This window comes from Ruegeria sp. HKCCD7181 (genome assembly GCF_057221055.1).
Genome location: NZ_JBWVBC010000006.1, coordinates 226,939 through 273,587, shown reverse-complemented (window position 1 = coordinate 273,587; position 46,649 = coordinate 226,939). Strand labels below are relative to the sequence as shown.

Annotated in this window: 51 protein-coding genes; 31 read left to right on the top strand and 20 right to left on the bottom strand. The window is 57.6% G+C overall.

Annotated elements, in window-relative coordinates; genetic code table 11:
* Nucleotides 1-217: 217 nt before the first annotated feature.
* Both AC2TCY_RS14270 and AC2TCY_RS14265 read left to right on the top strand, forming a co-directional pair.
* On the top strand, nt 218-631 hold the full coding sequence (locus AC2TCY_RS14270) for a GNAT family N-acetyltransferase (RefSeq protein WP_480848278.1): 414 nt from the start codon (nt 218-220) through the stop codon (nt 629-631).
* A 168-nt stretch (nt 632-799) separates the two neighbouring features.
* A complete protein-coding gene (locus AC2TCY_RS14265; RefSeq protein ID WP_480848276.1) occupies nt 800-967 on the top strand; it encodes a hypothetical protein in 168 nt (55 codons plus the stop codon).
* Here the strand turns inward: AC2TCY_RS14265 and AC2TCY_RS14260 are convergent.
* The 3 genes from AC2TCY_RS14260 to mazG all read right to left on the bottom strand — a co-directional run bounded on the left by AC2TCY_RS14260 (nt 964) and on the right by mazG (nt 3,272).
* On the bottom strand, nt 964-1,413 hold the full coding sequence (locus AC2TCY_RS14260) for an N-acetyltransferase family protein (protein WP_480848275.1): 450 nt from the start codon (nt 1,411-1,413) through the stop codon (nt 964-966). The genes AC2TCY_RS14265 and AC2TCY_RS14260 overlap by 4 nt on opposite strands.
* Nucleotides 1,410-2,351, bottom strand: a complete 942-nt coding sequence (locus AC2TCY_RS14255) for a nucleoside hydrolase (RefSeq protein ID WP_480848273.1) — start codon at nt 2,349-2,351, stop codon at nt 1,410-1,412. Before AC2TCY_RS14255 ends, AC2TCY_RS14260 begins: the two co-directional genes overlap by 4 nt.
* Nucleotides 2,352-2,414: 63 nt before the next feature.
* The gene (gene mazG, locus AC2TCY_RS14250) at nt 2,415-3,272 is read right to left on the bottom strand and encodes a nucleoside triphosphate pyrophosphohydrolase (protein ID WP_480848271.1); all 858 of its coding nucleotides are present in this window, start codon (nt 3,270-3,272) and stop codon (nt 2,415-2,417) included.
* 66 nt (nt 3,273-3,338) lie between these two features.
* Here mazG and AC2TCY_RS14245 point away from each other — a divergent pair, with 66 nt between their 5' ends.
* From AC2TCY_RS14245 to AC2TCY_RS14230, 4 genes are all read left to right on the top strand, one after another.
* Nucleotides 3,339-4,502: a M20 aminoacylase family protein gene (locus tag AC2TCY_RS14245; protein WP_480848270.1), complete on the top strand. Its 1,164-nt coding sequence runs from the start codon at nt 3,339-3,341 to the stop codon at nt 4,500-4,502.
* Between the two features lie 53 nt (nt 4,503-4,555).
* Complete coding sequence (speB, locus tag AC2TCY_RS14240; protein ID WP_480848268.1) at nt 4,556-5,518, top strand: agmatinase; 963 nt, start codon at nt 4,556-4,558, stop codon at nt 5,516-5,518.
* 84 nt (nt 5,519-5,602) lie between these two features.
* A complete protein-coding gene (gene speB / locus AC2TCY_RS14235; RefSeq protein WP_480848267.1) occupies nt 5,603-6,550 on the top strand; it encodes an agmatinase in 948 nt (315 codons plus the stop codon).
* A 63-nt stretch (nt 6,551-6,613) separates the two neighbouring features.
* Nucleotides 6,614-7,018 carry a DUF1499 domain-containing protein gene (locus tag AC2TCY_RS14230; protein ID WP_480848265.1) on the top strand — a complete coding sequence of 135 codons (405 nt, stop codon included), beginning with the start codon at nt 6,614-6,616 and terminating at the stop codon, nt 7,016-7,018.
* Between the two features lie 406 nt (nt 7,019-7,424).
* On the opposite strand, the gene AC2TCY_RS14225 is transcribed toward AC2TCY_RS14230, so the two are convergent.
* Nucleotides 7,425-7,703, bottom strand: coding sequence for a hypothetical protein (locus AC2TCY_RS14225; RefSeq protein WP_480848264.1), 279 nt, complete (start codon nt 7,701-7,703; stop codon nt 7,425-7,427).
* 63 nt (nt 7,704-7,766) lie between these two features.
* Here AC2TCY_RS14225 and prfA point away from each other — a divergent pair, with 63 nt between their 5' ends.
* The 3 genes from prfA to AC2TCY_RS14210 all read left to right on the top strand — a co-directional run bounded on the left by prfA (nt 7,767) and on the right by AC2TCY_RS14210 (nt 10,486).
* Nucleotides 7,767-8,822: a peptide chain release factor 1 gene (prfA, locus tag AC2TCY_RS14220; RefSeq protein WP_480848292.1), complete on the top strand. Its 1,056-nt coding sequence runs from the start codon at nt 7,767-7,769 to the stop codon at nt 8,820-8,822.
* Complete coding sequence (prmC, locus tag AC2TCY_RS14215; protein ID WP_480848262.1) at nt 8,819-9,664, top strand: peptide chain release factor N(5)-glutamine methyltransferase; 846 nt, start codon at nt 8,819-8,821, stop codon at nt 9,662-9,664. The genes prfA and prmC overlap by 4 nt, the downstream gene beginning before the upstream one ends.
* Before the next feature lie 240 nt (nt 9,665-9,904).
* Nucleotides 9,905-10,486 carry a DUF4167 domain-containing protein gene (locus AC2TCY_RS14210; RefSeq protein ID WP_480848260.1) on the top strand — a complete coding sequence of 194 codons (582 nt, stop codon included), beginning with the start codon at nt 9,905-9,907 and terminating at the stop codon, nt 10,484-10,486.
* Between the two features lie 70 nt (nt 10,487-10,556).
* On the opposite strand, the gene rsmA is transcribed toward AC2TCY_RS14210, so the two are convergent.
* From rsmA to lptG, 5 genes are all read right to left on the bottom strand, one after another.
* Nucleotides 10,557-11,399: a 16S rRNA (adenine(1518)-N(6)/adenine(1519)-N(6))-dimethyltransferase RsmA gene (rsmA, locus tag AC2TCY_RS14205; RefSeq protein WP_480848259.1), complete on the bottom strand. Its 843-nt coding sequence runs from the start codon at nt 11,397-11,399 to the stop codon at nt 10,557-10,559.
* Nucleotides 11,400-11,483: 84 nt separating this feature from the next.
* Nucleotides 11,484-12,449 carry a 4-hydroxythreonine-4-phosphate dehydrogenase PdxA gene (pdxA, locus tag AC2TCY_RS14200; protein WP_480848257.1) on the bottom strand — a complete coding sequence of 322 codons (966 nt, stop codon included), beginning with the start codon at nt 12,447-12,449 and terminating at the stop codon, nt 11,484-11,486.
* Nucleotides 12,446-13,699 (bottom strand): peptidylprolyl isomerase, encoded by a 1,254-nt coding sequence (locus AC2TCY_RS14195; RefSeq protein WP_480848255.1) that lies wholly within the window; start codon nt 13,697-13,699, stop codon nt 12,446-12,448. The genes pdxA and AC2TCY_RS14195 overlap by 4 nt, the downstream gene beginning before the upstream one ends.
* A complete protein-coding gene (locus tag AC2TCY_RS14190; protein WP_480848253.1) occupies nt 13,690-15,855 on the bottom strand; it encodes an LPS-assembly protein LptD in 2,166 nt (721 codons plus the stop codon). Before AC2TCY_RS14190 ends, AC2TCY_RS14195 begins: the two co-directional genes overlap by 10 nt.
* Nucleotides 15,855-16,955 carry an LPS export ABC transporter permease LptG gene (gene lptG, locus AC2TCY_RS14185; RefSeq protein WP_480848252.1) on the bottom strand — a complete coding sequence of 367 codons (1,101 nt, stop codon included), beginning with the start codon at nt 16,953-16,955 and terminating at the stop codon, nt 15,855-15,857. Before lptG ends, AC2TCY_RS14190 begins: the two co-directional genes overlap by 1 nt.
* 218 nt (nt 16,956-17,173) lie before the next feature.
* Between lptG and AC2TCY_RS14180 the strand changes: the two genes are divergently transcribed.
* The 3 genes from AC2TCY_RS14180 to AC2TCY_RS14170 are packed head-to-tail and all read left to right on the top strand — an operon-like array spanning nt 17,174 to nt 20,191.
* A complete protein-coding gene (locus tag AC2TCY_RS14180; protein WP_480848250.1) occupies nt 17,174-18,652 on the top strand; it encodes a leucyl aminopeptidase in 1,479 nt (492 codons plus the stop codon).
* Between the two features lie 4 nt (nt 18,653-18,656).
* On the top strand, nt 18,657-19,115 hold the full coding sequence (locus tag AC2TCY_RS14175) for a DNA polymerase III subunit chi (RefSeq protein WP_480848248.1): 459 nt from the start codon (nt 18,657-18,659) through the stop codon (nt 19,113-19,115).
* A gap of 29 nt (nt 19,116-19,144) precedes the next feature.
* On the top strand, nt 19,145-20,191 hold the full coding sequence (locus AC2TCY_RS14170; RefSeq protein WP_480848247.1) for an aldo/keto reductase: 1,047 nt from the start codon (nt 19,145-19,147) through the stop codon (nt 20,189-20,191).
* Between the two features lie 87 nt (nt 20,192-20,278).
* On the opposite strand, the gene AC2TCY_RS14165 is transcribed toward AC2TCY_RS14170, so the two are convergent.
* Nucleotides 20,279-21,265 carry a GlxA family transcriptional regulator gene (locus AC2TCY_RS14165; RefSeq protein WP_480848245.1) on the bottom strand — a complete coding sequence of 329 codons (987 nt, stop codon included), beginning with the start codon at nt 21,263-21,265 and terminating at the stop codon, nt 20,279-20,281.
* A gap of 132 nt (nt 21,266-21,397) precedes the next feature.
* Here AC2TCY_RS14165 and bcoG point away from each other — a divergent pair, with 132 nt between their 5' ends.
* The 4 genes from bcoG (at nt 21,398) to AC2TCY_RS14145 (ending at nt 24,936) form a co-directional block, all read left to right on the top strand.
* Nucleotides 21,398-22,312: a 3-dehydrocarnitine:acetyl-CoA trimethylamine transferase BcoG gene (gene bcoG / locus AC2TCY_RS14160; RefSeq protein WP_480848243.1), complete on the top strand. Its 915-nt coding sequence runs from the start codon at nt 21,398-21,400 to the stop codon at nt 22,310-22,312.
* A 64-nt stretch (nt 22,313-22,376) separates the two neighbouring features.
* Nucleotides 22,377-22,706 (top strand): hypothetical protein, encoded by a 330-nt coding sequence (locus AC2TCY_RS14155; protein WP_480848242.1) that lies wholly within the window; start codon nt 22,377-22,379, stop codon nt 22,704-22,706.
* A gap of 8 nt (nt 22,707-22,714) precedes the next feature.
* Complete coding sequence (locus tag AC2TCY_RS14150; protein ID WP_480848240.1) at nt 22,715-24,181, top strand: carnitine 3-dehydrogenase; 1,467 nt, start codon at nt 22,715-22,717, stop codon at nt 24,179-24,181.
* The gene (locus AC2TCY_RS14145; RefSeq protein ID WP_480848238.1) at nt 24,178-24,936 is read left to right on the top strand and encodes an SDR family oxidoreductase; all 759 of its coding nucleotides are present in this window, start codon (nt 24,178-24,180) and stop codon (nt 24,934-24,936) included. The genes AC2TCY_RS14150 and AC2TCY_RS14145 overlap by 4 nt, the downstream gene beginning before the upstream one ends.
* 8 nt (nt 24,937-24,944) lie before the next feature.
* Here the strand turns inward: AC2TCY_RS14145 and AC2TCY_RS14140 are convergent, their stop codons facing one another.
* Nucleotides 24,945-25,127 carry a hypothetical protein gene (locus AC2TCY_RS14140; protein ID WP_480840128.1) on the bottom strand — a complete coding sequence of 61 codons (183 nt, stop codon included), beginning with the start codon at nt 25,125-25,127 and terminating at the stop codon, nt 24,945-24,947.
* A 78-nt stretch (nt 25,128-25,205) separates the two neighbouring features.
* Nucleotides 25,206-26,084, bottom strand: coding sequence for a helix-turn-helix domain-containing protein (locus tag AC2TCY_RS14135; RefSeq protein WP_480848236.1), 879 nt, complete (start codon nt 26,082-26,084; stop codon nt 25,206-25,208).
* 110 nt (nt 26,085-26,194) lie between these two features.
* Between AC2TCY_RS14135 and AC2TCY_RS14130 the strand changes: the two genes are divergently transcribed.
* The 3 genes from AC2TCY_RS14130 to AC2TCY_RS14120 are packed head-to-tail and all read left to right on the top strand — an operon-like array spanning nt 26,195 to nt 28,214.
* Complete coding sequence (locus AC2TCY_RS14130) at nt 26,195-26,398, top strand: DUF2061 domain-containing protein (RefSeq protein WP_480848235.1); 204 nt, start codon at nt 26,195-26,197, stop codon at nt 26,396-26,398.
* A complete protein-coding gene (locus tag AC2TCY_RS14125) occupies nt 26,391-27,293 on the top strand; it encodes a fatty acid desaturase (protein ID WP_480848233.1) in 903 nt (300 codons plus the stop codon). The genes AC2TCY_RS14130 and AC2TCY_RS14125 overlap by 8 nt, the downstream gene beginning before the upstream one ends.
* A 21-nt stretch (nt 27,294-27,314) precedes the next feature.
* The gene (locus AC2TCY_RS14120; RefSeq protein WP_480848231.1) at nt 27,315-28,214 is read left to right on the top strand and encodes an EamA family transporter; all 900 of its coding nucleotides are present in this window, start codon (nt 27,315-27,317) and stop codon (nt 28,212-28,214) included.
* Here the strand turns inward: AC2TCY_RS14120 and AC2TCY_RS14115 are convergent.
* From AC2TCY_RS14115 to AC2TCY_RS14105, 3 genes are all read right to left on the bottom strand, one after another.
* Nucleotides 28,211-29,575 carry a DEAD/DEAH box helicase gene (locus tag AC2TCY_RS14115; protein WP_480848229.1) on the bottom strand — a complete coding sequence of 455 codons (1,365 nt, stop codon included), beginning with the start codon at nt 29,573-29,575 and terminating at the stop codon, nt 28,211-28,213. The genes AC2TCY_RS14120 and AC2TCY_RS14115 overlap by 4 nt on opposite strands.
* Before the next feature lie 183 nt (nt 29,576-29,758).
* Nucleotides 29,759-30,703, bottom strand: coding sequence for a glycosyltransferase family 2 protein (locus AC2TCY_RS14110; protein ID WP_480848227.1), 945 nt, complete (start codon nt 30,701-30,703; stop codon nt 29,759-29,761).
* Nucleotides 30,704-30,718: 15 nt separating this feature from the next.
* Nucleotides 30,719-32,323: a peptide chain release factor 3 gene (locus AC2TCY_RS14105; protein WP_480848226.1), complete on the bottom strand. Its 1,605-nt coding sequence runs from the start codon at nt 32,321-32,323 to the stop codon at nt 30,719-30,721.
* A 109-nt stretch (nt 32,324-32,432) separates the two neighbouring features.
* Between AC2TCY_RS14105 and AC2TCY_RS14100 the strand changes: the two genes are divergently transcribed.
* The 8 genes from AC2TCY_RS14100 (at nt 32,433) to AC2TCY_RS14065 (ending at nt 39,553) form a co-directional block, all read left to right on the top strand.
* Nucleotides 32,433-32,795: a SnoaL-like domain-containing protein gene (locus AC2TCY_RS14100; RefSeq protein ID WP_480848224.1), complete on the top strand. Its 363-nt coding sequence runs from the start codon at nt 32,433-32,435 to the stop codon at nt 32,793-32,795.
* Nucleotides 32,796-32,870: 75 nt separating this feature from the next.
* Nucleotides 32,871-33,650 carry an SDR family oxidoreductase gene (locus AC2TCY_RS14095; protein WP_480848223.1) on the top strand — a complete coding sequence of 260 codons (780 nt, stop codon included), beginning with the start codon at nt 32,871-32,873 and terminating at the stop codon, nt 33,648-33,650.
* Between the two features lie 2 nt (nt 33,651-33,652).
* Nucleotides 33,653-34,765, top strand: coding sequence for a hypothetical protein (locus AC2TCY_RS14090; protein WP_480848221.1), 1,113 nt, complete (start codon nt 33,653-33,655; stop codon nt 34,763-34,765).
* A 292-nt stretch (nt 34,766-35,057) separates the two neighbouring features.
* On the top strand, nt 35,058-35,480 hold the full coding sequence (locus AC2TCY_RS14085) for a hypothetical protein (RefSeq protein ID WP_480848219.1): 423 nt from the start codon (nt 35,058-35,060) through the stop codon (nt 35,478-35,480).
* A gap of 210 nt (nt 35,481-35,690) precedes the next feature.
* On the top strand, nt 35,691-36,776 hold the full coding sequence (locus AC2TCY_RS14080; RefSeq protein WP_480848217.1) for an ABC transporter ATP-binding protein: 1,086 nt from the start codon (nt 35,691-35,693) through the stop codon (nt 36,774-36,776).
* A 120-nt stretch (nt 36,777-36,896) separates the two neighbouring features.
* Nucleotides 36,897-37,679: a 5'/3'-nucleotidase SurE gene (surE, locus tag AC2TCY_RS14075; protein WP_480848215.1), complete on the top strand. Its 783-nt coding sequence runs from the start codon at nt 36,897-36,899 to the stop codon at nt 37,677-37,679.
* Entirely contained in the window at nt 37,676-38,326 is a 651-nt protein-coding gene (locus AC2TCY_RS14070; RefSeq protein WP_480848213.1) for a protein-L-isoaspartate(D-aspartate) O-methyltransferase, read from the top strand. Before surE ends, AC2TCY_RS14070 begins: the two co-directional genes overlap by 4 nt.
* A 60-nt stretch (nt 38,327-38,386) precedes the next feature.
* The gene (locus tag AC2TCY_RS14065) at nt 38,387-39,553 is read left to right on the top strand and encodes a peptidoglycan DD-metalloendopeptidase family protein (protein ID WP_480848211.1); all 1,167 of its coding nucleotides are present in this window, start codon (nt 38,387-38,389) and stop codon (nt 39,551-39,553) included.
* Between the two features lie 61 nt (nt 39,554-39,614).
* Here the strand turns inward: AC2TCY_RS14065 and AC2TCY_RS14060 are convergent, their stop codons facing one another.
* Entirely contained in the window at nt 39,615-40,286 is a 672-nt protein-coding gene (locus tag AC2TCY_RS14060; RefSeq protein WP_480848209.1) for a helix-turn-helix transcriptional regulator, read from the bottom strand.
* 21 nt (nt 40,287-40,307) lie between these two features.
* The gene (locus AC2TCY_RS14055; protein ID WP_480848207.1) at nt 40,308-40,613 is read right to left on the bottom strand and encodes a hypothetical protein; all 306 of its coding nucleotides are present in this window, start codon (nt 40,611-40,613) and stop codon (nt 40,308-40,310) included.
* A gap of 222 nt (nt 40,614-40,835) precedes the next feature.
* Here AC2TCY_RS14055 and AC2TCY_RS14050 point away from each other — a divergent pair, with 222 nt between their 5' ends.
* From AC2TCY_RS14050 to AC2TCY_RS14035, 4 genes are all read left to right on the top strand, one after another.
* Nucleotides 40,836-41,051: a twin-arginine translocase TatA/TatE family subunit gene (locus AC2TCY_RS14050; RefSeq protein WP_074734275.1), complete on the top strand. Its 216-nt coding sequence runs from the start codon at nt 40,836-40,838 to the stop codon at nt 41,049-41,051.
* Between the two features lie 6 nt (nt 41,052-41,057).
* Entirely contained in the window at nt 41,058-41,516 is a 459-nt protein-coding gene (gene tatB, locus AC2TCY_RS14045) for a Sec-independent protein translocase protein TatB (RefSeq protein WP_480848205.1), read from the top strand.
* Nucleotides 41,513-42,391 carry a twin-arginine translocase subunit TatC gene (gene tatC, locus AC2TCY_RS14040; protein WP_480848203.1) on the top strand — a complete coding sequence of 293 codons (879 nt, stop codon included), beginning with the start codon at nt 41,513-41,515 and terminating at the stop codon, nt 42,389-42,391. Before tatB ends, tatC begins: the two co-directional genes overlap by 4 nt.
* A gap of 117 nt (nt 42,392-42,508) precedes the next feature.
* Nucleotides 42,509-43,351 (top strand): ATP-binding protein, encoded by an 843-nt coding sequence (locus AC2TCY_RS14035; protein ID WP_480848201.1) that lies wholly within the window; start codon nt 42,509-42,511, stop codon nt 43,349-43,351.
* A gap of 63 nt (nt 43,352-43,414) precedes the next feature.
* On the opposite strand, the gene AC2TCY_RS14030 is transcribed toward AC2TCY_RS14035, so the two are convergent.
* From AC2TCY_RS14030 to purF, 3 genes are all read right to left on the bottom strand, one after another.
* A complete protein-coding gene (locus AC2TCY_RS14030; protein ID WP_480848199.1) occupies nt 43,415-44,059 on the bottom strand; it encodes an SDR family NAD(P)-dependent oxidoreductase in 645 nt (214 codons plus the stop codon).
* 42 nt (nt 44,060-44,101) lie between these two features.
* On the bottom strand, nt 44,102-44,350 hold the full coding sequence (locus AC2TCY_RS14025; RefSeq protein ID WP_480848198.1) for a hypothetical protein: 249 nt from the start codon (nt 44,348-44,350) through the stop codon (nt 44,102-44,104).
* A gap of 283 nt (nt 44,351-44,633) precedes the next feature.
* Nucleotides 44,634-46,157 carry an amidophosphoribosyltransferase gene (gene purF / locus AC2TCY_RS14020; RefSeq protein WP_480848196.1) on the bottom strand — a complete coding sequence of 508 codons (1,524 nt, stop codon included), beginning with the start codon at nt 46,155-46,157 and terminating at the stop codon, nt 44,634-44,636.
* Nucleotides 46,158-46,649 lie beyond the last annotated feature (492 nt).

Sequence of the window (46,649 nt, the reverse complement as noted above, 5' to 3'; positions counted from 1 at the left end):
CATCGAAGAGAGCCTGGGAGAAGTCGCCGAATACGCAGGACGCTCGATCCTTCGCACCTGACGATTGTGATGCTAAGCTGATCCTCGGTTTTCATCCGGGGATTGCGCTTTGCTGAATATAATTGAACCACAAACGCCGGACCACTTTGATGCGGTTCGGCGTTTGTGTTGGGAATATCGTGACTATTTGCTGTCGTTTAGTGGGAAGCCAAGGCGGATGGCCGAGGTGCTCTATCCCTATGACAAATACGCCCATCTGATGGAGGCCGTCGAAGCGGAACATACCCCTCCAAACGGGCGCACGCAGCTGGCCATGCTGGACGGGCAGGCTGTGGGGTGCGGCATGTTTCATACGATAGATAGGGGTGTCGCTGAAATAAAACGGGTCTATGTCAATGAAGAAGCGCGTGGCACCGGGGCCGGATGCGCACTTATGCAGTCGCTGATCGAAAAGTGCCGAAATGACGGATATGACTATATCCGAATGGATACGGGCAAACACCAGGAGGCAGCGACTCGATTATACCTTTCGTTGGGCTTTGAGTTGCGCAACGCCTATTCCGATATCCCTGAGATTGCCAAGGAGCAACTGATCTTCTTTGAAATGGCGCTGCGCCCTGATAAATGCTGAGAAGTCGCTAACTACCGTTTTTTATTCATAATTACCCTGTTTTATTGTCCATTGGCAGCGCAATTTTGGGCACTGGGCTGGCACAAACATCGTTATGTGTGAACTTGTACCTAACGTAGGGTAAGCGTCGTGGCCTATACTGATGGCATTGCAGTAAGGGGGGCTACAATGTCTGTATCAAAATTCCTTCTGGCGATTTCAGTACTCTCCGTCAGTTTCCTGGCCGCTTGCGCGGGCCCGGGCACCTATCCAATCACAGGGATGGAAGTGTCTCAGGATGACCCGGTCAAGGAGATGTACAATCCGGATCTGATTTTCCGCGGGGAATCCCGCTAAAGCGTCCTGCTCATCAGCATGTAACGCTCGCGGGGTCTGAAACCCGCACGTAAGTACAGTTTTTGCGCCGCCTCATTGGTGCGGTCGACCTCAAGATGCAGGGCAGTCAGCCCCGCTTCGGCAAGAGCTTTGGGGAGTTCGTGCAGTACTTCGGTTGCAATGCCGCGTCCTCGCACGGCTGGGCGGATGTATATCTCGTCCACGAACCCGTCCATGCCTCCGAATTCTACCGACCAGCCAAAAGTCAGGATGATGTATCCCAGCGGTGCCCGACCTGGCCCGATCAGATAAACACACCCGTGGGGGATGCCTTCGAGTAGGGGCAGAAGAGCCTCACGCCGTTGATCGGCATCCTGCTGGATGCCTGTCTCAGTATGGAAAGCAGCGACCAGAGCCATGAGGCGGTCCAGATCTTCGGGACGGGCAAGGCGGAGAGCGGCACTCATAGCTTCGCCAGTCGTTCAGTCAACAGCGCGAAAAAGCCATCCGCATCAACTTCGCCCATGAACATCGCATTTGGAGGGTGATCGGTGACGCGCCACCAATCCGCGACAGTCATTCCCATGGTCAGCTCAGACTGCGTCTCGATTTGTACGTTGATATGCCGTCCTTTGAACAGTTCAGGCTGGATCAAATAGGCAGTCACACAAGGGTCATGTAGCGGCGCACCCTCGGACCCGTACTTTTCCATGTCGAACCGTTCGAAAAAGTCGGTCATCTCGGCTACCGCATGACCAACTTTGGTACCTAGTGCGCGGAAGGCATTGTTGCGTTGCTTCGTGACCAGCGCATCATGCGTGACGTCCAGCGGCATAACCACAATGTGAACGCCGGATTTGAACACGACTTCAGCGGCTTCCGGGTCGACGTAAATGTTGAATTCTGCCGCTGGCGTGATATTTCCGACCTCGAAATACGCCCCGCCCATCAGTACGATTTCCTGTACCCGGTCAATGACATTGGGCGCCTTTTGAAACGCCGTTGCGATATTGGTCAGAGGGCCCAATGGGCAGAGCGTCACCGTTCCAGGTTCGTGCGCGCGCAGTGTGTCGATGATGAAATCAACGCCGTGGCCTTCGGTCAGTTCCATTTCGGGATCTGGAAGCTCAGGGCCGTCCAGACCGGTTTTTCCATGCACATGTTCCGCCGTCACCAATGGGCGGTTAAGCGGTCGGTCGCACCCGGCATAGACAGGTATGTGGCTGTGCCCGGCCAGTTCGCAGACAATACATGCGTTCTTGGCAGTCAACTCCAACGGCACATTGCCAGCGACAGCGGTGATACCCAGTACTTCGATCTCTTCCGGGCTGGCTAGTGCCAGCAGAATGGCGACGGCGTCGTCCTGGCCGGGGTCGGTGTCGATGATGATCTTGCGCGGTGCCATGGCTGCCCTCTGGAGTATCGAAGGGCGGACACTGACAAGTGCCGCCCGCGTTGTCCAGTGGTTTTAGGCGTCGGTTGCAGCATCCACAGGCGGGAGTTTGCCGTTGGCCCGATGCTCCTCGATCTTCACTTCATCCCATAGGGAGTCCATTTCTTCCAATGTACTGCCAGAGGGGGTTTTTCCACACGCTGCCAACCGCGCCTCGACCTGTTCAAAGCGGCGGGTGAATTTGGCGTTCGTACGGCGTAGGGCAGCCTCGGGTTCGACGCCCAGATGTCGACCCAGATTGACTATCACGAACAGCAGGTCGCCGAATTCATCCTCAAGCGCGTCCGCGTCTTTGCTGTCGCGTGCCTCTTCCAGTTCAGCGGCTTCTTCGGTGATCTTGGCAAGCACGTGGCTGGCATCGGGCCAGTCGAACCCAACACGGGCGGCACGTTTCTGCAGTTTGTGGGCGCGCAGCAGGGCGGGCAGGTTGGCAGCAACACCGTCCAGCGCGCCTTTTTGCTCCTTGCCGGCACGTTCGGCGGCCTTGATGGTCTCCCAGTCCAGCGTCTGTTGCTCGGCGGATTTATCGCGGGATTCGTCCCCGAAGACATGCGGATGACGGGCCACCATCTTGTCTGACATGGTGCGCACCACGTCCTGAAAGGCGAAATGTCCGGCTTCCTCGGCCATCTGAGCGTGAAACACGGACTGGAACAGCAAGTCGCCCAATTCGCCCTTCAGTTCGTCCCAGGCCTTCCGTTCGATGGCGTCTGCGACCTCATAGGCTTCTTCGATTGTGTAGGGGGCGATGGTACCGAAATCCTGTTCGACATCCCATGGACATCCTGATTTCGGATCGCGCAGACGGCGCATGATTTCCAGTAAACGCTCGATCCCGGCGTCCGAGTCATGGATCAGCGGATTTTCAGCCATTGCGAAGCCCCTTATTCCGGTGTCAGATGCATCCATCTCGCAGCTTGGATCAGGAGTCCACCCCAGATGCCCGTCGTCAACCGTATTGCTGGTTATGCCGCTGACATGACCAAATGGCGTCAGCACCTGCATTCGATCCCCGAACTGGAGTTTGATTGCTTTGAGACTGCAGCATTTGTGGCGGAACGCCTGCGCGAGTTCGGTGTGGATGAATTGCACGAGGGCATCGCTAAAACCGGAATCGTCGCAATCATCAATGGGCAGGGCGAGGGGGCAACGATCGGTTTGCGTGCGGACATGGATGCGTTACCGATTCCAGAAGAGACCGGTGTTGATTATGCCTCGAAAAAAACGGGCAATATGCATGCCTGCGGTCATGACGGTCACACAACAATGTTGTTGGGCGCGGCACGTTATCTGGCCGAGACGCGGAATTTCAGCGGCCGGGTTGCTTTGATCTTTCAACCCGCCGAAGAGGAAGGCGGTGGAGCCGGAGTGATGGTCGAAGAGGGCATCATGGATCGCTTCGGTATCTCTCAGGTCTATGCGCTGCACAATGCCCCCGGATTTGACGAGGGCTCGTTCTACACAACGCCGGGTCCGATCATGGCGGCCGTCGACACGTTCGAAGTGCACATTCAGGGGGTTGGCGGGCATGGGGCCATGCCGCACGAAACCCGTGATCCGGTCATGGCAGCCTGCGGTATCGCGCAGGCAATCCAGACGATCGTCAGCCGCAATCACTACGCTTTAGATGATCTGGTGGTGTCTGTGACGCAGATTCACACAGGTACAGTGAACAACGTGATCCCCGATACGGCCTTTATCAACGGTACGGTGCGCACCTTCGATCCCAACGTCCAGAAAATGGTGATGGAGCGGATGGAGCAGATCGTGCAGGGGCAGGCGACCTCATATGGTGTCACGGCGCGTTTGGATTATGATGTGAGCTATCCCGCCACCATCAACGATGCCGACAAGGCCGCTTTCGCCGCCGATGTTGCGCGCGAGGTCTCGGGGGCTGAGCGCGTTAATGGCAATATGGGTCGCGAAATGGGGGCCGAGGATTTTTCCTACATGCTTCAGGAACGGCCCGGTGCCTATCTGTTTCTCGGGCAGGGTGAAGGCGCGGGCCTGCACCACCCGAAATACAACTTCAACGACGAAATCGCGCCGGTGGGTGCATCCTTTTTCGCGAGAATCGTGGAAAAGGCGCTGCCTGTGGCTTGACGTTAGCGCGCGTCGCCGACCCGTCGGGAACTTTGGGAGGAAGATAACCCGAAATGGCATTGGAAGATGCAAAAACTCAGGTGGACGAGGCGTTCACCAACCCGGACCTCAAGGGGTTGTCGTTTGAGAATACATTTGGCGGAGCGACATCGTTTCTGCGCCGGCTGTACACGAAAGAACTGAAGGGCGTCGACATTGCGGTGACCGGTGTGCCCTTTGATCAGTCAGTGACCAACCGTCCCGGCACACGCTTGGGACCGCGCGCGATCCGCGAGGCCAGCGCCCTGCAATCGCCGGATGCGCCCTATGGCTGGCCTTTCGATGCACTGAGCGAGTTGGCGATCATCGATTATGGCGACATGGCTTATGACTATGCCAACATCCCGGCTTTTCCTGACACGCTGACCGAGCACATCCGTACCATTCTGGCGGCTGATGTGGCCTCGGTCACGCTGGGCGGGGATCACTATATCAGTTTTCCGATCCTGAAGGCCTACGCCGAGAAATACGGGCCGATGTCTCTGCTGCAATTCGATGCGCATACGGACACGTGGGCCGACGATGACATGTCCCGCGTGGATCACGGCACCATGTTCTATAAGGCGGTGAAGCTGGGGCTTGTGGAGCCGAAGCGTTCAGTCCAGGTGGGAATACGCACGAGTAACGAGGACACTCTGGGTGTTAATATCATCGACGCACGAGAAGTGTACGAGTCCGGTCCGGCCGCCGTGGCGCAAAAGATCAAGAGCATCCTGGGCGACAGCCCGGTTTATCTGAGCTTTGACATTGACGGTCTAGATCCGGCTTTTGCACCGGGTACCGGCACACCTGTATGGGGCGGGCTGACCTCGATTCAGACCCAGATCATCTTGCGCGACATCGCTGGGATAAACATCAAGGGTGGGGACGTGGTCGAGGTTTCGCCACCGTTTGATACCTCGGGTGCAACAGCGATTGCAGGGGCGCATGTGGCGACTCAGATCATCTGTCTGCTCGGGTGGGACAAGCTGACTTAAGAGTTTTGTCTGGGGCGTTAACTCTTGGTTAGCCAAACTTCCGGTATTTGTTTCCATGAATGGCCGGATGGGAGAACAACACGCATGATAGACTTCAACCAACCGATCAGCGGTAATGATCTTGCGCGGTTTTCAGGGCCGAACACCTTCATGCGGCTGCCTCAGGCGTCTTCGCTGGAGGGGTTGGATGTGGCGGTTCTGGGAATTCCGATGGATATCGGAACTTCGTGGCGGTCGGGCACGCGGTTCGGACCGAAACAGATCCGCAGCGAAAGCGCGATGATCAGGCCCTACAATATGGCCACTTTCGCCGCGCCCTTTGACAGTTTGCAAATCGCCGATATCGGCGATTTGGCGATCAACACGTTTTCGCTGCCGGACAGTCTGAAGATCATCAAGGAAAGCTATGACGGCATTCTGGCGCAGAACGTGATCCCGGTCGCGATGGGTGGGGACCATTCGATCACTCTGCCTATTCTACGCGCGATTGCCGCCAAGCATGGTCCGGTGGCGCTGGTCCACGTGGACGCTCATGCCGACGTCAATGACGAGATGTTTGGCGAGCGTGAGACCCACGGCACAGTCTTTCGCCGGGCTTATGAGGAAGGGCTGATCGTTCCTGACAAGACTTTTCAGATCGGCATTCGCGGTTCGGGCTACGCCGCCAGTGATTTTACTGAGGCCCAAGGCTGGGGTTTCCGCCAGTTTCCCGCATGGGAGCTGTGGCAGCAAAACCTGACCGAGATCGGCTCGCAAATCCGCAAGACGGTGGAGGATCATCCGGTCTATATCACCTATGACATCGACAGTTTGGATCCGGCTTACGCACCCGGAACCGGTACGCCCGAAATTGGCGGGCTCACTACGCCGCAGGCACTACAATTGATACACGCGCTGCAGGGGATGAACGTTGTGGGTTACGATCTGGTTGAGGTTTCTCCGCCCTACGATCCTTCCGGCAACACAGCGTTAACTGCAGCGAACCTGTTGTTCGAATTGCTGTGCATCCTGCCCGGGGTGACGCAACGGTAGGCACCCGACTGGGTTGTGCTGCTTGTGCTTCGGGATAGGGTCCGCTGAAAGGACAGGATCGGGATGAAGAAGATGGTGCTTTTGCTGTTTGTGGGGGCGGTGGTAGTGGCTGGCGCCTATGTCCGTCTGGCACCGTCCGATCCTGGACTTTGGCATGCCAGCCCAATTGGCGAGGCGGATCGGGATATGGCAGGCGGCGTGATCCGCGTGATCGAAACCGGCCCGGACGGTTTGGCGCGTCTGGACGCGATTGCGCGCGAGACGCCTCGGACCCGGGTACTGGCCGGTTCGGCAGAGGAGGGGATGGTGACTTACGTCACGCGCTCACTCGTGGCGGGATTTCCTGATTATACGACAGTGCAGCAGGACGGGGACAGGCTGCGCATTCATGCAAGGTTGCGCTTTGGGCGCAGGGATTTCGGGGTAAATAAGGCGCGGGTTGATGAGTGGCTAAGTAACCTGAAATGATTTGAGAATGCTACTCAGCGTCTCAATATCGGTGTCATGAGCGAATACGAAAGAAAGTTTCCATGCGCGGTTGAAGAGTTGAGGCGTGCCGGCATATGGAAAACTGCGAAAGTGCCCGCTTCAATTAGGTAATTAAGAAAATTGGGTTTCGAACCAAGGCCGCAGTGGTACCATTCCGTGGCCGTAAGTATCGCATGCCGCACGTTGACGTTCCCAACGATTCAGATCGTTCTCAAATATCTGAATGGGTGGAGGCCGGGAACCCACAACCTGCGGCCACTAATATTTGAATATTCTGGCGGCAGCGTATTGGCGGGAGGCCAGTTTTAAGCATTTATTGGCAGGGATTGTAGAAGGAAGAAACTTAGCCGCTGGCGTGACCTTTGAGGGTCAGAAAACCCAATTCTCACAAGTTTGCAAACCCGTTCTTTGGTTCGGAGTTCTGCTGCAATCCTGACGACAAACACCCTTCCTGCACCTCACGCCACATCGGCACGTTCAGCGACATCTGGCATTGCGCCATAAACATCCTGCCATCGACCTGTAGACAAATCATCTCGCCCAGCTCGACGCGGGTGCCTGATTTGTCGGTACAATAGCAATCTTGAACCTTGCCACCAGGGCCTACGACGTCGGCCATTGCAGGAGTGGCGCAAAGGGCGAGAGCAAGTACAATCCGTTTCATGCATATAAGCTTAGCACAAGCCTGGCCCTTGACCAAAGCCTCGGGATGATAGACACCGCCCGAATGATCCCAGAAGAACGCCTTGAACAGATAACCCAGCGATTCCAATACCTCGAAGCTGCCATGGCTGACGGCGCCTCGGGCGGGGACATCGCGGCATTGGCTAAGGAATACTCTGATCTCAAGCCTGTCGTCGATCAAATCATGGCTTGGCGTCAACTCGTGGCTGATCTGGCCGAGGCAGAGGCGATGTTGGCCGACCCAGATATGAAGGAACTGGCCGAAGAAGAACTTGCCGGTCTTAAAACCAGCATCCCGGAAGCTGAGCATGCGCTGCAACTGGCGTTGTTGCCCAAAGACGCGGCGGACGCGCGTCCAGCAATGCTGGAAATCCGGCCGGGCACCGGCGGCGACGAGGCGGCGCTGTTCGCCGGCGACCTGTTGCGGATGTACCAGCGATACGCCGAGGCGCGCGGTTGGCAAATTGAGATCATTGAAGAACAGGCGTCCGATCTGGGCGGAATCAAAGAGGTTGTCGCCCATATCAAAGGGGACAATGTCTTTGCCCGGATGAAATACGAATCTGGCGTACACCGCGTGCAGCGCGTGCCTGAAACCGAGAGCGGCGGGCGGATTCACACCTCGGCGGCCACGGTTGCAGTTCTGCCCGAGGCCGAAGATGTAGACATCCAAATTGACGCCAATGACCTACGCATCGATACAATGCGCAGCTCGGGCGCGGGTGGGCAGCATGTAAACACGACCGACTCGGCCGTGCGGATCACGCACTTGCCCAGCGGCATCGTGGTAACCAGCTCTGAAAAATCTCAGCATCGCAACCGCGAGATTGCCATGCAGGTGCTGAAGACGCGTCTTTACGATCTGGAACGCCAGCGGATCGACAGTGAACGCTCGGCGGACCGGGCCAGCCAGGTGGGGTCGGGCGACCGTTCGGAGCGGATCAGAACTTACAATTTCCCGCAAGGGCGCATGACCGATCACCGTATCAACCTGACGCTCTATAAGCTGGATCAGGTGATGCAGGGCGATCTTGACGAGGTGATTGATGCATTGACTGCCGACGATCAGGCGCGCCTGTTGGCTGAGATGGCGCAATGACCGGCGCACAAACAGCGGCACAAGCAATGGTTGCGGCCACCGCGCGCTTACGTGCGGCAGGCGTGCCGGATCCGGCACGCGACGCGCGTCTGTTGTTGGCTCATGCCGCCCGCGTTGAAGCTAGCCGCGTAACCCTGATTGCCCCTGAAGAACTGCCTTTGGATATCGCCGAGCGCTATGACCAGTTGGTCTCGCTGCGCGCTATCAGGGTACCGGTTTCACATCTGTTGGGCGAACGGGAGTTTTATGGCCGTCGGTTTCGGGTCAGCGGCGATGTACTGGACCCGCGACCGGAAACCGAGGCGCTGATTGAGGCGGCACTTAGCCAGCCTTTCGATCATGTACTGGATTTGGGCGTAGGGTCAGGCTGTATTCTGATCACTCTTTTAGCAGAACGATCCAGTGCTTCCGGCGTAGGTGTTGATCTTAGCGAGGCTGCGTGCCTGCAAGCCAGCGCCAATGCGGTACAGCATCAGGTGCAGAATCGGATTGAAGTTCTCCAGTCAAACTGGTTCGAGAACATTGAGGGGCAATTTGATCTGATTGTTTCAAATCCGCCGTATATCTCGCTGTCCGAAATGGATGAGCTGTCCCCAGAAGTTCGCGAGCATGAACCGCGTCTGGCTCTGACAGATGAAGGTGACGGGCTGGGCGCTTATCGCCATATCGCGGCTTCCGCACCAGATTTTCTGGCACCAGGGGGGCGAATATTGGTGGAGATCGGGCCGAAACAGGCCGCAGATGTCTCTGCTTTGTTCGATGCAGCGGGCTTATCAAATATCCGCGTGATCCCCGATCTGGATGGCCGCGACCGCGTTATCGGCGCCAAAATGCCGGGGTAAAATGCGTTATTGCGGCTAAAAAACGCCGGTGAAAGTAAAAAAGCTGCGAATTTTCCGAGAAACCCCTTGTCTGCGCGGGCAGGACATGTTTACTCAGGATTAGTCGGCGAGGTTGACGCTGTTTCAGCGCACCCCTGACGCCAAGCCCAAAAAAGTCGACAATACGTTACGGCACAAGCCACTGAGCAGCGTAAGGTACGGGTTGATCGACAGCGAATGACAAGGCTGACGTAAAGTAAGATGAGATCCTCCAAATCCCGCTCGCGGGCCAAGAACAACCGCAATCGTCCTTCTGGCGGCAACGTCGTAAACCGGGTTTTTGACAGCTCGGGCCCTGAGGGCAAAGTGCGCGGCACACCGCAGCAGATCATTGACAAGTACAATCAGTTGGCGCGTGACGCTCAGCTGTCCAATGACCGTGTGGCCGCCGAAAACTTTCAGCAACACGCCGAGCATTATCTGCGCATGTTAAGCGAAGCGCAGCGCGAGATGGAAGCGCGCCGCGAAGAGCAGGAGCGCCAGAACCGCGAGCGCCAGGCCGAGCGTGACCGCGAACGCGCCGAACGCCAGGAACGCGAAGCGGCGCGTCAATCGGACCCGGCTGAAGCACCGCAACCGGATGTGATGGACTTCACCCCCGAGGCTGCTGCGCCCGAGTCTGGCCTGGTCGAGACTCCGGAAAGTAAAGGCGAAGCGCCTGCCGCAGGTACCGAGGCGCCGGAGCGCAAAGAAAAACCGGCGCGCAAACCGCGTGCCCGCAAGCCCAAACCTGCACCGGAACCGGCTGCGGATGACGGTGATGCTCCCGAGGCCGCGGAGTAACCGGACTTTCTCGGAACAGTACTGATTAAAAACCCTGGCTAGGTTGCCGGGGTTTTTTTGTTGTTTGATGTCAGGGCCTGCGGATCTCGCGGGCCAGCGCACAGAACGCCTCAATCGGAACCTGTTCGGCGCGTTCGGTGGGTTTGATCCCGGCGGCGGTCAGGCGATCTTCGATATCCGGAGCCACGCCTCTCAACGAAGCGCGCAGCATTTTTCGACGCTGGTTGAAGGCTGCGGCGACGACACGCGACAGGGTCGCGGCGTCGGCCGGATAACGCGGTTCGGGTTGGGCGGTCAGGTGAACCACAGCGCTGGAGACCTTGGGCGGCGGTGTAAAGGCCCCAGGGGGTAGCGACATGGCGATGTGCGCATCGGCCCGCCACTGGGCAAGGATAGCGAGGCGACCATAGGCTTTGCTGCCCGGCTGGGCCGTTATGCGTTCAGCTACTTCCCGTTGAAACATCAGGGTGAGGCTTTGCCAGAAGGGCGGCCATTCGGGTGGGGTCAGCCAGCGGACCAGCAGTTCTGTACCCACGTTGTAGGGCAAGTTGGCGGCAACTCGAATAGGCGGCGTAAGGTGCGCCAGCGGATCGATCTCCAGTGCGTCGCCATTGATGACTTCCAGCCGGTCGGGATAGGCGGCGGCAATGTCATTCAGGGCAGCAATACAACGCGTATCCTTTTCGACGGCAACCACCTTGCGCGCGCCCTCGGAAAGAAGGCCGCGCGTCAAGCCACCTGGACCCGGTCCGATCTCCAGCACATCACAGGCGGTAAGGTCGCCAGCCTGCCGGGCGATCTTGGCGGTCAGGTTGAGGTCGAGCAGAAAATTCTGGCCCAGCGATTTTCGGGCCGACAGCTGATGCGTGGCGATGACTTCGCGTAGGGGGGGGAGGGTGTCGATTGAACTCATGGTCAAATTACCGTGGCGCGATTTGGACTGCGGGCCCCTGAGGTATACTGCCTCTGGCCGGCGTGTTTTCAGCAAGATGACCCATCAGCGGGATTGTGCCATCTTTTGCGCCATCTTCAAGGCCTCGATCAAACTGGTCGGTGTGGCGATACCCTGACCTGCTATGTCCAGCGCGGTGCCGTGATCGGGTGAAGTGCGGATGAAGGGCAGCCCCAGCGTCACGTTCACGCCGCGGTCGAAGTCCAGCGTTTTGATCGGAATAAGGGCTTGGTCGTGATACATCGCGATGGCGGCATCGTACCGGGCGCGGGCGGCGGCATGAAACATCGTATCCGCAGGGTGCGGACCAGTGACCGAGTAGCCGCGCGGGTTAAGATCAGCTAGCAGGGACGCGATCCAATCCAGCTCCTCCGTCCCCATTTTCCCACCTTCGCCAGCATGAGGATTGAGGCCGGCAACAGCGATACGTGGCTGGGCAATTCCAAATTGGGTACGCAGCCCGTCGGCGGTAATATCAATGGTTTCGCGCAAAAGCTCAGGCGTCAGCGCTGTGGGTACCTGCGACAAGGGAATATGGATCGTAGCTGGTACCACGCGCAATTGGTCGCTTGCCAACATCATGACGACACGATTGCGCCCGGCAAGGGCGGCCAGAAACTCGGTATGACCAGGATAGGCAAAGCCCGCTCCGTCGATCAGCGCTTTCTTGTGAATTGGCGCGGTGCACAGTGCGGAAGCCGCGCCGGACTGTACCAGTCTGACACCGTGTTCAATGGCCGCAATAACCGAGGATGCGTTACGCGGGTCTGGTTGCCCCGGAACATTGGGGGCAGGGAAATCCATAGACAGAACCGGCAGGGCCGTGCCGCTTGCGGCCTGCGCCTGAGAGAGGTCCGTCAACTCGGCAACCGGGGTGCCCTTGGGCAGATGAGACGCGTCCCCGAGGTAGACGAAAGGGCATGTGTCGCGCAAAGCGTTCCACGCTTTTGCTGCAATTTCCGGTCCTACACCAGCGGGGTCACCGCAGCTGAGCGCGATCGGGTTTGTCATTGCTCGATGATTATTGCGTCGGCCCTGAGCTGTTCCAGCAGGCTTTCAGCTAAGGCCTGCAGCCGTTGCTGGGTCAAAGCGTTAGCAACGTCCACGCGGGTGGTGTCTTCACCAAGGTCGCGTGTGCGGTTGCACATCATCAGGAACACAAGTGTTTGCCCATTGTTGCGTGTCAGAGCGGTTGAGACTTCATTCGGGTCTAGCTTTGCCAGCTCCAATGCGACATCGCGCGGAATCTCAGATGGCGCCGCTGAGACGCGGTCCAGCACCTCGGGCGGTTGGTCTTTTGCAACGCCATAGAGATCGTCGCAGGTATCGATTTCTTCTTGCAGCCGGGCTGCTGACGACAGTGTTTCGGCGCTGCGTCCACCGGGTAAGTAGTACATCGCATAATCGATCTTGGAATAACGCGGCGCGCCAGTGGAAACCTCACGCAAGCCGCGCATCTGGAACAGCGCCACCGCATTGGGCAAAGTCAGAGGTTCAGTGATTTCGCCATTCTTCAGCCCCAGTATGACCGGCTGCAGCGCGGGCGGTAGATTGGTGATCGGCAGCCAGTCCAGACGACCTCCATTGTCGCGTGTGGCGGCCGCTGAGTATTGCGCTGCCGCGGACGAAAACGCCTCCTGGCTGTCCAGCTTCGCGATCTCTGCGGCCAGAGCGTCCGCTTGGGCAAGTGTTTGTTGGGTGACCGGAATGATAAGTTCGGACAACAGAACCTGCAATCCGCCTCCGCCACCCTGGCCCAGAGCGCGGTTGACCTCTTCCTGGCTCGGGCGCGCTTGGGAAATGAAGCGCGCCGATACGTAATCCCGCCAGGACATCTGATCGGCAACGAAGTCGCGGACGGTTTCCGGATCGACGCCGGCTTCGCTGAGCAACTGCAAAAACTGTTCGGTGCTCAGCTGACCGCGAGCGGCAAATTCGTCGATGCCAGTCTGCACGTCTTCGGGGGCGGCCTGAATGCCCGCTTCTCGCATGGCTTGCTTACGTAGACGATCATCTATCAGGGCCTGACGAACCTCGGCCTCTGAACTGCCGGGAACCCCGAGAATTTCCAAGAACTGCTGACGTTGCTGAAGCTCGTACCAGGTAACGATATCCTGATTGACCCGGATGGCCGGCGAAAACAGGCTTTGACCATTAGCCTGCGGTGGGACCACAGCTATCAAAGCAGCAGCCAGCGTCGGTATGACCGGCTTGAACCAGCCAGAACGGATTAACTTAGTGAAACCTGAGATCAGCTGCATGACTTTTTATACTTCTTACCACCGCTTTCGACGGAATACCCCGTCAGGGCAACGGTAAAGCCGATTTCCGTCGAAGGCTCAATACTTGATGTTGAGGTAAAGCGCCGTCTTACGGACATGTTAACCTGCACGCATTCATTAGTGTAAGTGACACCCACGCCAAACCGGATGGGTTCGGATTCGGCCAGATCATAACGTGCAAAGGCAGTGGTCAACCAGTTCTGATCGATACGGTGACGTCCGGTAAGCCTGACCTCCGAGATTTCATCACCGGGGTTTTCCGCAGGGTCGGGCTCCTGCCAGACATAGCTGCCGGTCAGCCGGGTGTCGTCTTTGGTCCAGGCGGTTCGGACTTCGGCTTTGCTAAAGCTGAAATCGTCGTCCAGCAACCCGCGCCCAGCCAGTGTAAGGCCTTTGCCATTGTCCAATTGACCGGCCAGCAAAATGTCAGACGCGGTGCCCTGCAATCCCGATGTCAGTGTGAAGTCAGGGTCCGCAGTCGTTCGAAATACCTGCCCAATGGTGGCCTGCGCGCGCCAGCCTGAGGTGTCGAACCGTGACCAATTTACGCCAAATACCGCAGTGGTTCCGTCTTCACGCCGATCTTCGGCGGGAAAGCGTGACAGAGACAGCAGGTTGCCGTGATCGAATTCCTGAAATGTACTCTCGTCATTTGGAACGTCCGTGTCTGACACATGAGTCCAGCCAACCTGCGCAATCGGTTCCAGAATCTGTGTTGCGCCCGATGCTTCCCGGCGCAGCAGAGGATAGCGCAAGGTCAGAGCAGCGCGTGGAGTGGATCGGGTGATGGTATTGGGGTATGCGCTGTCATTCCGGATATCAAACGTATCGACCGAAGTCCCGATCTGCGCGTCGGCCCGAAGCCCTGTAGCAAATGTCCAGCTGCGCAGCCATTCGGCATCAAACGTTGCCCGCGCAACATCGCGGCCTATAACGTCTTGATCGCTGGTGCGTTCGTGAGCGTGTCCGATGAAGGCCATCTGAACTTCACCGCCCAGGCCTGTCGGGAAATAGCGTTTTCGATAGTTCAGGTCAAACACGCGCGACGGAATTTCGTCCTGCTGCTCACTGTCGCGGAGGGTTTCATAGTGGATAAACCCGGTTTTGAAGGCCGTGTCGCGTTTGATCCGTTCCAGCGCGATCTCGCTGCGCAGCCGGTCGTAGTCGGGCAAGCCGTAGTCCGCAAGATAGGCGTCGTCTGACGTGGTCTCGATATTGAAAGTCAATCGGTAGTCATTCTTCAGATTGAACCAACCATCGGCGAAAAAGTATCCCCTGTTCTCATCCAGCCGAAGATCGTCGCGTGTAAAAGCACCTTCGAACTGAATGCGACCGTTTTTGAACGCCTGTCGATAACGATAGCCCAGCGTACGGGTTTTGGGCGACACGTACGGTGTCAGGGTCAGATCCTTGTGGTCGCCCAATTTGAAGAAATAGGGAACCTGCACACCTGTTCCCAGTTGCGACGTCGTGCGAATTGACGGCACCAGGAACCCAGTTGCTCGTTCCAATGTCGGGTCCGGCAAACGCAGGGCAGGGAAGTAGAAAACGGGTACGTCAAGAATGCGGAACTGCGCATTTTCGAAATACAATTGTTGTTCGACTTGATCATGGGTCACCTTTCGCGCCCGGATTTGCCACAGCGGCGGTCGGCCATTTGCGCAAACGTGACACGAGGTGGCCGCGACCTTACTGAACTGCGTATACCGGCCGGCAGCGCGGTTGGCTTGAACTGAAGCTATTTGCAGTTGCTGATCAAACACCATTCGTGCCCCGGTCAGCAGGCCGTTCTGAAAACCACTGTCCAGTTGCGCGGTATCGGCCAAAAGCGTGGATTGACCACCCTGATCAATGCGAATGGGACCTGTCAGGGACAGCTCTCCGGTATCCCGATCATAAATCACTTTTTGAGCGGTCAGCTTAATATCGCCTTGAAACGCTTCGACATTGCCCTCGGCCACCAGCTTACGGTCGGCGGTGATAAAGACCTTGTCCGCGACCAGCAGAGCGGGTTCTTCCTGTTCCGCCGTCGACTGATCCTGGTTTGAGGTGTCAGCCGTGGACTGCGCCATCCCTGCCATGGGAAGCGAAAGAAACAATGTGCTGGACAAGAGAAGCTTGAGGATCGGCCGCATCAGCCATCCTCCGCATGAAGCAATAAGCCTAAGGATAGCAGAACAGCGGCAAAGGGTGGGGCCCAGGCAGATACGATTATTGGCAATTGGCCGTTTTCTCCTAGAATCTGCGCAAAATTGCGGACGAAATAGATCGCAAAGCCCAACAGAACCGCAGTTAGAACCGCAACCCCGGTTCCGCCAAACCGAACGTGGCGCATGGTGAAAGCAGCTCCGATCAGCACCATCGAAACGAGAAAGAAGGGGCGCGCCAACTGCACTTGAAGCCAGACTTCATATTGTTTTGTGGAGAAACCTGCCTCGCGCAGATCCCGAATCAATTGAGGCAGGTCGTAGACGGATACGGAATCCTGTTGGCCCAAAGTGTCGATGATCCGGTCGCGTGTCAGCGTGGTCGGCAGGTTCAGGGTCTCGTGCAAAATAGCGTTCGTTTCAGGGTTCAGATCATTCTGCAAGGTCCAGACTTTAGCCTGACTCAAGGCCCAATGTCCGTTTTCCAATTGAGCGCGGTCAGCGATGATCTGCTCGATCGGTTTGCCGTCAGATGAAAACGTAGTGATTGTCACGTCGCGCAGGCCGAACTTGTCACCGTTCAGGGTGCCCAAAGCATGGATGACCGACTGTCCCGCGGCCGAGCCCTGTCTTAGCCACAAGCCCTCACGGCTGATGGACAGGGTTGAGCTTCCGTTGTTGCGAAAACTGTCCGACAGTCGCTGGTACTCCTCGGACGTGGCGGCGGCAAACGGGTTGAGAAGTGCCACGGTCAGTGTGCCAATCAACAGCGCCAGCGCGACCGGAGCGGCAAGGGCGCGTATGCCGGACCGGCCGATGGCGCGCGTGACCACCAATTCCGAGCTGCGCGCAAGGCCGACAAACAGCGCTATTGTGGACAGGATCATCAGCAGCGGCAGCATCTCGCTGATGGCCGCTGGCGTGTTGAGTAAAGTCAGTCGCATCAACTGACCAAACGACAAGTTGGCTTCCTCGAAGCGCCTGGCCTGCTCGATCAGGTCGATCAGCATCATCAGTGTTAGAAAAATGCCGCCGATGACAACAAAGCTCTGAATAAAACGGCGGGCAAAGTAACGGTCGAGGATCACGCAGGCACCCTCGGTCTTCGCTTGTGATCGGGAATCACTCGTGCCGTGCCGCGGCATGCTGGCTTATGCTTGCCGAATTTTGTCACTTCACTGCCCCCTGATACCTGCCGTTGTTTTCGGGCGACCTTAATGTAATTGCGGTGCGGGGAAAACTGCTATCTGGTCAACTGCGGCGGTGCGGGCTAGGTCTTGTGCAAAGTTTTTTTCAGGAGCACCTCATGAGCAGTCTCGTCCCCGTTCGTTTTCAACCTTTTGACCTTGATCTGATGGCGCAGGCCAGCGGTCGGGTCGCTATCATTGTAACCGAAGAGGGCAAGATGGGACCGGCTGCGCGCCGAGCCAATCGGTTGACGCGCGGTGCGGTGGCACGGTTGATCGAGAGTGATCGCTTCGAAAAAGTGAAGACGGGCGAAGTAGTCTCGCTGGCCTGGCCGGGCGGTATGGCAGCCGAGGCACTCGACATTCTGATCCTGCCGCGTCGCCCCGATCATGATGAGGCGCGCAAGGCCGGGGCCAAGCTTGGCAAGCTGGCGGATGGCAAATCTGTATTGGTGATGGCTGGTAATCAGAACCGTACCGAGAATCTGGTCTTGGGGATGGTCCTGCGCAGCTATGATTTCGACGTGCACAAGACCGAGGATTCCGACCGGACGGGCGAGGTTGCGGTCTGTCACACTAAACCCGACGAGGCCGAAGCCGCATTTGCGCCGCTCTATGCTGTGGCGGACGGGGTGCGTATGACGCGTGACCTGACCAATGAGCCTGCTAATGTTCTGACAACAACCGAATTCGCCGATCGCCTGTCCGAGATGCAGGAGCTCGGGTTGGAGGTCGAGGTTCTGGACGAAGACAAGCTGGCCGAATTGGGGATGCGCACCCTTCTGAGCGTCGGGCAAGGCTCGGACAGCCCCTCCAAAGTTGTGGTGATGCAGTGGAACGGCGGCGACAAAGACGACGCGCCGCTGGCCCTGGTCGGCAAGGGCGTGGTGTTTGACACCGGTGGTATCTCGCTGAAACCGGCAGCCGGCATGGAAGACATGACCATGGACATGGGCGGTGCAGGGGTCGTCGCGGGCACCATGCGCGCGCTAGCCAAACGCAAGGCCAAGGCGAATGTCGTAGGTTTGGTGGGGCTGGTCGAGAACATGCCCTCGGGCAATGCCACTCGTCCCGGCGACGTGGTGAAGTCAATGAAAGGCGACACGGTCGAGATCATCAATACCGATGCGGAAGGCCGTTTGGTTCTGTGTGACGTCATGTGGTACGCGCAGGACCGGTTTAAGCCGGTTGGCATGATCGATCTGGCGACCCTAACCGGCGCAATCATCATTGGTCTGGGGCATGAAAATGCCGGTGTCTTCTCGAATAATGACACGTTCTGCGACGCCTTTCTGAAATCGGCCAAGGCCGAGGACGAAGGTGCGTGGCGGCTGCCTTTGGGCAAGGCGTATGACGAACTGCTGAAATCGCGGATTGCGGACGTGAAGAACGTGGGCGGACGACCAGCTGGTTCGATCACCGCGGCTCAGTTCCTGCAGCGCTTTGTCAAAGAGGAAACGCCATGGATCCATCTGGATATCGCCGGAGTGGCCTCAGTCTCGTCCGAGACATCCTATGCGCCCAAAGGGGCCACCGGATGGGGCGTAAGGGCGCTGAGCCGTTTCGTTCAGGACAATTTCGAGACTGCCAGCGAGTAAACACATGGGCGCCGTCTATTTCTACCACCTGACCCGCCAGCCGCTGGAGCACACCCTGCCGGTGCTGCTGGATAAGGCGCGTAAGGCCGGGTGGCGGATTGCCGTGCGGGGCACAGACCCCGCGCGGATGGACTGGCTTGATGAAAAGCTGTGGCTGGGAGCTGAAGACGAGTTTCTGCCACACAGTCGCGCCGGCGGGCCGCACGATGCGATGCAGCCCATTTTACTGACGACCGACGCACAATCCGCCAACGATCCCTCCTGCGTTATGACCATTGACGGCGCGTCTGTGGGCCCGGACGAAGTTACCAAGCTGGAGCGCGTATGTATTCTGTTTGACGGCAATGATGACTTGGCCGTTCAGCACGCACGCGGGCAGTGGAAGGCACTTACCGCTGCTGGATGTTCCGCACAATATTGGTCTGAGGAATCCGGACGGTGGGAGAAAAAGGCCGAAGCATAAGCAGCGGCTGAGTTTCAGGAGATGTATTGATGGAAATGAAGCCTTTAGGCCGCACCGGTATTATGGTGTCGGATATGTGTCTTGGGACGATGACATTTGGAACCCAGACACCTGAGGCCGGGGCGCATCGACAGATGGACATGGCTCTGGCGGCTGGGATCAACTTTGTCGATGCGGCCGAGATGTATCCGGTGAATCCGGTCTCGAAAGAGACGATCGGGCGGACCGAAGAAATTCTGGGCAACTGGAACGCTGCCAACCCATCTCGGCGCGGCGATTACGTGCTGGCCACGAAGCATTCCGGCGAGGGCTTCGTTCATGCTCGCAACGGTGCGCCGATCTCGAAAGAGACGATCCCCGAAGCGATCGAGGGCTCTCTGCGGCGTTTGCAGACGGATTGCATCGATCTGTATCAGTTTCATTGGCCCAACCGCGGCAGCTATATGTTCCGGCAGAACTGGGACTATGCGCCGTCCGGCGAGAACCGGGAAGAAATCCTGTCCGAGATGCAAGAGTCTCTCGAGGCGCTTCAGAAACAGGTCGACAAGGGTAATATCCGAGCCTTTGGCCTGTCCAATGAAAGCGCCTGGGGCACGGCGCAATGGTTGCGCTTGTCAGATGAGATGGGTGGGCCGCGTGTGGCATCGATCCAGAATGAATATTCGTTGCTATGCCGCCTGTTTGACACGGATCTGGCCGAGCTGTGCTTGTACGAAGATGTCGGCCTACTGGCGTTTTCCCCATTAGCCGCCGGTTTTCTGACCGGCAAATATCAAGATGGAGCTGTTCCCGAGGGGTCACGGATGTCTTTGGTACCGCAAATGGGCGGGCGCAAGACCGAGCGGGTGTTTGACGCGGTTTCGGCTTATTTGGAAATTGCCAATCGGCATGGGTTGAACCCAATACACATGGCGCTGGCCTGGTGCCGCAGTCGGCCTTTTATGGCGTCGACCATCTTTGGGGCGACGAACGAGGCACAGTTGAAACACATTCTTGGTGGGCTTGACCTGGTGCTGCCGGCTGAGGTTCTGGCAGAAATCACAGCTGCCCACAGGGCGCATCCCATGCCGTACTAGCGATGGGCACTGTCCGCGTCGCCGCAGGCGGAAGTCCCAGAGGGTAATTGGGCCAGTTGGTAATTGGGTCAGCCGACGAGGTTTCTGTCAGTGATGGGTAGGTTGTGTGCGGTCCTGCCTCAGATCGCGGGCTGAAAGGCCGTGTGCAGTGCGGAAAGCGCGCGCAAAACTGGATTGCGAGGCAAAACCGGTTGCCAGGGCCACATCCATCAGAGGTAAATCTGTGTCAGTGACCAGGCGGCGGGCCTCGGCCAGACGCAGTTGCAAATAGTGGTCTTGCGGGGTGGTGTTCAGGCGCAAACGGAACTGCTGCTGCAGTGTGCGGGGGCTGGTGCCCAGACGGTCGGCGATATGGGCCAGAGGCAATGGGTCGTCCAGAGAAGACTCCATCAAATTGTTGGCCTTGGCCGTCAGCGCGGTGTGACGGTGCGGAACGCCGGTACGACTTTGTGGTTTCGAGGGCTCTGGTGCACCATCATAGAGGAACAGCCCTGATACGCGGGCGGCAAAGCCTGCTCCGTGGCGGGCGGCGATGATATGGAGCATCATTTCGACAGCCGGAATTGCCCCGCCGGACGTCAGGCGGTTGTCGGATACCGTGAAGCGGTCAGGTCGCACGTCCACTTCAGGGAAGCGGGCGGCGAAGTTGTCCAAATCTTCCCAATGGGTGGTGGCGGCGCGACCGTCGAGCAGACCGGCCTCGGCAAGCAACCACGGGCCGCCGTCAATGCCGGCCATAGTGGCGCCGGTGCCGGCAATGCGTCGTAATCCGGCCAAAAGGCTGGGGGTGGCGTGGCGTGCCAATTGGAAGCCCGCGACCACGATCATAAGATCGCAACTGTCCAGACGTGCTAGGGGTATGCCGGGGACACTGAGCGCGCTGGTCAGCACTGCTGGTTCAGCCTTGGCGGTTACGTAGTCCCAATCGAATGCAGGTCTGTCAGCCAGCCGGTTGGCTGCGCGCATGGGATCGATCGCAGCAGCAAAGCTGAGCGTGTTGCAATCGTCCAGCACCAATACTGCCGTTTTCAGGGCACGATGTTCGGGCTGGAGAATGTTTTTTGCGGATTTCATCAAGTCTGATTCGCATTCTGGAAAGTCGTTTCCACAAGGCTGCGCCAGAGTCGTGTGCAACGCAAATCGGAATCCGGGGAGAAGCCTGGGGAAAACTCACGGCAAAACCGGGTATAAGTTGGGGAAAACGCAATGCCTCTGGAAATGAACCGCGAAGTCTTCATCACCTGTGCTGTTACCGGCTCGGGAGGAACGCAGGATCGCAGCCCGCATGTGCCGCGTTCGCCGCAGCAGATCGCCGACAGCGCCATCGCTGCGGCCAAGGCCGGGGCGGCGGTGGTGCATTGCCATGTGCGTGACCCTGAGACCGGCGCGCCAAGCCGTCGGATGGAGCTTTACCGTGAGGTGACGGACCGCATCCGCGACGCCGATGTGGACGTGGTTTTGAACCTGACCGCAGGCATGGGGGGCGACATGGTGTTTGGCGGGGTTGAAACTCCGCTACCGCTGGCCGAGGCCGGAACCGATCTGGTTGGCGCCTCCGAGCGCGTGGCACATATCGCTGAATGCCTGCCGGAGATCTGCACCCTGGACTGCGGCACGATGAACTTTGCCGAAGCCGACTATGTGATGACCAACACCCCCGGCGCATTGCGTGCTATGGGGCAGATGATGACCGATCTGGGTGTGAAGCCCGAGATCGAGGCGTTTGACACTGGTCATCTGTGGTTTGCCAAGCAGTTGGTGAAGGAAGGAATCCTGGAACCTAACGCGCTGGTTCAGCTGTGCATGGGTGTGCCGTGGGGCGCGCCGGATGATCTGAACACCTTCATGGCGATGGTAAACAATGTGCCCGACGACTGGACGTTCAGCGCGTTTTCACTGGGGCGGAATGAGATGGCTTATGTGGCGGCCTCGGTTCTGGCGGGCGGCAATGTTCGCGTCGGGTTGGAGGACAATCTGTGGCTTGAAAAAGGTGTGCTGGCCGAGAACTGGCAATTGGTAGAGCGCGCGGGCACGATCATCGAAAACATGGGCGCGCGGGTGATCGGACCGCAAGAGGTGCGCGAGAAGCTTGGGCTGACCAAACGAGCGCCAAAGGGCTGAGAGTTTCCCTTGTGTCCGGCGGTCAAAATGGCGAGCCCGGAGGCATCAGCATAAGGAGTACAATGTGCGTTTGATGTCTCTAACTGCCGTTTTTGTCAGTGTGATTTCCCTTTCAGGCTGCCTGCCGGAAGATCGGCAAATCGTCAGCAACTCTGCCGATTCAGACCGGGATGCGTGTGAGGCCAAAGGTGGCACCTATGAAATTGGAGGCCGGGCGCAGAGCTATGTCTGTTTCACGCCGTTGCCGGATGCGGGCAAGACCTGTGAGAAAGAAACCGATTGCACAGGCTTTTGCCTGTCGGAAACCAAACAATGCAGCGCGGTCACGCCTCAATTCGGATGTACTCCGCATTTGGATGAGACGGGGCGCGAGCTGGTGATCTGTATAGATTAGAGGACAGCATGACGAAAACAGCGGCAATCATCGGTGGTGGCGTAATCGGCGGCGGGTGGGCCGCTCGGTTTCTGCTTAACGGTTGGAATGTGCGGGTGTTCGATCCCGACCCCGAGGCCGAGCGCAAAATTTCTGAGGTTCTGGACAACGCGCGCCGCTCTCTGCCGGGACTGAGCGATGTTCCGTTGGCGCCCGAGGGTGTTCTTTCGTTTCATGATGATATGGCCGAGGCTGTACAGGGGGCGTCATGGATTCAGGAAAGTGTGCCAGAACGTCTCGACCTGAAATTAAAGGTCTACAGAGGGTTGCAAGAGAATTGTGATTCAGCGGCGATCATCGGATCGTCGACCAGCGGGTTTAAACCGTCTGAGCTGCAGGAGGGCGCCTTGCGCCCGGAACAGATCGTGGTGACGCATCCGTTCAACCCGGTCTATCTGTTGCCACTGATCGAATTGGTGCCGACTGACAAGAACTCACCCGAATTGATTACCAAGGCGAAGGAGTTGCTGACTTCGGTTGGTTTCTTTCCCTTGCACATCAAGAAAGAAATCGACGCGCATATTGCTGACCGATTTCTCGAAGCTGTCTGGCGTGAAGCATTGTGGCTGGTCAAGGACGGCATCGCTACGACGGAAGAAATCGACGAAGCGATCCGCATGGGTTTTGGTATCCGTTGGGCACAGATGGGACTGTTCGAGACCTACCGCGTGGCCGGAGGAGAAGCCGGGATGCGGCACTTTATGGCTCAGTTCGGCCCCGCGCTGAAATGGCCGTGGACCAAGCTGATGGATGTTCCGGAATTCACTGACGAGTTGGTCGACTTGATCGCAGATCAGTCTGATGCGCAGTCGGGAATGCACTCGATCCGCGAACTGGAACGTATCCGCGACAACAACCTGGTCGGTATGATGCGCGCATTGAAGGCGCAGGATTATGGCGCAGGCGCGGTGCTGAACCAGCATGATGCGCTGCTGAAACCCGGTGCGCTTCCGGCGTTGGATCAGGCGGATTTGAGCCAGCCAATCCTGACGCTCGCGCGCGCAGTGCCGTTGGATTGGACCGACTATAACGGGCACATGAATGAGGCGAAATATGTGGAAGCCTTCGCCGCAGCCACCGACCGGTTCATGGAGATCATCGGCTGCGACATGAATTACATCGCATCGGGCGGCAGCTATTTCACCGCCGAAAACCATATCCGATATTTGGATGAGGCCCATGCCGGGTCAAAAATCGAAGTACGCACGCAGATGCTGCTTGGGGCGGGCAAAAAGCTGCACGTGTTCCACAGCATGTACGAAGGCGACAAGCTGTTGGCGACGGGCGAAAGCTTCCTGCTGCATGTCAGCCTTGAAACGCGTCGTCCAAGCGCTCCGTCGCCCGAAATCGAGGCGGCAATGGCCCGCATCGCCGAAGCGCAGGCCGGGTTGCCTTACCCCGACGGGGCAGGGGCTTCGATCCGGAAGCCAGCATGAGCAGTCGGGTTCTGATCACCGCAGGAGCGTCGGGCGTTGGTCGGGCGATGGCAGAGGCATTTGATGCTGCGGGTTATGACGTGTGGGTCACGGATATCGACGATCAGGCGCTGAAGTCCCTGCCGGAGCACTGGATTGCGCACCGGGCAGATGTTGCCAATGAAACCGACATGAGATCGGTGTTTCAGGCGTGCAACGAGGCGGGCGGGCTGGATGCTCTTTGTGCAAATGCCGGAATCGCGGGTCCAACTCACGCCATCGAGGATATCGAACTGGCGGATTGGCGATCTTGTGTTGCGGTCAATCTGGACGGTGCGTTCCTGGCGGCAAAACACGCTGCTCCTTTGATGAAGTCAGCGAAGTCAGGAAGCATCATCCTAACTTCCTCGACTGCCGGGCAATTCGGGTATCCGTTTCGCGCACCCTATGCGGCGGCCAAATGGGCTGTGATTGGTTTGATGAAAACACTGGCGATGGAGCTTGGTCCGCACGGTATCCGCGCCAACGCCATCTGTCCGGGTTCAGTTGAAGGCCCCAGAATGGAGGGCGTGTTGCAACGCGAAGCTACAGCCAAAGGAATGACCCGCGATCAGGTGTACGCGGGCTATGCCTCGGGAACGTCCATGGGAAGCTTTGTCGAGGGCCGGGACATTGCCAATATGGCTGTTTTTCTGGCGTCAGACGCCGCGAGGCTGGTGTCTGGGCAGGTGATCGCGGTGGATGGTCATACCGTCAATCCTGACCCAAAGGTATAGCACAGGCATCAACCCTGGTTGGGGCCGCGAATCTGACGAATGGCGCTACGCACTGCTTGCCAGTCCTGCGCCTCCTGAGTATTTCCTGCGGCTTCGCACTCGCGCATCTTTTGCGCGGCTTCTGCCTCGGCCCTGTCACCATGGGCTGCATAAAGGGCACGTGCGTATTCAGCGGTCTTAAGAGCGTCCATTCCTGTCATCCTCCATCTAGATCGGAATGCTCGAAGGTTCGCGCTTGTCGACTATACTACAGGAATCCGGTTCTGGCATCATTGGCCTTCGGAACCAGCAAGAATCTCCTCGCGCAGCTGCCGAAGATGCATCGGAAAGCCGCGGGCAGTTATATCAGCTTCGCGCACTAAAGTATCGAAATGGCGCGAAAAAACCTCGATCCGATCACGGTCCCGGAAGGCCATATAGTGGCTGCCTGCGTAGAATACACACAGCAAAGGGCCAAAGATCGTGACTGGCGCAGAATACAGACGTTTGGCGTCGAACAGATAGATGCGCAGGCGGGGATAAAGTTGTTCGCATAGCTCCAGCAAGTGATCAATTTGTTCCAGCCGGACGTGCCTTGGTAAGCCATCGTAATACCCGGTCGCCTTCGCAAAACTATCTATCTCATATAGCGGCATGGCGATCTCGTAGTCGGATTGCGCACTGCGCATCCATGTCAACCTGTCGGCTGAGGCCCCAATGGCCTGATCCGCTGTCCTGCCAAGATGCGGGGCGTATTCCCATTCAAGAACGGCGCGAGTTTTCAGCATGTCGGGCAAGGTCGCCGGAACGTAGCGGATTTTGTAGCCCGCGGCCTCTTGGTGCCATTCAAAGATGCGTTCATCCACCAGTGCGCGGGGGGCTTCGGTCATGGTGAGCGAGCTGGCCAATAACACAGCTGCGCTTTCTGGCCGATTGGACAGGCTAAGCAGCCAATCGGCCGACACCCCAAGCGCCGAGGCACAGCTGCCGACAACATGTGCATTCGGCAAACGTGCCCCGTCATCCGTCAGCAGTTGCGAAACCGTGGATCGGTCGACACCAATATTGCGCGCCAGGGCGCTTTGGCTGACATTGCCTTCTTCCATGGCGCGGGCAAGCCGCAGTCGAAACTGGGCGGCGCGGTCGAGTTTGTCGATTTTATTATGCATGTGGTGATTTATATCACGTTCGATGAATTTTGTTAATCATATTCAGAATTTCCAACACCTGCGCCGTTCAGTAACACTGTTAGCAGAACAATAAAAAAATGGGGTCCGGAATGGAAACGCGACAAAGATCAGTCGTGAAAGCAATCGTTTGGAACGCGATGGGGTTGGCGACCATGACGCTGGTCGGCCTTATCGCAACAGGCTCTGCCGCTGTAGGCGGGGCCTTGGCTGTTGTGAACACCGCAATCGGCCTGACACTTTATATCGTCTACGAGCGTATTTGGGCGGGGATTACGTGGGGACGCCATGGCTGAACCAACGATACCCAAATCGCCCGAATGGGGTACGTTCGGTCTGATTGCAGCTTGTTATGCGGCGTGGATCGCGGCCGTGTTCTGTTTGGCTGGATGGTCCTTGTGGCTGGCAATCCCGACGATGGGAGTTATTGCCGCGTTGCATTCTTCGCTGACGCATGAGGTGCTTCATGGGCACCCATTCCGGGCAAAGTGGCTCAACGAGGCGTTGATGGCGCTGCCACTGACATTATTCATTCCCTACAATCGGTTTCGGGACCTGCATCTGGCGCACCATCAGGATGCGAACCTGACGGATCCTTATGACGACCCTGAAACAAATTATCTGGACCCGCAGGTTTGGGAATCCTTGCCCGGATGGCAGAAACGACTCTATTCAGCCAACAATACCTTGATGGGCCGTATCGTTCTGGGTCCTGCCATCGGGCAGGTAGCCTTTATGCGCGACGAGTGGCGAGGAGCAATGCATGGAGATCGGGCAGTTTTGCTGGCCTGGGCACTGCATTTGCCCGGCGTTGCTGCAGTTCTGTGGATCGTGTCGCAGTCGCCAATGCCGCTATGGGCGTTTGCCATGTCTGCATATATCGGGCTGGGTCTTGTCAAGATCCGTACTTTTCTGGAACATCGCGCGCATGAGAAATCTCGCGCCCGCACGGTGATCGTCGAAGATCGCGGTCCGCTGGCCTTTTTGTTTTTGAACAACAACCTACACGTCGTTCATCACATGAATCCTGCGGCGCCATGGTATCGTCTACCGGCGCTTTATCGCACCGGAAAGGATCGATATCTGGCCTGCAACGAGGCCTATGTTTATCGCTCATACGCGCAGATTTTCCGTCAGCATTTTTTGCGCGCTAAGGATCCGGTGGCGCATCCGCTCTGGCCAAAGCCTTGATTTGAGGACAGAAGGGAATCCATGAGTTTATGGATTCCCGTTACAATTGCCGCCGCCTCGTTTCAGACGGTGCGGTTCATGCTGCAAAAGTCACTTAGCAGCGTAAAACTGTCAGCGGCTGGTGCCACGTTCGCCCGGTTTGCCTATTCCATGCCGCTGGCGGTGCTGGGATTGGCCGTCGCGCTTTGGGCTGGGTACGCGCTTCCGCCCTTGACCGCGATGTTCTGGGTATTTGTGGTCATTGGGGGTACGGCGCAGATATTAGCGACGGTCTGCGTGGTCGCCCTGTTCAAGCAACGCAACTTCGCGGTCGGTATTACGTTCAAAAAAACCGAGGTAATCCAAACCGCTATCGTCGGGTTTATCATTCTGGGCGACAGTGTTTCGTCTGGTGCGCTGGTGGCGATACTGCTGGGTCTGCTGGCGGTTCTGTTGCTGTCGAAAACACCGGGTGGCGACGGGGCATGGTGGCGGCATCTGACCAACAGGGCCTCGCAGCTGGGTTTGGGATCGGGCGTGTTGTTTGCCTTCTCAGCAGTCAGCTATCGTGGCGCGTCACTGCAAATTGGTGATCTGGACGCATGGTTCCGCGCGCTGGTCACTCTTGCGGCAGTGGTGTCGTTCCAGTTTCTCAGCATGTGGCTTTGGCTGCTGTGGCGTGACCGGGCTGAATTGCGCGCGGTGTGGGACACCCGCAGTACCGGCGTTTTTGTAGGCCTGACCAGTCTTGGCGGTTCGTTTTGCTGGTTTCTGGCGTTCACACTACAAAACGCAGCCTATGTTAAAGCGCTGGGGCAGGTGGAACTGATCCTGAGCCTGCTGGCCTCGATACTGTTCTTCCGTGAAACCATTACCCGGCGCGAGATCGCCGGGATGTCATTGCTTGGGGTTTCGATCTTGGTGCTGGTGCTGACTATTTAGCCCGTGCGGCGCTCATCAAAGCTGAGAGCGATGAAGCTGGGCAGATGATCGCCCATACCGACGACCGAGCGCCCACCGCTGTCTTTCCCGCGTCCGCCGCGTTCTTTGCGATCACCCGAGCGTGGCTGTGGCTCTTGTTCGGCTTTTGGCCCCGACGGCTTGCTGCGAGGCTTCCTTTCGGGCTTGGGCGCGTCCGTCTTGACTTCCTCGCCCTTGAAAGGGTTGTCCAAACGCGGAATTTCCTTTTGGATCAGCTTTTCGATCGCATCCAAAGCTTTTTCATCCCGCGACGAGCAGATCGTTATCGCCTTGCCATCACGCCCGGCACGACCTGTTCGGCCAATGCGGTGCACATAATCTTCGGGATGGCCTGGAACGTCAAAATTGAAAACGTGGCTGACAGAGGGCACATCCAACCCGCGCGCGGCGACATCCGATGCGACCAGCAGGCGTAGTGTGCCATCACGGAATCCGTCGAGGGTTTTCATACGCTGCGACTGATCCAGATCGCCATGAATTGCGGCAGCATCGTAACCGTATTTTTTCAACGACTTGGCACAGATGTCCACGTCAGTCTTGCGGTTGCAGAAGATGATCGCGTTGGTGCATTTTTCGCCCTCGGCATCGATCAGAGCCCGCAGAACCTTACGTTTTTGACTTGCCTCGCGGTCACGGCGACCACCCTTGAACATGACAACGCCTTGTTCGATTGTCTCTGACGCGGTGGCTTGGCGCGCAACCTCGACACGGGCCGGAGCGGACAGGAAGGTGTCGGTGATCCGTTCGATTTCCGAGGCCATTGTGGCGGAGAAGAACAGGGTCTGTCGGGTGAAAGGTGTCAGCGAGAAAATGCGTTCGATATCCGGGATGAATCCCATATCCAGCATCCGGTCGGCTTCGTCCACCACCATGATCTGAACACCTGTCAGCAGCAGCTTGCCGCGTTCGAAATGGTCCAGCAAACGGCCCGGAGTGGCGATCAGCACATCGACACCCCGGTCGATCAGCGCATCTTGTTCCTTGAAGCTGACGCCGCCGATCAGCAGCGCCTTGGTCAGCTTTACATTTTTGGCATAGGTGTCGAAATTCTCAGCGACCTGTGCCGCCAATTCCCGCGTCGGGCACAGCACCAGCGAGCGCGGCATCCGCGCACGCGCGCGACCACGGGCCAGCAGCGTGATCATCGGCAGCGTGAAGCTGGCGGTTTTGCCGGTGCCAGTCTGGGCGATCCCCAGAACATCACGGCCTTCCAGCGCAGGGGGGATCGCGCCTTCCTGGATTGGGGTCGGAGTTTCGTATCCGGCTTCCTCAATGGCTTTGAGGACCTTCGGGTTCAGGTTCAGTTCGTTGAATTTTGTCATGTATGTCCGGTTCAAGCGGACACTTGACCTGGCCCGCGCGTCTGAATCATGCCGGGCCCGGATGGCCATGCGCCTCATGCGCGTTTCGGCTTTGGCGGGACATAACAAAAACGTGGGGCAGGGTCAAATGAAGACAAGTTAACTTGGCACAGACATGTCACATTCGCGATTTTGCGCAACAATTCAGATGCTTCCGGGGAAGTGTTTCGCCAGTTTAGCATCCAGATCCAACGGCCTGTGGCGGATCTGACCGTGATCATGCAGACGCTGCCGTACTTCGGGGTCTCCACCACTCATCTCGTCATAAAACACGCGCAGACCGTTTTCGCCTTCCTCGGCTTCAATCCAGCTGAGCAACTCGTGCTTGTTAAGCCCACCTCGATCACGCGCGACATTGGGGTTCATGCCGGGTTTGTACGAGCCATGTTTCAGCCGAAAACGGTAGTGGTTCAGCCAATGTTCCCAATCGGGGGCATGCCGGTGGCACAGGTCGATCTCGGGCAGTTCGGTCTTGCAGGGCAAAAGCTGGTTGTTCTGAAAAATATTGTGGATGCGGTCGCTGATCTTTGGCAGGCCGGTGCGCGCAAACAGTTTGCCCTGCACGTGGCTGAGGAAGCCCGATGTCAGGAACGCTCCAAAGTTCGGATAGAGCGTTTCGACCAGAGCCTGCCGGTCCGGGCTCTTTGGGATAAACGCCTTATAATGGTCATTTCCTCCGGCCAGCGCCTCAATAGGACGCATGCGGACAGCGGGCTGATCATTCGGTACGGCGCTAAGCAACTCGGGGATGGGGCGGGAAGGCCACAGAAACTCATCCACATCGATGTGGCACAACCAATCCAGATCGGTTTTGCGATACACACGTGTCGCGTTGGCAGATTGTCGTCGTTGGTGGCGCTCTGGCCTGTTGCACCCTCGTCGGGCCCAGAACTCATCATCACATAGCCAGACGGTGATCTTGGGGTGCTGCTTCAGCGCGTGAAGTGCTGCGCTATTAGGCTCGTCCAGATGCAGGTAAAGCCGGTCTGCCTCGAGATCCAGATGATAGGCCGCAAAACGCAGAATTTCTGCGGCAGAACCACGGAGCGTTGAGACGATGCCCCAGCGCGGCCTATCTTGCGTGCCCATCCAGTCAGTGTCCGATCATGTCATCATCTCTTTCGTTGCTGTCAGGTTCAGCGCCGGATAGTCACGAACCACCCGGTCGATGTCCCATTGCAGCCGCGTCAGGTAGACGATGTCGCCATCATGGTCGTGGGCGATGTGCTGTTTGTTGGCATTGACGAACTTGTCGACCTCGGCCTTGTCACCGCTGACCCAGCGGGCAGAGGTGAATTGCGACGCTTCAAATCGTACGGGCAGGCCGTATTCCATCTCAATCCTGCTGGCGAGCACTTCGAATTGCAACGCACCAACGACACCGACGATGAAACCGGATCCGATCGAGGGTTTGAACACCTTGGCCGCGCCTTCTTCGGCAAACTGCATAAGCGCCTTTTCCAGATGTTTGGCTTTCATCGGATCGCCCGCGCGGACAGTCTGAAGCAATTCGGGTGCAAACGAGGGGATACCTTTGACGCGGATCGCCTCACCTTCGGTCAGGGTGTCGCCGATGCGGAGTTGGCCGTGGTTCGGGATACCGATGATGTCGCCGGCCCAGGCTTCTTCCGCCAGTTCTCGGTCAGAGGCGAGAAACAGCACCGGGTTCGAAATTGCCATCGGCTTTTTAGTGCGCACGTGAGTCAACTTCATGCCGCGCTTGAAATGACCCGATGCCATGCGGACAAATGCCACGCGGTCGCGGTGCTTGGGGTCCATATTGGCCTGCACCTTAAAGACAAAGCCGGCGACCTTCTTTTCATCCGGTGCGATCTGGCGCGGTTCGGCCGACTGAATCTGCGGTTGCGGCCCGTAGGCGCCAATGCCCTCCATCAGCTCTTTCACGCCAAACGAGTTGATCGCCGAGCCGAACCAGATCGGTGTCATGTGCCCCTCAAGCACGGCCTGCGGGTCGAGTTTGGGCAGCAGCTCGCGCGCCATCTCGACCTCTTCCAGCAGCTTGTCCAACAGGTGCTCGGGCACGTGTTCGGCCAATTTCGGATCGTCCAGCCCGTTGATCTCAATGCTCTCGGCCACCTTGTTGCGGTCGGCGCGATCCATCAGTTCCAACCGGTCGCGCAACATGTCGTAGCAGCCGATGAAATCGCGACCCACGCCAATCGGCCACGCCGCTGGGGTGACGTCGATGGCCAGCATTTCCTGAATTTCGTCGATGATCTCGAACGTGTCGCGGCTTTCGCGGTCCATCTTGTTACAGAAGGTCAGGATCGGCAGATCGCGCAGGCGACAGACCTCAAACAATTTCTGCGTCTGGCTTTCCACACCCTTGGCGCCGTCGATCACCATAACCGCGGCGTCCACCGCAGTCAGGGTGCGATAAGTGTCCTCGGAGAAATCCGAGTGGCCGGGTGTATCCACCAAATTGAATCGGAAGTTGCCATAGTCGAAAGACATTGCCGAAGCCGAAACCGAGATGCCCCGGTCCTTTTCCATCTGCATGAAGTCCGAGCGCGTACGACGCGCTTCGCCTTTGGCGCGCACCTGACCGGCCATCTGAATGGCGCCCCCATACAGCAGAAACTTTTCAGTCAACGTCGTCTTGCCCGCATCCGGGTGCGAGATGATGGCGAATGTCCGGCGGCGAGCGATCTCGGGCGGCAAGGTGGGTTGGTTCGAGGTATCAAGCATGCACGCGCGTATAGGCGGGGAATCCTGCCGAAGCAAGACAAAGGGAGTGGTTCGAATCGTGTGGCTATGGCAATAAGAACATATAGTGAACAAATTATGGAGTGGACCGATGAATTTGAAAGAAATAGCCGAAGAATTGGTCGCTGGGTGCCGCGAAGATCGCGCCAAGGAAAATCTGGCAAAGCTATATGCGCCGGATGCTGTCTCGGTCGAGGCGATGGACATGGAGGGCATGGGACGTGAGACCCACGGAGTAGATGCCATTCGCGGCAAGCATGAATGGTGGGAAGGCGCGCATGAAGTATCGGGTGCGTCCGTTAGTAATCCGTTCATGCATGGCGAAGACCGGTTTGCGGTGATTTTTGAAGTTCAGGGAAAAGTTAAGGAAAGCGGCGAGGGTTTCGACATGCGTGAAGTTGGTATCTACCACGTGGCGAACGGCAAAATCGTGCGCGAAGAGTTCTTTTACTAAAGCGACGCTGCAATTCTGGTCTTCTTTGTCTGGTCGGTGCTAGACAAGCGAGCAACCACAGATGGGGAGGATCAGATGGATCTGGGAATTAAGGGAAAACGAGCGCTGATCAGTGCCAGCAGCAAAGGGCTGGGCTTGGGATGTGCTGAAGCTTTGGCCGGAGCCGGCGTCGATTTGGTAATGAATGCACGAGGTGCCGAGGCGCTGGAGGCTGAGGCAGCGCGTTTGCGTTCCGAACATGGTGTGAACGTGGAGACCGTAGCCTGTGATGTAACCTCGACGGATGGTCAGGCAAAGGTGCTGGATGCGGCGCAGGGCGTTGATATTCTTGTGACAAACGCCGGTGGACCACCGCCCGGAATGTGGTCGGACTGGGAGAGGGATGATTTCATCAAAGCTCTGGATGCCAATATGCTGACACCGATCGCGTTCATGAAGGCGCTGTTGCCGGGGATGGTGGACAAGGGTTGGGGCCGGGTGGTGAATATTACCTCGCAATCTGTCCGGGCTCCAATCGCCGTGCTGGGGCTGTCGAACGCGGCGAGAACCGGATTGACCGGATATGTTGCGGGAACGTCGCGACAGGTCGCGCCACACGGGGTGACGATCAACAACCTGCTGCCCGGCATTCATGCGACGGACCGCGCAATTTCCCTGGACAGCGGTGTCTCTGCACAGAAAGGCATTTCGATGGACGAAGCCCGGGCAGAGCGCGAGGCCACGATCCCCGCGCGTAGGTATGGCACAAGGCAGGAGTTCGGCGCAGCCTGTGCGTTTTTGTGTTCCCAGCACGCAGGATTCATCGTTGGCCAGAACATCCTGCTGGATGGTGGCGGCACCAACTTGACGATGTAACAATGGCGCAAGGGTTCTCTCTGAAAGATCAACTGTTCAACGCAGATAAAACCCGCTACCTCAGTGGCTTGTTTGCCGATGCTGAGCCAAGTTTCGACGATACTGCATTTCAAAATGCCGTATCGTCGCGCTTGCCGGCGCTCGAGTTGAAGGAACGGATGTCATGGATCGCAGAATGCCTGCAAGATGCCCTGCCGGGTGAACTGCCTGCGGTCGCTCCTGCCATTCTGCGCGCATTGCCACCTCGGTTGGATCCGGACAAAACAGATGACGATTTTGGAGATTTCATCTTTGCACCGATCGGTGATTGGGTCGTGTCCGTCGGTCTGGATCATCCGGATCTGGCGCTGGATGTCCTCGAAGAGCTGACCCAGAGGTTTTCGATGGAATGGGCGATCCGCCCCTTCCTGAACGCTCACCCTGATCTGGTCATGCAGCGGATGGGAGCGTGGTGCGCGCATTCCAGTTATCACGTGCGTCGTCTGGTTAGCGAGGGCACGCGCCCTCGGTTGCCTTGGGGGCAGGCCGTTGGGCTGGAGTTGTCCGATCCGTTGCCGTTGTTGGATCGACTGCATGGTGACAACACGCGGTATGTAACGCGCTCGGTTGCCAATCACTTGAACGACATCACGAAGAAAGATCCGGACTTGGTGTTGGACCAGCTGCATTCCTGGCAAAAGGCAGCGAGGCAAGATGATGAAGAGTTGCAATGGATGACTGCCCATGCGTTGCGCGGGTTGGTGAAATCAGGGCATCCACGTGCAATGAGGGTTTTGGGGTATGATCCGGACGCCGATCTGACAGCTGAGATTCTGGTTAAGGGCGAAGCCAGGATCGGTGACGCGTTGGAGTTTGACCTGGAACTGAAAGGTGTCGGAAACCAGCCTGTATTGGTGGATTATATTATTCATTTTCAACGCTCCGGCGGGAAAATTTCACCCAAAGTTCACAAGCTAAAGCAAACCGCTTTGAAGAATGGGGCGCTGAAGTTGAAGAAACGCCACAAGCTGAAAGGTGATGCCACGACCTTCAAGCTGATACCCGGCCCGCATAGGTTGGAGATTCAGATCAACGGGCGTGTTCGGTCTGGTATTGAATTCGATTTGCTGGGCTGATTGCAGCCAGAAAGCTTCACGCTTACGTTGGATTTCTTAGCGCGGAATTGCGCAGGCTTTGGCGCGGCACAAGCTGCTGGGCGTCCACTATAAGAGGATCGCTCTTGAGAATCATGAGGCTGTGCAGATCATTTATGGTGAGGTGCAAGGCGGCACAGGTTTGCAAACTAATGCCTAGTGTGCGCCGGATGATATGCCGGAACGCGTCAAGAATATTTTTTCGCAAATTCATGATGATGTGCTGACAAATTACTGTGGCTGCGGCCTGATCGTTCCGTAGAATCTGGAGAGTATGCACATTCTGGACCAAGGCTGCGGCGCGGGTCGCAACGATTACCCTCTGTCTGCGATAGACGGAGAAATGTGGAGTGTCCTCGGGCTGGAATTAACCTCCGAGCACCTGGATATCGCGCTGTACTGGAATGACTTTACGTCAATGTCCCACGATGCAGGGTTTGATGAGCCGCGTCGGGTCACCCATCGTCCTTTGGCAGTTGATATCTCATGTCTGGAGCATAGGGTTGCGCCCCAGGGTTTTATCTCTGCCACCTACAATTTGTTCAAACTTTCTGCTCTGGAAGCGGCGTGCGAAGGCTACAGCCAGGCAGTGATTTCCAGGGGGCTGTTCCTCACGCGCTGCATAGGTTCGTGCTGGACGATCGCTACGCCATTCAGGCAGGCACAGTATTTCCGGTCTGACGCACCACATGGATGATGTTGAAGGACACACAGTTTGAGCGGCGTTTCGAATTCCTCGGTGATTTTGCGACACATTGCGGAATTTTGAAGGGTGCGGCGGGGAAAACCCACTTGAAGTATTTACTGCCTTAACGGGCTGCTGCTGACGCCTTGCGTCCGGCGGGCGGGGTTGTTATCCCCGCCCAAGCCCGCTGGATTTGATCGGGTAAGGCTATGGGGTCCATCGGTGACAGGCAAAGCAACGCCTCCGCGTCTGGAAATTCGCAATCTTGTCGCTCGGTTTGAAGGTCGGGCGGTGGTGGATGATGTCTCGCTGACTGTTCAGGCCGGGCAGGTGACATGTCTGTTGGGGCCGTCCGGATGCGGTAAATCCACGACATTGCGCATGATTGCTGGGGTCGAGATGCAGTCGTCGGGCGAGATTTTCGTCGACGGCAAACTGGTCTGCGACACCATCTTTCGCGTACCGCCCGAGCGGCGCGAGATTGGTTTGATGTTTCAGGATTTCGCCCTTTTCCCGCATCTGAGCGTGGCCGACAACGTTGCCTTTGGCCTGAAAGGCGGCAAGGACCAGAAACGCGCCCGAGTTGAGGAATTGCTGACCAAGGTTGACCTGATGCGCTTTGTTGACGGTTTTCCGCATCAGCTGTCTGGTGGCGAACAGCAACGCGTGGCGCTGGCCCGTGCACTGGCACCGCGCCCGCGGATCATGCTGATGGACGAACCGTTCTCGGGCCTCGACAACCGCTTGCGAGACGGCATCCGCGATGAAACGCTGGCCATTCTCAAAGAGGAAGATGCAGCGGTTCTGTTGGTCACGCATGAGCCCGAAGAAGCGATGCGTATGGCAGACGAGATCGCCCTGATGCGGCGCGGTAAAATCGTGCAGCAGGGTGCGCCATACAACGTCTACACCCGACCCGTAGATAAGGCGGCGGTATCTTTTTTTAGCGATATCAATGTTTTGCCTGCGCAAGTTAACGGAGCTTTGGCTCAAACGCCGTTTGGACAGTTCCTGGCCCCAGGTGTTCCGGATGGCACGGATGTCGAAATCGTATTCCGTCCGCAGCATGTCCGGCTGGATTTTGATCGGAACGGCAAAGGGCCTTCGCCGACAGCCACCGACGGCGTCGCGGCGCGCGGCGTCGTGGAGCGGGCTCGTTTTCTGGGCAATGAGAGCCTGATCGAGTTTCGGATGGATCACGATGGCTCGGTCCTTCGGGCGACGGTTCCGAATGTGTTTGTGCCAAAACCAGGCAGGGTCATGTGGCTGACTATTCGTCGGGATAAGTGTTTCATCTTCCCCACCTGAGACATAAGAACCTCAGTTTCTGGCTGAGTGGTGCGAGAATGCCTCAGATTGCACACGCGCATTGCTTGCCGCAGCACGGGGGCGGGTCTATCAAGGGCGAAACGCAGGGGTGGATCGGGCATGCGAATTCTTCTGACAAATGACGACGGTATCAACGCTCCGGGGTTGATCACGCTCGAAGCGATCGCCAAAGACCTGGCGGGGCCGGAAGGTGAAGTCTGGGTGGTTGCACCGGCATTTGAACAGTCGGGTGTGGGGCATTGCATCAGCTATACGCATCCCATGATGCTGGCGAAGTTGGGTGAGCGCCGGTTCGCGGCCGAGGGCTCGCCCGCTGATTGTGTGCTGGCCGGGCTGCATGACGTCATGAAAGATGCGCGCCCGGATATTGTGTTGTCTGGCGTTAATCGCGGCAACAACTCGGCCGAAAATACGTTGTATTCCGGTACTGTAGGAGGCGCAATGGAAGCAGCGCTGCAGGGAATTCCAGCCATCGCGCTGTCGCAGTACTTTGGGCCGCGCAATCTTGGGTTGGATGACCCCTTTGAGACGGCGGCCAAATATGGTGCCGATCTGATACGCCGAATTCTTGATGCGACCCCGGACGAGCAGGTGGATTACCGACTGTTCTACAATGTAAACTTCCCTCCGGTTCCCGCGGATGAAGTGTTAGGAACACGCGTTGCGCCACAGGGCTATCGCCGCGATACCCATTTTGGGGTTGAGCCGCACAGTTCACCATCAGGAAGGCGATTCCTTTGGATCAAGGGGGGGTATCAGCACAATCCGACCGCTCCGGGCACAGATGCGGCGGTCAATCTTGAGGGATATATCTCGGTCACGCCGATGCGGGCCGATTTGACAGCGCATGACGCGCTAGAGGCGCTGAAGACGATCGAATGACCGGACTTACTCCAGAAATAACCATGCAGTTCCTGTTCGCCCTGCGGTCGCGCGGTGTAACGGATGCGCGCGTTCTGGCTGCGATGGAGCAGATCGACCGTGGTCTCTTCGTCAAGGGGCTGTTCGCCGAGCGCGCCTATGAAGATACGCCGCTTCCGATTGCTTGCGGGCAAACGATCAGCCAGCCATCGGTTGTGGGATTGATGACGCAGGCCCTGCAGGTCCGGTCCCGGGACACAGTGTTGGAGATTGGGACCGGGTCGGGCTATCAGGCGGCGATCCTGTCCAAGCTGGCCCGACGAGTTTATACCGTCGAGCGCCACAAGCGGCTGGTTAAGGAAACCAGTCAGTTGTTTCGTGACATGGCCCTGACCAACGTGACCGCAATGTTGTCGGATGGGTCCTATGGGTTGCCCGAGCAGGCTCCGTTCGACCGCATCATTGTGACCGCGGCCGCCGAAGATCCGCCAGGCCCACTCTTGGCGCAGCTCAAAATCGGCGGTATCATGGTTTTACCAGTGGGCCAGTCGGACGCGGTGCAGACCCTGATACGGGTCACACGCACCGAAGATGGTCTGGACTACGATGAATTGTTACCGGTTCGGTTCGTGCCTCTGCTGGAGGGGCTCGGCAAGGACGGGGCTTAAACAGATTTTCAGGATGCGCCAGAACCCCGGGCAACAGGGGCAGGTGTTGAGGACAGTAAAATGAGAGCAGCTTCCAAATCAGCCATGCGCCGCTGTACGACAGCCGTTGCCGCACTTGTGGTTCTGGCCGGGTGCGAAGGCCCGTTTGACTATGATCTGCGCGGTGAGGTGGGCGGATTTTCCACCACTGACGCCGTTCAGGCGGCCACTGCAAGTCGGCCCGCTCCTGATGCACGCGGTGTTATCACCTATCCGAACTATCAGGTTGTGGTAGCGCGGCGGGGTGACACAGTTGGCGATGTCGCCGACCGTGTAGGCTTGCCTGTGGTCGAACTGGCCCGATTCAACGGCCTTCAACCCAATGACTCGTTGCGTGATGGCGAAGTTTTGGCACTGCCGCGTACAGTTGGGGCCAGTGCCAGTAATGTGGATATCGCCACGATCGCAGGGACCGCGATTGATGAAGCTCCGGATACAGGCTCTGTCCAGACAACCACCCTCAAACCGGCGCAACCGGCACCGGTGCCAGTTGCTTCGGGCCCAGAGCCGATCCGGCACAAAGTCAAGCGGGGCGAGACAGCTTATACGATCTCGCGCCTTTACCAGGTTTCAGTCGAGTCACTTGCAGAATGGAACGGGTTGGGCTCGGATTTCACCGTGCGTGAGGATCAGTACCTGCTAATCCCGGTCAAGGACCAGCCGGCCCCGAAACCCGCCAGCACGGCCACGCCGGCAGTCGCCACGAATGTGACCCAGCCGGGGCAGGGATCTCCGACCCCCACGCCGCCAAGTGCGACTCAGCCTCTGCCCGATGAAAATGTCGAGCCGGTTGCCGAGGCACCGGACGTGACCGCAGACGCGCCGACCAATAGCGGGACGTCTGCCCTTGGTTTTCCAGTTTCGGGTAGAATTATTCGCACCTACGACAAGGGAAAGAACGAGGGCATAGATATTGCAGCAGCGCCTGGAACGGCGGTCAAGGCGGCCGAAGCGGGCACGGTGGCAGCTATTACGGCTGACGCGGATCAGGTGCCGATCATCGTGATCAAGCACAACAACGATCTGTTGACGGTATACGCCAATGTCGATGACATCAAAGTCAAAAAGGGTGCCCGGATTCGGCGCGGGCAGGACATTGCTGCGCTACGGGATGGTGAAAACGCTTATGTGCATTTCGAAGTGCGCAAGGGATTTGAATCCGTAGACCCCGAACCGTATCTGAAGTAACGCAAAATGGCTCTTTTAGGGCCATTTCGCTGATGGGTTCGTCAGGAAAAGATGAATTTCATCATTTGGTTGGGTCGTAGTCACTCAGGCGCTTGCCGGGCTCATCTGCAAAGATCTCTGGTTGCGGTGTAACGGTTTCGATCAGGTCGATACGGAAGACGCGGAAGCCATTTCTTAACTCGCACCAGGCGGTCAAAGTCCAGACGCGCCCCCAGTATTCCATGTGCAGTGGACGGATAACCCGATCTGTCAGGACGCCATCAATGCGCCGGTAGGACAGGCGCAGCTTCTGACGGGATTTGATCGCTGCACGGATAGGGGCCATATGGGCCAGTCCTCGCGCAGCATCGGCAAAAGGGTAGACGGCGAACTTCCAGGCATCGGCCTCGGCCACGACCTGCGTTGGCAGCACAGCGTCGATCTTGTCGGCAAGCGTTTCAGCAGCGGCTTTGAGATCGGGATCGGCTGCCTCGGCCACAATAGCCATTCCGAGGTTCAGCGCCTCAAGCTCCGCTGGGGTCAAGTTCAGAGGGGGCAGGGTGATCTGCTCGCGCACCATGTAGCCCACGCCGCGCTCACCCTCGACCGGGACGCCCGAGGCGACCAGCGTATCCATGTCGCGATAGATCGTGCGGACTGACACTTCGAGCCGGTCCGCGATGTCCTGCGCGCGGTGCAACTTACCGTCGCGCAGGATCTGTATGATATCGAACAGACGGTCAGTACGACGCATGACACGCCGCCCTGACCGGCTTTAGGCGGTCATGTTCCATAGCACGTGCTCGTGGCGCATCTGGACGCTGTCGGGTTTTATGGCGGCCATCAGCGCAGGGGCGAAGTCTTGCTGTGGGAATTGCGCTGCGGCGTCCTGCGCGGCTTTCATATCCTGCCAGATGACATAGTCGGTCCAACGACCATCATCGCCCTGGCTCAACTGGCGATGGGCAAAGCCGGGTGCGGCACGTACAAAGCCTTCGGTAGCTTGGCTGAGTTTCACGAACTCCTCGGGTGAGGTGCCGTGCGCGAGAGTGAAGGTTACGATTTCAGCGACGTGAGTCATTTGAGTCTCCATTGACCAGGTTTCGATGTCGCACACCTAGCCGGTATCAACTGACATAAACCTGTCAGTTGATACCGGCTATACCCCAAAAAAAAGCGCAAGCACATCAAATTTGGGTGTCAATTTGATCTGGGTCCCTTTTGGCAAGCGGCATCGAGGCGTAAACACGTGACCAAATCGCATATCCGGTGCGCATAGCACCGACGCAAAAGGAGAAGTGACATGCTTAACAATATCGGCCTTCCCGGTCTTCTACTGATCGCCGTAGTGGTTCTGGTCCTATTTGGTCGTGGCAAGATCAGCTCGCTGATGGGTGAAGTTGGCAAAGGCATTACGTCCTTCAAGAAAGGTGTCAAAGAAGGCGCGGACGAACTGGAGCAGGACGCGTCAGAGCTGGCCAAGGACGTCACGCCCGAGACCGACAAAGACAAGGTCTAACCCGGAATGTTTGATCTGGGCTGGACCGAGCTTTTGGTCATCGGCATCGTTGCCTTGATCGTGGTGGGACCAAAGGACCTACCAGTGCTGTTCCGCAATGTCGGTCGCTGGGTCGGCAAGGCGCGCGGTATGGCACGGGAATTCAGCAATGCCATGAACGAGGCGGCGGATGAGGCTGGCGTAAGTGAGATCAAAAAAGGTCTCAACGCGGCAACCAATCCTGTCAACACGGCCATGGACGGCGTGAAACAGGCGGCGCAGGATCTGGCCAACAGCATGGACCCGACCAAGTTCGATCCTGACAGCGAAACCGGCAAACTGGCCGCTGAACGGGCTGAGCAGGCCAAGAAGATCCAGGCATCGACTGCCCGGGCCTCTGCCGAACGCAAGGCCAAGGAAGCCGCTGATGCGCTCGCCAAGGCCGAAGAGGCCGAAGCTGCGCTGAACACTGAAAGCAAGACATGACCAAGACCGACGAGATCGAGGATTCCTCGGCCCCATTGATCGAGCATCTGACAGAACTGCGGACGCGGTTGATCCATTGCGTGGTGGCCTTTCTGATCGGAATGATCATCTGCTTTTCGGTGGCGACGCCGCTCTTCAATTTTCTGACGAACCCTCTGTGCGAGGTTCTTACGGAACGTGGGCAGGATTGTGGGCTGATCTTCATTTCTCCGCAGGAAGGCTTCTTTGTCGCCATCAAGGTCTCTTTGCTGGGTGGTTTCATTCTGGCGTTCCCATACATCGGGATGCAGATGTGGCGGTTCGTTGCTCCGGGGCTGTACCGGTCGGAAAAGAACGCATTCTTGCCATTCATGCTGGCGTCACCCTTCATGTTCCTGTTGGGCGCCAGTTTTGCCTTTTACGTCGTGACGCCGCTGGCCTATGACTTCTTCCTGGGGTTCCAGCAGTTCGGATCCGAAGGTGAGGCGATCGTTGACGGAGCAACCACTGCGCCGCTGAGCGTTGTGTTTCAAGGCTCGGCGCAGGAATATCTGAACCTGACGATCAAGTTCATCGTGGCCTTTGGTCTGTGCTTCCAGCTGCCGGTTCTTCTGACTTTGATGGGCAAGGCGGGGCTGGTCAGCGCCGAGGGGCTCGGCGATGTGCGCAAGTATGCGGTGATCGGCATTCTGGTTCTTGCTGCAATCGTGACGCCACCGGATGTAATCACTCAGGTCATCCTGTTTGTGGTTGTTTATGGTCTTTATGAGGTTTCGATCTTCCTGGTCGCACGGGTTGAGAAGAAGCGCGAAGAGCAACTGCGTGCCGACGGCTACTATGACGATGAAGCCGAAGCGGACGAAGAGATGGTGCAGGAACACGACAACAGTAAGTAACCTGCAACGAAACTCGGATCAGGCGCGCCCTTCGCTGGCGCGCCTTTTTCTTTTCCGCCTCTTGTTGTGCCGGATGGAACATGGTTTGAACCCAGCCAGACAAGACCGGAGGAGCCGATGGACGACCAAGCCCTGAACCGTATCGCGAATGCGCTGGAACGCATGGCGCCAGCGCCTCTGGCTGCGCCGGATTTCAACGCCGCCCCGGCTTTTGTCTGGCACGTGGACCCGGATCGGCTGGAACCGGTAACGCATGTCAATCGCGTCGATCTGGATCTGCTGGTGGGCATCAACCGCTCACGCGATACGCTACTGGACAACACAAGACGGTTTGCCAACGGGTACAAAGCCAACAATGCGCTGTTGTGGGGGGCGAGGGGGATGGGCAAATCCAGTCTTGTCAAAGCCGTCCACGGTTCCCTGCAATCAGAGCATCCAGACCTGAAACTGGTCGAGCTTCAGCGTGAGGACATGGGGTCGGTCGCGCGCCTGCTTAATCATCTGCGAGCGGCTTCGCACCGGTTTATTCTGTTCTGCGATGACCTGTCGTTCAGCCATGATGACCAGCACTATAAATCGCTGAAGGCGGTTCTGGATGGCGGTATCGAAGGGCGGCCCGAGAATGTAGTGTTCTATGCCACATCCAACCGCCGCCACCTGATGCCGCGGGATATGATCGAGAACGAACGCTCCAGCGCCATCAACCCCTCCGAGGCAGTTGAAGAGAAAGTTTCATTGTCGGATCGTTTCGGCCTGTGGCTGGGTTTTCACCCCTGTGATCAGGATGAATATCTGGCGATGATTGACCGTTATTGTGCGGCTTACGGCGTCACTGTTGATGCGGAAATCCTGCGCGCCGAGGCCATCGAGTGGCAGGCCACACGCGGTGCACGCTCCGGTCGTGTGGCTTGGCAGTTCTTTGTCGATCTGGCAGGTCGAAACGGCGTCCACATCGCCTGACCCCGCGCTTCATTTGGCCGAAAACAACCCTGTCCGAGGCATGCCCTCAAAGGCTATTCCATATCACAACGCGGAGATAATACGCTGCGCCTCTTCAATAGGACTGGTCAAAGTCTCCCGGTCCTCTCCGGGATGGAAGCGGGCCCTTACGGCTGTGGGCATAGGCATAGGTTCGACGATGGAAACACGCGGGCCGGTACGTTCTGTCTCGGCCGCCCAGCTTCGTGCCAGTGCCATCTGTGATGCCTTTGTGGCACCGTAAATGCCATAGAACTTTTCACCCGCCTTGGGATCGTCAAAGAACACAGCGTGCCCGTTTTCACCCAATAGGGGGGCAATATAGGGGATCAACACGGACGTTGCGGTCGCATTGGTGTTAACCGCCTTGGTCCACTCCTTGGGATCAACAAAATGCGCTGGCGTCAGGGCCGAGGTATGGATGGCTGTGTGCAACCACAGATCTACCTTGCCCCAGCGATCATGAATGCCGCGGCACAGCGCCGCCATTGCGTTTGGATCGGTGATATCCATCGGTGCCAGAGTGGCCTTGCCGCCTTTGGCCAGAATGCGATCATCCAGCTCTTCAAGCCCGCCAGTGGTACGGGCGACGGCGACGATGTGGTATTCGGGTGCCAGCTCTTCGGCCAGTGCCGCGCCCAACCCGCGTGAAGCCCCGGTAATGAGGGCGATTTTGGTCTGATCGGTCATAGGTGCGGTTTGAACGTCCACGCGCAGGGCGTCAAGACTGGATCAGGTGCCAGGTATGGCCATTCGCTTGGTCTGGCCGCTTTGTCGCAGCATGATGCCATCCTCATCAATGGCGATCACTGTCCCCGAAGCAACGCGGCTGCCCGGTTTCACCTTCTTAATCCGCCCCGAGGACAATCGCATCAGAGCTCGCATGTCCGCCTTGGGGCCAAAGACGCCCAAAACAGAGACTGAGTTCTTTTTCAGCGCACCCTCTTGGGTCGCTGTGGCTTTGACCGTCGCGTTTGGCATGTTCCGTGGTCCGTATTTTGTCGGACCCCTTTTGGTGGGTGGTTTGCGCCCGTCGGGTATCAAAACGAAAGAGGGAACAAAAGGTCATGCGACACGGTGCGAAACACCGCTTTGGGACGGGCCAGAGAAGCCTTTGCAATTGCGGCAGGTTCATCGGTGGGTTGTGAGCGGATTTTCACCGAAAGAAATTAAGCGCGCTTACGCATGCAAAACCACCCGCCACGACCAACGCGGTTTAGGGCCAGGCCGATTCGCGGATTGGCCGGCAGGTTCGCTGTGTTCTTTAGCCCGAGGCCAGCTTGGCCGCATTCCACGATCCGCCCGGAACTTGCATGGCCTCTCGCTTCTTGCTGACCCGAGTGCTGTTTTCCAGACTGTCCAGATAATCTTCGCTAACGCTGCCGGTTATGTAATTGCCGTCGAAACAGGAACAGTCAAAAGCCTCGATCTCAGGGTTGCCTTCTTTGGCGGCCCAGATCAGGTCATCAAGGTTTTGATAGAACAGCGCATCTGCGCCCAACTCCTGCCGGATCTCCTCGACGGTTTTGTTGTTCGCAATCAACTCGTGCTTGGTGGGCATGTCGATGCCGTAAACGTTGGGGTATTTCACCGGCGGCGAGGCCGAAGCGATGTAGACCTTTTTGGCCCCCGCTTCACGGCACATCTGGACAATCTTTTTGATGGTGTTGCCGCGCACGATGGAATCGTCGATCAGCAAGACATTGTGCCCGTCAAATTCCAGTGGAACCGCGTTCAGCTTGCGTCGCACGGATTTCTGCCGTTCAGCCTGACCCGGCATGATGAAGGTGCGACCGACATAACGGTTCTTCACCAGACCCTCGCGATAAGGAATGCCGGTGATCTTGGCTGCCTCAAGTGCTACGGGGCGTGCGCTGTCGGGTACCGGGATTATCCGGTCAATCTCCAGGCCCGAGTCCTGAATTTGTTTGGCCAGCGTCTGCCCCATGCGCATTTGGGTTTTATAGACTGACACCCCGTCCAGCAGAGAATCCGGGCGCGCCAGGTAGACATATTCAAAGATGCACGGCGTCAACTTGCCTTCTACCGCCTGAAACTCGTGCATGTTGCCTTCGAGGTCGATCAGGATCGCTTCGCCCGCGCGCAGGTCGCGCAGTTTGTCGAATCCGTTAATGCCAAAAGCCACATCTTCAGACGCAAAAGCGTAATCGTCGCCGTCTCCGTCCGCTGTGCGCTTGGCGACAGACAGGGGGCGGATGCCGTAGGGATCGCGGAAGGCCAGCATGCCGACGCCAGCCACCAGACAGATCACCGAATAGGCACCCTGAACACGCTCCATCGTCATCTTCACACCGGCAAAGATATTGCGGATCGGATCCGAATTGCCGTTCACCTTGATCGCGTCAGCCACCTTGTCGGCCAGCACGTTCAGCAAGATTTCAGAATCTGATGTGGTGCGCAGGTGGCGGCTGTATTTACCGGTTACCTTCTGGCGTTGTTCGGCTGTGTTGGTGATGTTGCCGTTGTGAACTAGGTAGATGCCATAGGGTGCGTTCACGAAAAAGGGTTGTGCCTCTGCTGCGCTGAGCGATCCGGCGGTCGGATAGCGGACATGACCGATCCCGACCTTGCCCATCAACACTTCTGCATCTTGCGAGGTGAACACATCCTTGACCAGCCCGTTGGCCTTCTTCTCGCGGAAGAACTCTCCGTTATACGTCACGATACCCGAGGCATCCTGGCCCCGGTGCTGAAGCATCAGCAGCCCGTCATAGATTTCCGCAAACACATCATGTGTTCGGCTTGCGATTCCCAAAATCCCACACATTTACGGGGCTCCAATTTCTATGACGTTGTGACGCGAGGTTTGACCGACATTCGATTCCGGTTGTCCGGCATTGCTTGGGCAAGGCACCCGGGGGCTGCTGTTCCTGATGCCAGAGCGGCAGTCATCATTGCGGCGCATGCGCATGAGAACAGAAAGAACAAGTTCGGCAGCTCCGATTCCGTGGCGGTTTGGCCTTCACATAATGCCTAATCGTGCCCCTGTCATCAAAGGATCACATTTACCTTTTGACGCAGGCAAAAAACAGTCGCGAATAATGGAAAAGATGACAAGATCGCGAGCTTGTGCTGTCATGGAGTCAAAGGCTGCAGACTGCGGGCCTCAATCTAACGAGTGGAAAAACCCCATGTGGCAGCACAAACCAGGCGGCAAAAAGGAAGAACCGGTCAAACGCAGGTGCCATCGGTGCCGAGGAGCGGGGCGAGCGCCATGTGAAATCTGCAAAGGCGCGGGAGAAGTGGTCAAAAGCCGCGA

Excerpts from the sequence above, each read along its gene's own strand:
- AC2TCY_RS14270 (WP_480848278.1), top strand. The coding sequence starts at position 218 with ATGGCCGAGGTGCTCTATCCCTATGACAAATACGCCCATCTGATGGAG.
- AC2TCY_RS14265 (WP_480848276.1), top strand. The coding sequence starts at position 800 with ATGTCTGTATCAAAATTCCTTCTGGCGATTTCAGTACTCTCCGTCAGT.
- AC2TCY_RS14260 (WP_480848275.1), bottom strand. The coding sequence starts at position 1,413 with ATGAGTGCCGCTCTCCGCCTTGCCCGTCCCGAAGATCTGGACCGCCTC.
- AC2TCY_RS14255 (WP_480848273.1), bottom strand. The coding sequence starts at position 2,351 with ATGGCACCGCGCAAGATCATCATCGACACCGACCCCGGCCAGGACGAC.
- mazG (WP_480848271.1), bottom strand. The coding sequence starts at position 3,272 with ATGGCTGAAAATCCGCTGATCCATGACTCGGACGCCGGGATCGAGCGT.
- AC2TCY_RS14245 (WP_480848270.1), top strand. The coding sequence starts at position 3,339 with ATGCCCGTCGTCAACCGTATTGCTGGTTATGCCGCTGACATGACCAAA.
- speB (WP_480848268.1), top strand. The coding sequence starts at position 4,556 with ATGGCATTGGAAGATGCAAAAACTCAGGTGGACGAGGCGTTCACCAAC.
- speB (WP_480848267.1), top strand. The coding sequence starts at position 5,603 with ATGATAGACTTCAACCAACCGATCAGCGGTAATGATCTTGCGCGGTTT.
- AC2TCY_RS14230 (WP_480848265.1), top strand. The coding sequence starts at position 6,614 with ATGAAGAAGATGGTGCTTTTGCTGTTTGTGGGGGCGGTGGTAGTGGCT.
- AC2TCY_RS14225 (WP_480848264.1), bottom strand. The coding sequence starts at position 7,703 with ATGAAACGGATTGTACTTGCTCTCGCCCTTTGCGCCACTCCTGCAATG.
- prfA (WP_480848292.1), top strand. The coding sequence starts at position 7,767 with ATGATCCCAGAAGAACGCCTTGAACAGATAACCCAGCGATTCCAATAC.
- prmC (WP_480848262.1), top strand. The coding sequence starts at position 8,819 with ATGACCGGCGCACAAACAGCGGCACAAGCAATGGTTGCGGCCACCGCG.
- AC2TCY_RS14210 (WP_480848260.1), top strand. The coding sequence starts at position 9,905 with ATGAGATCCTCCAAATCCCGCTCGCGGGCCAAGAACAACCGCAATCGT.
- rsmA (WP_480848259.1), bottom strand. The coding sequence starts at position 11,399 with ATGAGTTCAATCGACACCCTCCCCCCCCTACGCGAAGTCATCGCCACG.
- pdxA (WP_480848257.1), bottom strand. The coding sequence starts at position 12,449 with ATGACAAACCCGATCGCGCTCAGCTGCGGTGACCCCGCTGGTGTAGGA.
- AC2TCY_RS14195 (WP_480848255.1), bottom strand. The coding sequence starts at position 13,699 with ATGCAGCTGATCTCAGGTTTCACTAAGTTAATCCGTTCTGGCTGGTTC.
- AC2TCY_RS14190 (WP_480848253.1), bottom strand. The coding sequence starts at position 15,855 with ATGCGGCCGATCCTCAAGCTTCTCTTGTCCAGCACATTGTTTCTTTCG.
- AC2TCY_RS14180 (WP_480848250.1), top strand. The coding sequence starts at position 17,174 with ATGAGCAGTCTCGTCCCCGTTCGTTTTCAACCTTTTGACCTTGATCTG.
- AC2TCY_RS14175 (WP_480848248.1), top strand. The coding sequence starts at position 18,657 with ATGGGCGCCGTCTATTTCTACCACCTGACCCGCCAGCCGCTGGAGCAC.
- AC2TCY_RS14170 (WP_480848247.1), top strand. The coding sequence starts at position 19,145 with ATGGAAATGAAGCCTTTAGGCCGCACCGGTATTATGGTGTCGGATATG.
- AC2TCY_RS14165 (WP_480848245.1), bottom strand. The coding sequence starts at position 21,265 with ATGAAATCCGCAAAAAACATTCTCCAGCCCGAACATCGTGCCCTGAAA.
- bcoG (WP_480848243.1), top strand. The coding sequence starts at position 21,398 with ATGCCTCTGGAAATGAACCGCGAAGTCTTCATCACCTGTGCTGTTACC.
- AC2TCY_RS14150 (WP_480848240.1), top strand. The coding sequence starts at position 22,715 with ATGACGAAAACAGCGGCAATCATCGGTGGTGGCGTAATCGGCGGCGGG.
- AC2TCY_RS14145 (WP_480848238.1), top strand. The coding sequence starts at position 24,178 with ATGAGCAGTCGGGTTCTGATCACCGCAGGAGCGTCGGGCGTTGGTCGG.
- AC2TCY_RS14140 (WP_480840128.1), bottom strand. The coding sequence starts at position 25,127 with ATGGACGCTCTTAAGACCGCTGAATACGCACGTGCCCTTTATGCAGCC.
- AC2TCY_RS14135 (WP_480848236.1), bottom strand. The coding sequence starts at position 26,084 with ATGCATAATAAAATCGACAAACTCGACCGCGCCGCCCAGTTTCGACTG.
- AC2TCY_RS14130 (WP_480848235.1), top strand. The coding sequence starts at position 26,195 with ATGGAAACGCGACAAAGATCAGTCGTGAAAGCAATCGTTTGGAACGCG.
- AC2TCY_RS14125 (WP_480848233.1), top strand. The coding sequence starts at position 26,391 with ATGGCTGAACCAACGATACCCAAATCGCCCGAATGGGGTACGTTCGGT.
- AC2TCY_RS14120 (WP_480848231.1), top strand. The coding sequence starts at position 27,315 with ATGAGTTTATGGATTCCCGTTACAATTGCCGCCGCCTCGTTTCAGACG.
- AC2TCY_RS14115 (WP_480848229.1), bottom strand. The coding sequence starts at position 29,575 with ATGACAAAATTCAACGAACTGAACCTGAACCCGAAGGTCCTCAAAGCC.
- AC2TCY_RS14110 (WP_480848227.1), bottom strand. The coding sequence starts at position 30,703 with ATGGGCACGCAAGATAGGCCGCGCTGGGGCATCGTCTCAACGCTCCGT.
- AC2TCY_RS14105 (WP_480848226.1), bottom strand. The coding sequence starts at position 32,323 with ATGCTTGATACCTCGAACCAACCCACCTTGCCGCCCGAGATCGCTCGC.
- AC2TCY_RS14100 (WP_480848224.1), top strand. The coding sequence starts at position 32,433 with ATGAATTTGAAAGAAATAGCCGAAGAATTGGTCGCTGGGTGCCGCGAA.
- AC2TCY_RS14095 (WP_480848223.1), top strand. The coding sequence starts at position 32,871 with ATGGATCTGGGAATTAAGGGAAAACGAGCGCTGATCAGTGCCAGCAGC.
- AC2TCY_RS14090 (WP_480848221.1), top strand. The coding sequence starts at position 33,653 with ATGGCGCAAGGGTTCTCTCTGAAAGATCAACTGTTCAACGCAGATAAA.
- AC2TCY_RS14085 (WP_480848219.1), top strand. The coding sequence starts at position 35,058 with ATGCACATTCTGGACCAAGGCTGCGGCGCGGGTCGCAACGATTACCCT.
- surE (WP_480848215.1), top strand. The coding sequence starts at position 36,897 with ATGCGAATTCTTCTGACAAATGACGACGGTATCAACGCTCCGGGGTTG.
- AC2TCY_RS14070 (WP_480848213.1), top strand. The coding sequence starts at position 37,676 with ATGACCGGACTTACTCCAGAAATAACCATGCAGTTCCTGTTCGCCCTG.
- AC2TCY_RS14065 (WP_480848211.1), top strand. The coding sequence starts at position 38,387 with ATGAGAGCAGCTTCCAAATCAGCCATGCGCCGCTGTACGACAGCCGTT.
- AC2TCY_RS14060 (WP_480848209.1), bottom strand. The coding sequence starts at position 40,286 with ATGCGTCGTACTGACCGTCTGTTCGATATCATACAGATCCTGCGCGAC.
- AC2TCY_RS14055 (WP_480848207.1), bottom strand. The coding sequence starts at position 40,613 with ATGACTCACGTCGCTGAAATCGTAACCTTCACTCTCGCGCACGGCACC.
- AC2TCY_RS14050 (WP_074734275.1), top strand. The coding sequence starts at position 40,836 with ATGCTTAACAATATCGGCCTTCCCGGTCTTCTACTGATCGCCGTAGTG.
- tatB (WP_480848205.1), top strand. The coding sequence starts at position 41,058 with ATGTTTGATCTGGGCTGGACCGAGCTTTTGGTCATCGGCATCGTTGCC.
- tatC (WP_480848203.1), top strand. The coding sequence starts at position 41,513 with ATGACCAAGACCGACGAGATCGAGGATTCCTCGGCCCCATTGATCGAG.
- AC2TCY_RS14035 (WP_480848201.1), top strand. The coding sequence starts at position 42,509 with ATGGACGACCAAGCCCTGAACCGTATCGCGAATGCGCTGGAACGCATG.
- AC2TCY_RS14030 (WP_480848199.1), bottom strand. The coding sequence starts at position 44,059 with ATGACCGATCAGACCAAAATCGCCCTCATTACCGGGGCTTCACGCGGG.
- AC2TCY_RS14025 (WP_480848198.1), bottom strand. The coding sequence starts at position 44,350 with ATGCCAAACGCGACGGTCAAAGCCACAGCGACCCAAGAGGGTGCGCTG.
- purF (WP_480848196.1), bottom strand. The coding sequence starts at position 46,157 with ATGTGTGGGATTTTGGGAATCGCAAGCCGAACACATGATGTGTTTGCG.